The organism is Azohydromonas lata, from assembly GCF_034427735.1.
Taxonomy (GTDB): domain Bacteria; phylum Pseudomonadota; class Gammaproteobacteria; order Burkholderiales; family Burkholderiaceae_C; genus Azohydromonas; species Azohydromonas lata.
Genome location: NZ_JAXOJX010000002.1, coordinates 165494 through 219518, shown reverse-complemented (window position 1 = coordinate 219518; position 54025 = coordinate 165494). Strand labels below are relative to the sequence as shown.

The following is a 54025-nucleotide window of genomic DNA, read 5'->3' as shown; positions in this document are numbered from 1 at the left end:
ACCTGGCGCTTGCCGGTCTGCAGCGTTTCCTGGCCCGGGCCATGGCCCTGGACTTCGGCCGAGGGCGAATACACGCGCATCAGCTCGAAGGGAATGCGGAAGTTGGATCCATCATCGAAGCTGATTTCCAGCTGCCGTGACTGCTGGTGCACGGTGAGGGCCGTGGGTTGATGCTGGAAGCTGCTGCTCATGAAGACTCCGGAAAACGGTGCGCCCGCGGGCGCGGTCAAACCTGATTATCCCGCTGGCTAAGATCGCCCAATTTGGCCCCGCCCACGACCCCAATGAACCTGCCCCGCCGCCGCCTGCTCCACGCCGCCAGTGCCACCGCGCTGGCCTCGCTGTCACCCTGGGCCGCCCGCGCGGATGAGGCGGCCTGGCCGTCCAAACCCATTCGCTGGGTGGTGGCCTACCCGGCCGGCGGCGGCTCGGACTTCCTTGCCCGCCAGCTCGCGCCGCAGATGGGCCGCCAGCTCGGCCAGACCCTCTACATCGAAAATCGCCCGGGCGCGGCCGGCATCATTGGCACCGACAACGCCGCCAAGTCCCCGGCCGACGGCTACACGCTGCTCACCGGCGACAACGGCGCCATGGTGTTCCATCAGGCCATGTACAAGCGGCTGCCCTACGCGCCGCAGGACTTCGCGCCCGTGGGCTTCATGGCGCGCTTTCCGCTCATCGTGGTAGTGAATCCGCAGTCCGGCTTCGACGACGCGCGCCAGTGGCTGCAGGCCCTCAAGGCCAACCCGGGCCGCTACAGCTACGCCTCGCCCGGCATCGGAAGCCCGCACCACCTCGCCATGGAGTTGCTCAAGGAGCGCACGGGCAGCTTCGTAGTGCACGTGCCCTATCGCGGCACGGCCTTCGCATCGCAGGACGTGATCGCCGGCCAGGTCCCCATGACGGTGCTGGACACTGCCGCCGGCCTGCCTCTGATACGCAGCGGCAAGCTCAAGGCGTTGGCCGTGATGGGGCGACAGCGCATCCCCGCCCTTCCCAACGTGCCCACGCTGCAGGAAGCGGGTGTCAAGGACTTCGAGGCCACGGCCTGGCAGGCGCTGTTCGTCCCACGCAGCACGCCGCAGGCCATCGTCAATCGCCTTTCGGCCGAGATGCACAAGGCCATCCTCACGCCGGAGGTGAAGGCACGGCTGGAGGAATTCGGCCTGGAGGTGCTCCCGGGCGAGCCGGCGGCGCTGGCCGACTTCGTGCAGAAGGAAACCGCCTTCTGGCACGGCCTGATCAGGGCACGGCACCTGTCCGCGGAGTAAGCCGCGGCCACGGGCAGGCGCCATTCTTGCCCGGCCCGCCGCATGACCAGCAGCCACACCCGGAGCGATACCGGCGCACCCACGCAATGAGCTGGGCGGTAGTGCTGAGCACCCTGGAGTCGGAATTCGCCGGCCTCCAGGACACGGAGCAACTCACGCGCGCGGCCGCTCGGCTGCTGCTGGCGGTCTTGCTTGGAGCGGCCATAGGCTGGCAGCGGGAGCAGCACGGCAGTGCCGCCGGATTGCGCACGCACATGCTGGTGGCACTGGGAGCGGCGCTGTTCATGCTGATACCGGCGCAGGCGGGACTCGGCGGTGACAGCCCCAGCCGCGTGCTGCAGGGGGTGGTCGCGGGCATTGGCTTCCTGGGAGCCAGCGCGGTGCTCAAGCTCGGCGATCGAGGCAAGATCCGCGGCCTCACCACCGCGGCCGGCATTTGGACGACGGCTGCCGTGGGGGCCGCCGCGGGCCATGGCCACGCGGCCACCGCGTTGATGGCCGCCCTCATCGTCTTGGCCATCCTCGGTGCCGTGGCACGCCTGGAGCGGCGCTGGCGCCCACGCAAGGCCTCACGCCAAAAGGAGCGGCCGTCTTCGGCGCCCCACCGCATCGGCAGCGGCGCGGACGAAGACTGAAGCAGCCGCTGCAGCTCAGCTCAGCTCAGACCAGCACGCGCTCGATGCCGCCGGTGTTGGCTTGGGCCACGTAGTCCGGCATCCAGTTCTCGCCCAGGATCTTGCGCGCCATCTCGACCACGATGTAGTCGGCCTCCAGCAGCCCGTTGTTCAGGTCCTCGCCGTAGCGGCTGAGCCCCTGCAGGCAGCTTGGGCAGGAGGTGAGGATCTTGATGTCCTCCTTGGCACCGACCTTGCCCGCGTCGCGCAGCACGGCCTCGGTCTTGCGCAGTTCCTCGGTCTTGCGGAAGCGGATCTGCGTGGAGATGTCCGGGCGGTTGAGGCCCAGCGTGCCGCTTTCGCCGCAGCAGCGCTCGCTCTTGAGCACGTTGGGACCCATCAGCGCCTGGACCGTCTTCATCGGCTCCTGCTGCTTCATGGGCGTGTGGCAGGGATCGTGATAAAGGTAGGCGCCCGCGCTGTCGAGCTTGATGCCTTTCTCCAGCAGGTACTCGTGGATGTCCACGATGCGGCAGCCGGGAAAGATCTTGTCGAACTCGTAGCCCTGGAGCTGGTCGAAACAGGTGCCGCAGCTCACCACCACGGTCTTGATGTCCAGATAGTTGAGCGTGTTGGCCACGCGGTGGAAGAGCACGCGGTTGTCCGTGATGATCTTCTCGGCCTTCTCGAATTGGCCGCTGCCGCGCTGCGGGTAGCCGCAGCAGAGATACCCGGGGGGCAGCACCGTCTGCACGCCCGCATGCCACAGCATGGCCTGCGTGGCCAGGCCCACCTGGCTGAACAGCCGCTCCGAGCCGCAGCCGGGGAAGTAGAACACCGCCTCGGTGTCGGCCGTGGTCAGCTTGGGGTTGCGGATGATGGGGACGTAGTTCTTGTCCTCGATGTCCAGCAGCGCACGCGCCGTCTTCTTGGGCAGCCCGCCGGGCAGCTTCTTGTTGACGAAGTGGATGACCTGCTCGCGCACCGGCGCCGCGCCGTGCGTGGCCGGCGGCAAGGCCGTCTGCTTGCGGGCAGCGAGCTTGAACAAGTCGTTGGCAAAGCGCTGCGCCTTGATGCCCACGCCCAACATCGCCGTGCGCGCCAGCTTGATGGTCTCCGGGTTGGTGGCGTTGAGCATGAACATGGCCGCGGCGCCGGCGGGCCGGAAGCTCTTCTGGCCCATCTTGCGCAGCAGGTTGCGCATGTTCATGGACACGTCGCCGAAGTCGATCTTCACCGGGCAGGGCGTGGCGCACTTGTGGCAGACCGTGCAGTGGTCGGACACGTCCTCGAATTCCTGCCAGTGCTTGATGGACACGCCGCGGCGCGTCTGCTCCTCGTACAGGAAAGCCTCCACCAGCAGCGAGGTGGCCAGGATCTTGTTGCGCGGGCTGTAGAGCAGGTTGGCGCGCGGCACGTGCGTGGCGCACACGGGCTTGCACTTGCCGCAGCGCAGGCAGTCCTTGATCGACTCGCTGATGGCGCCGATGTCGCTCTGTTGCATGATCAACGACTCATGCCCCATCAGGCCGAAGCTCGGCGTGTAGGCATGCGCCAGATCGGCGGCGCGCACGTCCTGGCCCAGCGCCTGCGGGTTGCGCAGCAGCTTGCCCTTGTTGAAGCGGCCTTCCGGGTCCACGCGGCGCTTGTAGTCGGCAAAGCCCTGCAGCTCCTCGTCGCTGAGGAATTCCAGCTTGGTGATGCCGATGCCGTGCTCGCCCGAGATCACGCCGCCCAGGCTGCGCGCCAGCACCATGATGCGGGCCACCGCCTCATGGGCGGTTTGCAGCATCTGGTAGTCGTCGGAGTTGACCGGGATGTTGGTGTGCACGTTGCCGTCGCCGGCGTGCATGTGCAGCGCCACCCACACGCGCGAGCGCAGCACCTGCTTGTGGATGCGGCGGCACTCCTCCAGGATGGGCGCGAAGGCCGCGCCGGCGAATAAGCCCTGCAGCGCCTTGAGCACCTGCGTCTTCCAGGAGGCGCGCAGCGTGGTGTCCTGAATGAGCTCGAAGAAGCTGCGCCCGCCGCCCGGCTGCGGGTCGTCCAGCTGCTGCAGCCACTGCTGCCACAGTTGGCGCACCTCGCGCAGCAGTTGCAGCGCCTGCTGCACGCGGTCCTCCAGCAGCTCGGCGCTGGGGATTTCGCTGGCGTCGTCGCTCTTGCCCAGGGGCAGGTTGCCGCGGGTGAAGAAGGCTTCCAGCGCGTCGAGCAACTGCAGCTTGTTGCGCAGGCTCAGCTCGATGTTGATGCGCTCGATGCCGTTGGTGTATTCGCCCATGCGCTCCAGCGGAATCACCACGTCTTCGTTGATCTTGAAGGCGTTGGTGTGGCGCGCAATGGCGGCGGTGCGCTTGCGGTCCAGCCAGAACTTCTTGCGCGCGTCGGCGCTGACGGCGACGAAGCCCTCGCCGGAGCGGCCGTTGGACATGCGCACCACCTCGCTGGCGGCGCGGGCCACGGCCACGTCGTCGTCGCCCACGATGTCGCCAATGAGCACCATCTTGGGCAGCGTGCCGCGCTTGCTCTTGGTGGCGTAGCCCACGGCGCGCAGGTAGCGGTCGTCCAGGTGCTCCAGGCCGGCCAGGATGGCGCCGCCGTCCCTGGCCTGGGCGAACATGTAGTCCTTGATCTCGACGATGGAGGGCACGGCGTCCTTGGCGTTGCCGAAGAACTCCAGGCACACGGTGCGCACGTGCGCGGGCATGCGGTGCACCACCCAGCGCGCGCTGGTGATGAGACCGTCGCAGCCTTCCTTCTGGATGCCGGGCACGCCGGCGAGGAACTTGTCGGTGACGTCCTTGCCCAGGCCTTCCTTGCGGAAGATGCTGCCCGGAACCTCTATGGTCTCGGTGCGCTCCAGCGTCTTGCCGGAGGCGTCGAAGTAGCGCAGCTCAAAGCGCACGCGCGGCGCGTCGTGAATCTTGCCGAGGTTGTGCTCCAGCCGAACCACTTCCAGCCACTTGGCCTCTGGCGTGACCATGCGCCAGGAGGCCAGGTTGTCCAGCGCCGTTCCCCACAGCACGGCCTTCTTGCCGCCGGCGTTCATGGCGATGTTGCCGCCCACGCAGCTCGCCTCGGCCGAAGTCGGGTCCACGGCGAAGACGTAGCCGGAACGCTCGGCCGCGTCGGCCACGCGCTGCGTGACCACACCGGCGCCGGTCCAGATGGTGGGCACCTTGTGCGCCACGCCGGGCAGGTCGACCAGCTCGACCTCCGTCATCTGCTCCAGCTTCTCGGTGTTGATGACGGCGCTCTTCCAGGTCAGCGGCACCGCGCCGCCCGTGTAGCCCGTGCCACCCCCGCGCGGGATGATGGTCAGGCCCAGCTCCACGCAGTCCTTGACCAGTTGCGCCATCTCCGCCTCGGAGTCGGGCGTGAGGACGACGAAGGGGTACTCCACGCGCCAGTCGGTGGCGTCCGTGACGTGGGCCACGCGCGAGAGGCCGTCGAACTTGATGTTGTCCTTGGCGGTGTGGCGGCCCAGCACGCGGCGTGCGCGCCGGCGCAGCTCGGCAACCTCGTCAAAGGAGGCGCCGAAATCCCCCACTGCCTTGCCGGCCAGTGCCAGCAGCTCGCCCACCAGGGCGTCGCGCTGCGAATCGGTTTGCGGATCGCGGCGCTTGCCGATCTCGCCCAAGCGGTGCTGCAGGGCCTGGATCAGCGCCTCGCGACGCTTGGGGTTGTCCAGCAGGTCGTCCTGCAGGTAGGGGTTGCGCTGCACCACCCAGATGTCGCCCAGCACCTCGTAGAGCATGCGAGCCGAGCGCCCGGTCTGGCGCTGCTCGCGCAGTTGCAGCAGCAGCACCCAGGCCCGCTCGCCCAACAGCCGTGACACGATTTCGCGGTCGGAGAAGGACGTGTAGTTGTAGGGAATCTCGCGCAGGCGCGGCGCGTCTTCGACAGCGGCCGCCACGGCGGCGCCGGCCAGGGTATTGACGGGAATGGGTGCGTTCATGGGAAGCGGGCGCGCAGATCGCACCCGGGTGAGCGCGAAGAACCAAGGACTTTACCCCGCACAGGGTTTCCCCCCGAATCGAAGGGAACAGGCGAGGCACGTGGGCGCGAAGAAATCGCACCCCAAAATGAAAAGCGCGGCGGGCGGCACCGTTGGGCCGCCCGCCGCGCGACAACTCAGGAGCGGTAGTCGGCGTTAATACTGACGTAGTCGTGCGAGAGATCGCAGGTCCAGACGGTGGCGCTGGCGTCGCCGCGGTGCAGGTCCACCCGCACCGTGATCTCGGACTGCTTCATCACGCGCTGGCCATCGGCTTCCTGGTAGCCGGGATGCCGCCCCCCCTTCACCACCACGTGCACGTCGTCCAGGAACAGGTCGATGAGGTTCTGGTCCAGGTCGTCAATGCCGGCGTAGCCCACCGCGGCCAGGATGCGGCCCAAGTTGGGGTCGCTGGCGAAGAAGGCGGTTTTCACCAGCGGCGAGTGCGCGATGGCGTAGGCCGCCAGGCGGCATTCGGCCTCGGTGCGGCCGCCGTCAATGCGCACGGTGATGAACTTGGTGGCGCCCTCGCCGTCACGGACGATGGCCTGCGCCAGTTGTTGCGACACGGCAATCACCGCCTCCCGCAGCGCCTGGCCCTCGGCGGAGTCGAGCGCGGTGATCTCGTCGTGGCCCGCCTGGCGGGTGGCGACCAGCACGAACGAGTCGTTCGTGGAGGTGTCGCCGTCAATGGTGATGCGGTTGAAGCTGGCGTCGGCGGCTTCCTTGACCAGGGGCTGCAGCAGCGCGGGGGCGATCACGGCGTCGGTGGCGACGAAGCCCAGCATGGTGGCCATGTTGGGCCGGATCATGCCGGCGCCCTTGCTGATGCCGGTGACGGTGACGATGCGGCCACCGATCTGCACTTGCCGCGACGCCGCCTTGGGCAGCGTGTCCGTGGTCATGATGCCCTCGGCCGCCAGTGCCCAGTTGTCGTCCTTGAGGTCGGCCAGCGCCGCCGGCAACCCGGCCTCTATGCGCTCCACCGGCAGCGTTTCCATGATCACGCCGGTGGAAAAAGGCAGTACCTGTTCCGGCGAAAGGTCCAGTTGCTTGGCCAGCGCGATGCAGGTGCGGCGCGCGCGCACCAAGCCGTCCTCGCCGGTGCCGGCATTGGCGTTGCCGGTGTTGATGACGATGGCGCGCACGCCGTTGCCGGCGGCCAGGTGCTCGCGGCAGAGCTGCACCGGCGCGGCGCAGTAACGGTTGAGCGTGAACACGCCGGCCACGGCCGAGCCCTCGGACAGGGTCATCACGGTCAGGTCACGGCGGTTGGCCTTGCGCACACCGGCCATGGCGATGCCAATGCGCACGCCCGGCACGGGCGAAAGCGTGGCGGGATCAGGCGCGGTCAGGTTCACGGGCATGGGTTCGACTCCTAGGCTGCGATACGGCTCAGCGGCGGGGCTGCAGGCTCAGCTGAGCTTGCCGTGGCACTGCTTGTACTTCTTGCCGCTGCCGCAGGGGCAGGGATCGTTGCGGCCGACCTTGGGCACCTCGCCGGCGGGGTCGGTGTCCTGCGACACCGAGCCGTCGTCGTTGGGATGCGTGTAAGTCACGTTGCCGACGTGGCCGGCGCGCTCTTCTATGGCCTCGGCGGCCTGCGCCACCTGCTCCTGGGTCTGGATGCGCACGGTCATGAGCACGCGCGTGACCTCGTTCTTGACCACGTCCAGCAGCTGGGCGAAGAGCTCGAAGGCTTCGCGCTTGTATTCCTGCTTGGGGTTCTTCTGCGCATAGCCGCGCAGGTGTATGCCCTGGCGCAGGTAGTCCAGCGCTGCCAGGTGCTCGCGCCAGTGCGTGTCTATGGACTGCAGCAGCACCATGCGCATGAAGGGCGTGAACTGCTCGGCGCCCACCAGCGCGACCTTGGAGGCAAACATCTCGTCGGCGGCGGCCACGACCTTTTCAAGGATGTCCTCGTCCGTGGCGGACTGGCTGCCTTCCACAAAGGACTTCAGCGCCAGCTCGATCTGCCACTCCTCGCGCAGCGCGCGCTCCAGGCTGGTCAGGTCCCACTGCTCTTCCAGCGTTTCGGCCGGGACGTGCTGGCGCACCAGCTCCGTCATGGTGCTGCGGCGCAGGTTGGCGATCTGCTCGTCCAACGCCTGCGCTTCCAGGATCTCGTTGCGCTGCTGGTAGATGACTTTGCGCTGGTCGTTGGAGACGTCGTCGTATTCCAGCAGCTGCTTTCGCACGTCGAAGTTGCGGGCCTCGACCTTGCGCTGCGCGCTCTCGATGGAACGCGTGACGATGCCGGCCTCGATGGCCTCGCCCTCGGGCATCTTGAGCCGGTCCATGATGGCGCGTACGCGGTCGCCCGCGAAGATGCGCATCAGCGAGTCGTCCAGGCTCAGGTAGAAGCGCGAGCTGCCCGGATCGCCCTGGCGGCCGGAGCGGCCGCGCAGCTGGTTGTCGATGCGGCGGCTCTCGTGCCGCTCGGTGGCGATGATGCGCAGGCCGCCGGCGGCCTTGACCTGGGCGTTGAGGCCGGCCCACTCGTCGCGCAACTGCTGGATGCGGCGCGCCTTCTCGTCGGCGGGGATGCTGTCGTCGGCCTCCAGGAGCTGGACTTGCTTCTCGACGCTGCCGCCGAGCACGATGTCCGTGCCGCGGCCGGCCATGTTGGTGGCGATGGTGATCACGCCCGGGCGGCCGGCCTGGGCCACGATCTCGGCCTCCTTGGCGTGCTGCTTGGCGTTGAGCACCTGGTGCGGCAACTTGGCCTTTTGCAGCAGCTCGGAAACGATCTCGGAGTTCTCGATCGAGGTCGTGCCCACCAGCACGGGCTGACCACGCTGGTGGCAGTCCTGGATGTCCTTGATGACCGCGTCGTACTTTTCCTTGGTCGTCTTGTAGACCAGGTCCAGCTCGTCCTTGCGGACGGTGGGCCGGTTGGGCGGAATCACCACCGTTTCCAGCCCGTAGATCTCCTGGAACTCGTAGGCCTCGGTGTCGGCCGTGCCGGTCATGCCGCCGAGCTTGGCGTACATGCGGAAGTAGTTCTGGAACGTGATGGAGGCGAGCGTCTGGTTCTCGCTCTGGATCTGCACGCCTTCCTTGGCTTCCACGGCCTGGTGCAGGCCGTCGCTCCAGCGCCGGCCCGTCATGAGGCGGCCGGTGAACTCGTCAACGATCACGACCTCGCCGTTCTGCACCACGTAGTGCTGGTCACGGTTGTAGAGGTGGCGTGCACGCAGCGCCGCGTAGACGTGGTGCATGAGCGTGATGTTGGCCGGGTCGTAGAGGCTCGCGCCTTCGGCCAGCAGCCCGGCCTCGGCCAGGATTTCTTCGGCGTGCTCGTGGCCGGCCTCGGTGAGGTAGACCTGGTGCGACTTCTCGTCCACCGTGAAGTCGCCGGGCTCGATGACGCCCTCGCCCGTGCGCGGGTCGGCTTCGCCGATCTGCTTCTTGAGCTGGGGCACCACGGCGTTGATACGCACGTAGAGCTCGGTGTGGTCCTCGGCCTGGCCGCTGATGATCAACGGCGTGCGCGCCTCGTCGATGAGGATGGAGTCCACCTCGTCCACGATGGCGTAGTTCAGCCCGCGCTGGCTGCGGTCGGCGACTTCGTAAACCATGTTGTCGCGCAACAGGTCGAAGCCGAATTCGTTGTTGGTGCCGTAGGTGACATCGGCGGCGTAGGCGGCCTGCTTTTCCTCGCGGGCCAGGCCCGGCACGTTCACGCCGACGGACAGGCCCAGCCAGTTGTAGAGCCGGCCCATCCACTCCGCGTCGCGGCGGGCGAGGTAGTCGTTGACCGTCACCACGTGCACGCCCTTGCCGGGCAGCGCATTGAGGTAGACCGGCAGCGTGGCCATGAGCGTCTTGCCTTCGCCCGTGCGCATCTCGGCGATCTTGCCCTGGTGCAGGGTCATGCCGCCTATGAGCTGCACGTCGAAGTGGCGCATCTTGAGCACGCGCTTGCCCGCTTCGCGCACGGTGGCGAAGGCTTCGGGCAGCAGCGCATCCAGCGTCTCGCCCTGGGCCAGCCGCTGGCGAAACTCGTTGGTCTTGCCCTGCAAAGCCGCGTCGTCGAGCTTCTCGAACTGGGGCTCCAGGGCGTTGATTTGCTCCACCACGCGCCGGTACTGCTTCAGGAGGCGGTCGTTGCGACTGCCGAAAATCTGGGTCAGGAGCTTGGGCAACATGCAGTGGAAATGAAGAGGAGCAAAGCCGCGGGCCGCCGCGGCGGGCAAGCCGGGCAGTTTAACACCCGGGTCTTTGCGGCCCCGTGACGCCCGGCCGACGCCGCCTTGCCCGGCATCAAGGCCGCGCCCGCGGGGCAGCCTTGCGCGCTCTAGCTACACTTTGGCGATGGCCACCACCATGCCACCCGCCCTGCCGCTGTCCAAAGTGCTGGACGAAAACGCCGCGCTGCAGCGCCTGGCGCAGCGCCTGCGCGACTCCAACCAGCGCTTCGAAGTCGCCACCCGCGTCCTGCCCCTGGCCCTGCGCCAGCAACTGCGCGCCGGCCCCGTGGACGAGGAAGGCTGGACACTGCTGGCCTCCAACGCCGCCGTCGCGGCCAAGCTGCGCCAACTGCTGCCGCGCATGGAGCAGCAACTGCGCGACGCGGGCTTTGGCGACAAGCGCATCCGCATTCACCTGCGCCCCCTGGAGGGCTGAGCGGGTTTCGGCCGCGCCAAGAAAAACGGCGCGCACCGCAAGCGGTACGCGCCGTGAATCATTGAGTTTGCTTGGTGGTGCCGACTATCCGAATCGAACGGATGACCTGCTGTTTACAAGGCAGCTGCTCTACCAACTGAGCTAAGCCGGCACGGCGTACAGCGGCGGCATTTTAGCCGCCGCTGGCTTCACCTTTTCACTTGATGCGCTTGAGCGACGGACGGCCCGGCGTGGGCGGCTCCGGCGGCGGCTCGGGCGTGGCCGCCTCGTCGTCTTCCACGGGCGCCGGTGCGGCGGCCTCGGGCTCGGCCGTGGCCAGGCGCAAGCCCTGCGGCGCGGGCGACGGCGCAGCGGGCGCCGCCGTCTCGGCCGGCGGCTCGGAGACCGTGGGCGCCGGGAAGGCCATGCCCTGCCCGTTCTCGCGGGCATAGATGGCCACCACATGGTCCACCGGCACCACGATCTCGCGCGCACGGCCGCCGAAGCGAGCCTTGAACTCGATAAATTCGTTGCCCAGCTTCAGTCCCGAGGTCGCCTCGAAGCCGATGTTGAGCACGATCTCGTTGTTCTTCACGTACTCCAGCGGCACCTGCACGCTGCGGTCCACGTAGACCGCCAGGTAGGGCGTGAAGCCGTTGTCGGTGCACCAGTCGTGCAGCGCCCTGATCAGGTAGGGGCGCGTGCTGGAGCCCTGGTCGGTGGAGGCCTCGCTCATGGCTTACTTGCGCATCACCTTCTCGGACGGCGTCAGCGCCTCGATGTAGGCCGGGCGCGAGAAGATGCGCTCGGCGTACTTGAGCAGCGGTGCGGCGTTCTTGGACATGTCGATGCCGTAGTAGTCCAGGCGCCACAGCAGCGGGGCGATGGCCACATCCAGCATCGAGAAGTCGTCGCCCAGCATGTACTTGTTCTTGACGAAGATGGGCGCGAGCTGCGTGAGGCGGTCCTTGATCTGGGCGCGCGCCTTCTCCAACTGCTTGTCGGTGGGCTTGACGGCTTGGCCGCGGCCTTCGAGCACGTTGACGTGCGTGAACAGCTCCTTTTCGAAGTTGAGCAGGAACAGCCGCACGCGCGCACGCGCCACGGGGTCGCCGGGCATCAGCTGCGGGTGCGGGAAGCGCTCGTCGATGTACTCGTTGATGATGTGCGACTCGTACAGGATGAGATCGCGTTCAACGAGGATGGGCACCTCGTTGTACGGGTTCATCAGCGCGATGTCTTCAGGCTTGGCGAAGAGATCGACGTCGCGGATCTCGAAGTCCATGCCCTTTTCAAACAGCACGAAACGGCAGCGGTGCGAGTAGGGGCAGGTGGTTCCGGAGTAGAGCACCATCATGGAAGCGGCTCCTTGTTTGTCTCTTCAGAAAATGATGAAGCGCAGTGGGCGGCAACGCCACCCACTGCGCAGGCTTTTTCGGCCACTAGGGCCTGCTGAACGCCAGTCTTACTTGATGTCCTTCCAGTAGGCAGCGTTCAAGCGCCAGGCGATGAAGGTGAACAGACCCAGGAAGATCAGCACCGCCACGCCCAGGCGTACGCGCTGCTTTTGCACCGGCTCGCCCATCCACTGCAGGTAGGCCACCAGGTCGCCCACGGCGCTGTCGTAGCCAGCGGCGTCAAGCTTGCCAGGGGTCACCTGCTCGAAGCCCTTGAACACATGCGTGACCTTGGCGGCGTCGTGCGGGTCCTTCTCTTCCTCGAACTTGGCTACGCGCTGGCCTTGCAGTTCCCACAGCACATGGGGCATGCCCACGCTGGGGAAAACCAGGTTGTTCCAGCCGGTGGCTTTGGCAGGGTCGCGGTAGAAGGTACGCAGGTAAGTGTAAAGGTAGTCAGCACCACTGCCCTTGGAGCCGTCGGCGCGCGAGCGCGCGATGACGGTCAGGTCAGGCGGCGTGGCACCGAACCACTCCTTGGCCTGGCGGGCGTCCAGGGACACCTTCATCAGGTCGCCGACCTTGTCGGTGGCGAACATCAGGTTGCCCTTGATCTGCTCCTCGGTCAGGCCGATGTCGCGCATGCGGTTGTAGCGCATGTAGGCCGCCGAGTGGCAGTTGAGGCAGTAGTTGACGAAGAGCTTGGCGCCGTTTTGCAGCGCGGCCATGTCGTTAAGCTTGTCCGCGGGGAACTTGTCCCAGGCGATGCCGCCGCTGGAAGCGAAGGCGGACGTGGCCATGGCCAGGGTGGCCAGCAATGAGAGGATGAACTTTTTCATTCGAGCTTCTCCGGCTTGTCGCCTCAATGCGCCTTGAACACGACGCGATCAGGCACCGGCTTGAATTCGCCCACACGGCTCCACCACGGCATCAGCAGGAAGAAGCCGAAGTAGAACAGCGTGCCCACCTGCGCCACGAGGGTGCCGATCTCCGACGGCGGCTGGATGCCCAGGTAGGCCAGCACCACGAAGAAGACCACGAACACGGCGTACAGGTACTTGTGCCAGCTCGGACGGTAGCGGATCGACTTGGCCGGGCTGCAGTCCAGCCAGGGCAGGAAGAACAGGATGATCACGGCGCCGCCCATCACCACCACGCCCCAGAACTTGGCGTCGAAGGTCTTGAGCAGGACCACGGCCACCACGGCGCCCACCAGCACGCCCAGCTTGGCCTTGCCCGGCAGCTTGCCCTTGAGCACGGCCAGCACGGCGGCCAGGCCCACGATCACGGACAGCACGTTGACCATCACGTCGGTCGTTGCGCGCAGCATCGAGTAGAACGGCGTGAAGTACCACACCGGGGCAATGTGCGGAGGCGTCTTGAGCGGGTCGGCCGGGATGAAGTTGTTGTACTCCAGGAAGTAGCCGCCAAACTCAGGCATGAAGAACAGCACGGCGCTGAAGGCCATGAGGAACATGCTCACGCCGAAGATGTCGTGCACCGTGTAGTACGGGTGGAAGGGGATGCCGTCCAGCGGGTGGCCGTCGGCGCCCTTCTTGGCCTTGATTTCCACGCCGTCGGGGTTGTTGGAGCCCACTTCATGCAGCGCAATGATGTGCGCCACCACCAGGCCCAGCAGCACCAGCGGCACGGCAATGACGTGGAAGCTGAAGAAGCGGTTGAGCGTGGCGTCCGACACGACGTAGTCGCCGCGGATCAGCAGCGCCAGGTCCGGGCCGACGAAGGGCACGGCGGCGAACAGGTTCACGATCACCTGCGCGCCCCAGTAGCTCATCTGGCCCCAGGGCAGCAGGTAGCCCATGAAGGCTTCGGCCATCAGGCACAGGAAGATGGCGCAGCCGAAGATCCACACCAGCTCGCGCGGCTTGCGGTACGAACCGTAGAGCAGGCCACGGAACATGTGCAGGTAGACCACGACGAAGAAGGCCGAGGCGCCGGTGGAGTGCATGTAGCGCACCAGCCAGCCCCAGGGCACGTCGCGCATGATGTACTCGACGGATGCGAAGGCAACGTTCGCGTCCGGCTTGTAGTGCATCACCAGGAAAATGCCGGTGACGATCTGGATCACCAGCACCAGCAGCGCCAGCGAGCCAAAGATGTACCAGAAGTTGAAATTCTTCGGAGCGTAATACTCCGACATGTGCTCTTTGTAGAGCTTGGAAGCCGGAAAGCGGTTGTCGACCCAGTTCAGCAGCTTCTGGGCGACCGGCGCATCGGCGGGTAAGGTCTTGAATTCAGCCATGAGGTGTTCTCCGGGAACCTGGAAATCAGGCCTTCTTGTCCTCGCCGATCAACAGCTTGGTGTCCGACAGGTACATGTGCGGCGGCACTTCGAGGTTGTCGGGAGCGGGCTTGTTCTTGAAGACGCGACCCGCCATGTCGAAGGTCGAGCCGTGGCAGGGGCACAGGAAGCCGCCTTGCCAATCGTCCGGCAGCGAGGGCTGCGCGCCGGCCTGGAATTTGTCGCTGGGCGAGCAGCCCAGGTGCGAGCAGATGCCCACCACGACCAGGATGTCCTCCTTGATCGAGCGGTGCTCGTTGCGCGCGTACTCGGGCGTGAGCTCGGCGGGCTTGCGCTGGGAGTTCGGGTCCACCACCTGGGCATCGGTCTTCTTCAGGCCGGCCAGTTGTTCCGGAGTGCGCTTGACGATCCACACCGGCTTGCCGCGCCATTCCACGGTCATTTTTTCGCCGGGCTTGAGCGCACTGATGTCCGCCTCGACGGCGGCACCAGCGGCCTTGGCTCGCTCGGAGGGCGTGAAGGTGCTCACGAACGGCACGGCTGCGGCCACGCCACCCACGGCACCCGCGCCACAGGCAATCGCCACCCAGGTGCGGCGGCCTTGGTCGACTTCAGGCTTTGTCATAGCTTCCTCAGGAACTTTTCCGGATTCAGGGGCAACCCTAGATTCTAGCGGGGAAGGATTGACAGGAAGCCTTTCGAATGGCTGACGCTCCCCAGCGAGAGAATTACTCACGCCTGCGGTATTTGACCTCCATCAAACTAAGCCAATACTCCCGGTCGCCGCCTGTCTGCGCGGCGCTACAAACTTGGAGAAAACCCCTAGAAAGGACCGGAGGATGAGTTTCTTTTCTGAATTCAAAGCCTTTGCAATGAAAGGCAACGTGGTCGACCTGGCAGTCGGCGTGATCATCGGCGCGGCGTTTCAGCGCATCGTCGATTCGGTGGTCAAGGACCTGATCATGCCGCTGGTGGGACGGCTCGTCGGCGGGCTGGATTTCTCGAATTACTTCATCCGCCTGGCCGATCCGCCGCCGGGCTACAGCGGCCCAATGACTTACGACGCGCTGACCAAAGCCGGTGTGCCGCTGTTTGCCTACGGCACTTTCATCACGGTGGCGCTGAATTTCATGATCCTGGCCTTCGTGATCTTTTTGATGGTCAAGCAGATCAACCGGCTGCGCCGCGAGGAACCCGCGCCGCCGCCGGCCACGACGCCGGACGCCGCGCCCGAGGACATCGTGCTGCTGCGCGAAATCCGCGACGCGCTGCGGCAAACCCAGCCGCCGGCCCAGTAAACCCGGGCCTGCAGGCGCTCAGCCCGCGCTGGCGCTGAGCGCCAGCGCCATGCGCAGCGCCGCGCGCAGGCTGGCGTCGTCGGCCACGCCGCGGCCGGCAATGTCGAAGGCCGTGCCGTGGTCCGGGCTGGTGCGCACGAAGGGCAGGCCCAGCGTGACGTTGACGCCCTCCTCCACCCCCAGGTACTTCACCGGGATCAGGCCGTGGTCGTGCGTCATGGCCACCACCAAGTCGAACTCGCCCGGGTGCCGCGGCGGCGCGTGGCGTGCGCGCATGAACACCGTGTCCGGCGCGAAGGGCCCGCGGGCGTCGATGCCTTCATCGCGCGCGGCCTGCACGGCCGGGGCGATGTAGCGCAACTCCTCGTCGCCGAACAGGCCGCCCTCGCCCGCGTGCGGGTTCAGGCCCGCCACGGCGATGCGCGGCGCCGCCTGGCCCCAGGCCGCGGCCGCCTGGTGAGCGATGCGGATGGTGGAGAGCACACCCTCGAAATCCAGCACCTCCAGCGCGCGGCGCAGCGCCATGTGGATGGTGACCAGCACCACCTTGAGCTCCTCGTTGGCCAGCATCATGCGCACCGGCGGCGGCTCGCCCCCGGGCAGCGCGGCCAGTTCCTGCAGCATCTCGGTGTGACCCGGGAAAGGCACGCCGGCGGCGGACAGCGCCTCCTTGTGAATGGGCGCGGTGACGATGGCGCGGCCCGTGCCCTGCTGCAGCAGCCACACCGCGGCTTCTATGCACACGGCCGCGGCGCGGCCGGCGCGCTCGTCCACCTGGCCCCAGGGCAGCGATTCCAGGCCTTCAGGCAGCCCCGGCGGCGCCCACACGGGGATGCAGCGCGGTGGGCAGGCCGCGAGGTCGGCCGGCGACTCCAGCACGGCCATGGGCCAGGCGGATTCGCCGAGCAGTGCCGAGGCACGGCGCAGCGACTGAGGGCAGCCCAGCACCAGCGCGGCGGGTGCGTCCTCGCGCATGAGGGCGCGCAGCACGATCTCCGGGCCTATGCCGGCCGGGTCGCCCATGGTCACGAGCAGGGGTTGCTGCGGCTGCGGCGGATGGGTTTGCATGTCGTGATTCAAGCCGGGTTCTCGATGTCTATGAAGCGGTGCTCCAGGCCAAAGCGCTCGGCCACGTGCGCGGCCAGCGCCGGGACGCCGTAGCGCTCGGTAGCGTGGTGGCCGCAGGCGAGGAAGGCCACGCCCGTCTCGCGCGCCAAGTGGGCCTGGGGCTCGGACACCTCGCCGGTGAGGTAGGCGTCGGCACCGGCGGCGATGGCGGCCTCGAACCAGCCCTGCGCGCCGCCCGTGCACCAGGCGATGCGCCGCAGCGCGCGGCCGTCGCCGTGCAGCACCAGCGGCACGCGGCCCAGGCGCTGCTGCACGCGCTCGGCCAGCGCCGGCAGCGCCAGCCCCTGGCCGTCGCCGATGAAACCCAGGTCCTGCTCGCCGAAGCGCGCGTCCGCCGCCAAGCCCAACTGCAGGCCCAACTGCGCGTTGTTGCCTAGCTCGGCGTGGGCGTCCAGCGGCAGGTGGTAGGCGAAGAGGCTGATGTCGTGGCGCATGAGCAGCCGCACGCGCTCGGCCAGCCAGCCCGTCAGCCGCCCGTCCTGGCCACGCCAGAACAGGCCGTGGTGCACCAGGAGGGCGTCGGCCCCCTCGGCAATGGCCGCCTCTATCAGCGCGCGGCTGGCCGTCACGCCGGAGACCAGCCGCCGCACCGTCGCCCGCCCCTCGACCTGAAGGCCGTTCGGCCCATAATCCTTGAAGCGGTCCGCCGCCAGCGCCTGGTTCAGGTATTGCTCCATCTCGGCACGCGTCACGCTGCCCATAGCCCGCTTCCTTTCATGCGCAGAACCTGGCTGATTTTCTCGCAGGCCGTGACGGTGGCCGTCGCGCTGCTGTTCGTGGTGTCCACGCTCAAGCCGCAGTGGCTGCAGCGCGCGCCGGGCCAGGCCATGCCTGAAGTCGTGGCGATTTCCAGCGCCTCGCCTCCGGCGCCGGGCGCGTCGGCACCGGCCGGCGTGGGCTACAGCGCCGCGGCCCGCGTGGCCGCGCCCACGGTGGTCAGCGTCGTGGCCCGCAAAGGTGCGGTGCGCGGCAACCTGCATGCCGAAGACCCGTGGTTCCGCTTCTTCTTCCGCGACGGCCAGGGCCCCTCGCAACCGCAAAAAGGGCTGGGCTCGGCCGTCATCGTCTCCAGCGGCGGCTACCTGCTGACCAACAACCACGTCATCGAAGACGCCGACGACATCGAGGTGCAGCTCGCCGACGGCCGCCAGGCCCAGGCCCGCTTGGTGGGCAGCGACCCGGAAACCGACGTGGCCGTGCTCAAGATCGACCTGCCGCGCCTGCCTGCCATCACTTTCGGCACCACCGAGGCGCTGCAGGTGGGCGACGTGGTGCTGGCCATAGGCAATCCCTTCGGCGTGGGCCAGACGGTCACGTCCGGCATCGTCAGCGCGCTGGGCCGCAACCAGTTGGGCATCAACACCTTCGAGAACTTCATCCAGACCGACGCCGCCATCAACCCCGGCAACTCCGGCGGCGCGCTGGTGGATGCGCGCGGGCAGCTCGTGGGCATCAACACGGCCATTTTTTCGCGCAGCGGCGGCAGCTTGGGCATTGGCTTCGCCATCCCGGCCGACACGGCGCGGCAGGTCATGGAGAGCCTGATCCGCGACGGCCAGGTCACGCGCGGCTGGATTGGCGTGGAGCCGCAAAACCTCACGCCGGAATTCGTCCAGAGTTTCAATTTGCCCGTGCGCGAAGGCGTGCTGATCTCCGGCGTGCTTCAGAACGGCCCGGCCGGCCGTGCCGGCATGAAGCCCGGCGACGTGGTGACCAAAGTCGGCGGCCGCCCTGTGGCCAACACCGCCCAGCTGTTGGGCGCGGTGGCCGAGCTCAAGCCGCGCAGCGACGCCGTCATCGGCGTGCAGCGCGGCAACGAAGCGCTGGACATCAAGCTCACCGTGGGCCAGCGGCCCAAGCCGGGGCAGCGCGAGCAGTGAGCGGACGCCAGGAGGCGCCTCAGGCCGTCTTGTCGCTGCTGCCGGCCTCTTCCTCATCCGGCGCCTTGGTGGCGCGGATGAAGATCTTGGCGGACCACAGGCCCAGCTCGTAGAGCAGGCACATGGGCAGCGCCAGCGAGAGCTGCGAGACCACGTCCGGCGGCGTGATCACGGCGGCGACGATGAAGGCCACCACGATGAAGTAGCCGCGCCAGGCCTTGAGCTGGTCGATCGTCACCACGCCCATGCGCGTCAGCAGCACCACAGCCACCGGCACCTCGAAGGCGGCGCCGAAGGCGATGAACATGGTCAGCACGAAGCTGAGGTAGGCCTCGATGTCCGGCGCCGCCGTGATGCTCTTGGGCGCAAAGCTCTGTATGAACTTGAACACTTGGCCGAACACGAAGAAGTAGCAGAACGCCACCCCGGAGGCGAACAGCACCGTGCTGGCCACCACCAGCGGCAGCACCAGGCGCTTTTCGTGCGAGTACAGGCCCGGGGCCACGAAGGCCCAGACCTGGTAGAGCACCACGGGCAACGCGACCAGGAAGGCCGCCATCAGCGTGATCTTGAGCGGCACCAGGAAGGGCGAGATGACGCTGGTGGCGATCAGCGTCGCGCCCTGGGGCAGGTTGGCCACCAGCGGCGCGGCCAGCAGGTCGTACAGCCCGGCCGGGCCGGGGTAGACGGCCAGCACGGCGAAGACCACGCCGACGGCCAGCAGGGCCTTGATCAGACGGTCGCGCAGCTCGACCAGATGTTCGACGAACGGCTGCTCGGTGCCCTCAAGTTCGTCCTTGGGCGTCTGGCCGCTCATGAGGATGCACGCGGCGGACGGAAACGCGCCACCCGTGCCGCGCCGGACTGCGCGCGGGTGCGCACGCCGTTGCGCTGCTTGTACCAAAGCGGCATGGCGCCGCGCTTGAGCCGCCAGTTCTTGCGCGGCGGCTGGTAGCTCAGCGGCGGCGGCTCCAGGCTGGACGATTCGCCCGCCGTGCCGGCGCCGAAGCCCGAGTCCTGCCAGCTTTGCTGCAGGTCACGCGTGGTGTCGTGCAGCTCCTGGTTCACGCTTTGTTCGACGTTGCGTGCCGCATCCTCGAACTGCGTCTTCATTTTTTTGAGTTCATCGAGCTCGATGGAGCGGTTGACCTCGGCCTTGACGTCAGCCACATAGCGCTGCGCCTTGCCCACGAGGTGGCCCACCGTGCGCGCCACGCGCGGCAGCTTCTCGGGGCCGATGACGATGAGCGCCACCGCCCCGATGAGCGCCAGCTTGTCGAAACCGAAGTCGATCATCCCGCGGCCGGCCTCAGGACTTGGTCTTGGCCTCGACGTCCACCGTGTTCGGATCGGTGGACTTGTTGATGGTCACTTGCTGCGGAGGAGCGGGCGTCTCCGAATCCATGCCGCCCTTCATGCCGTCCTTGAAACCCTTGACCGCGCCACCCAGGTCAGAGCCCAAATTCTTGAGCTTCTTGGTGCCAAAGATCAGCACCACCACCAGCAGCACGATCAGCCAATGCCAGATGCTGAAAGAACCCATGTTCGGAACTCCTTGTTCAATCCCGGGATTCTAGGGTGCGCCGCATGACAGCTTTCCCCGCCCGGGCATGGCCGCCACGGCGGCCGCTGCATTTATTTCACCCCTTGGACCACGGACGGGGGCCGCCGATGAAGTGGATGTGCAGGTGCCCAACCTCCTGGCCGCCGTCGGCGCCGGTGTTGACGATGGTGCGAAAGCCGTTGGTCACGCCCAGTTCGCGCATGAGGCGCGGGCCCGTGGACATCATCTTGCCCAGCAGCGCCGCGTGCTCCGGACCGACCTCGACCATGGACGGGAGGTGCTGCTTGGGCACCAGCAGGATGTGCACCGGCGCCCAGGGGTTGATGTCGTGGAAGGCGATGAAGTCGTCGTCCTCGTAGACCTTGCGCGACGGGATCTGGCCGGCGGCGATCTTGCAGAAGATGCAGTTGGGGTCGGTGCTCATGGGCGGGCGTCGTCGTTGTGGATGTTCAGTCAGGCATGGCGCGGCGCTCGTTGAGAGACAGCCAGCCGCGCACCACGCGGTAGAGGAACCAGATGGAGACCAGGCCCCAGGCGATCCAGCCCGGGGCGACGAACAGCAGCCACAGCGGCGCCGTGAGCAGGTACAGCCCCGCGGCCCACAGCACGCTGCGTATGCGCCAGCGGAAGTGCGACTCCTGCCAGCTCCCCAGCGCGTCGTCCCGCTTCACCAGGTCCAGGATGAAGGCCGCCACCAGCAGCAGCACGCTGGGCTGGAAGGCCGGCAGCACCGCGCCCACGGCCACGATGGCGTGCAGCGCGTAGCTGATCTGGCCAATCGTGCGCAGATGGCGCTCGCGCTCCCAGGCGGGCTCGTTGTCAGGCGGCAGCACCGGCGGCGTGGCCATGGCGTTTCTCCCGCGGGCTGGGGTTCAGCCCTTGTTTTGAGTGCGCTGGGCGAACTCTTCCAGCCCCGACAGCCCCTCGCGCCGCGCCAGCTCGGCCAGCACGTCCGACGGGTGCAGGCCGAACTGGGCCAGCGCCACCAGGCTGTGGAACCACAGGTCCGCCACCTCGTAGATGACCTTGTCACGGGCGCCGTCCTTGGCGGCCATCACGACTTCCACGGCCTCCTCGCCCACCTTCTTGAGCACGGCGTCCAGGCCCTTGGCCGAGAGCTTGGCGACGTAGCTCTTGGCCGGGTCGCCGCCGTTGGCGGGCAGGCGCGATTCGATCACCTCGGCCAGCCGCGACAGCACCGCGTCGCCGAAGGGGCTTGTTTGTTCTTCGCTCATTTGTAGATGCTCTCCGGGTCCTTGAGCACCGGGTCCACCGGGCTCCAGGCGCCGCTGTCCTTGTCCAGCCGGCGGTAGAAGCAGGAGTGGCGCCCGGTATGGCAGGCGATGCCGGGCTCGTGCCCGCGCTGCGTCACCTTGAGCAGCACCACGTCGGCGTCGCAGTCCAGGCGGATCTCGTGCACCTGCTGCACGTGGCCCGACTCCTCGCCCTTGTGCCAGAGGCGGCCCCGGGAGCGGCTCCAGTAGACGGCCTCGCCGCGCTGCAGCGTGAGCGCCAGCGACTCGCGGTTCATCCACGCGACCATCAGCACGTCGCCGCTGGACGCTTCCTGTGCGATCGCGGGCACGAGACCGTCGCGGTCCCACTTCACTTCATCCAGCCAATCCATCGTTTCAGTGTACTCAGTCAATATGGGTGGGCCCGGCGTGGCCGCGCTCCTGCGCGAACCACTCCAGCACCGGGATGGTGCCCGGCAGCACGGGCCGCACCTGCACCGGCAGCGTCTGCCAGGCCATCTGCTGCGCCTCGCGCATCTCGAACTCGCCGCGCCAGGCGAACACCTTGCAAAAGTGCAGCCTCACCAGCGCGTGCGGGTAATCGAACATTTCTTCTTTCCAGCGCTGCACGGCGGCGACGTCTATGTCGATCCCCAACTCCTCGTGCAGTTCCCGCCGCAGCGCCTCCTCGACGCTCTCGCCGGCTTCGAGCTTGCCGCCCGGGAATTCCCAATGCCCGGCGTAGACCTTGCCCTGCGGCCGGCTGGTGAGCAAGAAGCGCCCTTCCCGCCCGGCGGCGTCGCGCTCGATGAGCACGCCCACGGCCACGGCCACGGGCGTGCGGCCTTGCAGCGCCGGGGCGCGCACCACCTCAGACATGGTCCAGCCCCTGCGGCGGCTCGTCGTCGGCCACGGCCGGCGCCGGGGCCAGGTCGTCGCCATGGGCGCGGCCGGCCCAATCGCGGGCGAACTGGTAAGCGACGCGGCCGGAGCGCGAGCCGCGCTCCAGCGCCCACACCAGCGAGGCCTTCTGCGCGGCCGGAATCTGGTCCTGAGGCACGCCCAGGTTGCGCAGCCATTGCGCCACGATGGCCAGGAACTCGCCCTGGCTGAAGGGATAGAAGCTCACCCACAGGCCAAAGCGCTCGGAAAGGGAAATCTTTTCTTCCACCACCTCGCCCGGATGCACCTCGCCATCGGCCGTGTGCGTGTACGTGAGGTTTTCCTTCATGTACTCGGGCAGCAGGTGGCGGCGGTTGCTGGTGGCGTAGATCAGCACGTTGTCGCTGGCCTGGGCCACGGAGCCGTCCAGGATGGATTTCAGCGCCTTGTAGCCCGGCTCGCCCTCGTCGAAGCTCAGGTCGTCGCAGTAGATGATGAAGCGCTCGGCGCGCGAGGCGACCAGCTCCACCAGGTCCGGCAGGTCCACCATGTCGGCCTTGTCCACCTCGATGAGGCGCAGGCCCTGCGGCGCGAACTCGTTGAGGCAGGCCTTGACCAGCGAGCTCTTGCCCGTGCCGCGCGCGCCCGTGAGCAGCGCGTTGTTGGCGGGCTTGCCGGCCACGAACTGCGCGGTGTTGCGCAGCAGCTTGTCCTTTTGCGGCTCGACTTCCTGGAGGTCGGACAGGCGAATGCCCGCGACGTGGCGCACCGGCTCCAGCACCCCGGCGCCACGGCGGCGGCGGTAGCGGAAGGCCACGGACGCCGCCCAGTCCGGCGCGGCCAGCGGCTGCGGCAGCACCGCCTCCAGGCGGCTCAACAGCGCCTCGGCGCGCGCGATCAGCGAATCGAAATCAGGCATGGCGGGAAAGACGGACGACGCGGGTTTTGCAAGGCTGCGCAGTGTAGCCAGGGCTCCGTGGCCTTCCGGTGACGGGGCGGACGCCGCCGGGCCGCGGCTACACCCGCCTGACGACCTCCCCCGCCACCGCATACACCTCGTCCCCCCGCGCCACCCGCACCGGATGCATGCCGGTGAAGGCCCCGAAAGCCGGCAGCACGCCGACCTCGGCCGTGAAGTGAAAGCACGGCAGCCGCAGCCGCTCGAAGCCGCGGCCGACCGTGATGCACGGATGCAGGTGACCGGCCAGCGCGTAGGCGCCGCTCACCGGCCGCGGGTGGTGGCACAGCGCCAGGCCGTCCAGGCGCAGCGGCTCGTCCACCACCGTGATGCCCAGCGACGGCGGCGGGTCGCCCGCACGGTCGTCGTGGTTGCCGCGCACCAGCGTGATGTCCAGCGCCGCGTGCGCCTCGCGCCAAGCCGACAGCGCCGAGAGCGTTTCGACGGCATGCGCGTGCACCGAGTGCAGAAAGTCGCCCAGCACCAGCAGCCGCCGGGCACCGTGGCGCGCGGCCAACCGGGTCAGCACGTCGAGGTTGTGCCCCGTCGTCCCCTGCGGCACCGGCACGCCTAAGCGGCGAAAGCTCGCCGCCTTGCCGAAGTGCGCATCCGCCACCAGCAGCGCCTGCTGCGCGGGCCACCACAACGCGCGCTCGGCCAGCAGCTTCAGCCGCTCGCCACCGCGCTCCACCCAGATTTCTTGCGTTTCGATCGATTCACCGCCAGGGCCCATGGCGGCATGGTGCCGCCTTCAGCGCAGCACCAGCGCCAGCACGGCCTCCAGGTGTTCGGTGGGGGCGCGCTGGAAGGAAGAGCGCGCGAAGCGCTGCAGCCGCCCAAGGGCGAAGGCGCACAGCGCCGAGGCCTGCACCTGCGCGTCGGCCGTGGGCGAGGCCGATCCGGCCTCCTGCGCCGCGGCGCGCAGGTGCTGGCGCACATGGCCCTCCAGCCGCTCGAAGAAGGCGTTCATGCGGGCGTTGAGGCGCTCGTCCTCGTGCGCCAGCGCGTCGCCGGCCATCAGGCGCGCCATGCCCGGATGGCGCTCGGCGAACTGCAGCAGCACCGCCAGCGCGCGGCGGGCCTGCGCGTCGCCGTCGCTGCCGGCGGCGTGGTCCGCCGGCGGCTCCAGCGCCGTGAACACGCTGGTCTCTATGAACTCGATCAGCGCCTCCAGCATCTGCGCCTTGCTCACGAAGTGGCGGTAGAGCGCCGCCTCGCTGATGGACAGCCGCGCCGCCAGCGCCGCGGTGGTCACGCGCTCGCTGCCGGGCTGCTCCAGCATGGCCGCCAGCGCTTGCAGGATTTGCGCCTTGCGCTCGCCGGGCCGCGGGCGCTTGCGTGCATCCAGGGCCGGCGGAATCAGGTCGCGCGCGCCGGCGGCATCGCTGAGGTCGGACATGGCAGGGTCCCCGTGGGGTTGGAAAACCGGCGGATTCTGGCCAGCCCCGGCCCACCCCCGCATCCGTCTCCCACCATGCGAACGGCGGGTTGCCGTCGCGGCGCAAGCGTTCTACGGCGTGCCGCCGCGCGTAAAAGCCGATTTCAGGCGCCTTCAGCCGGCTGGCGCCCCGCTCAGCGGCAAAGTGCCGCCAGGCGCCGCACGCGGCGGTCCACGTAGGGCGGACGCGCCGAGCAGCGCTGGCCGGCGCGGTGCGCCCAGCGCTGCATCCACACCGTGCCCATGCCCAGGCGGCGCGCGCCCTTCTGGTGCTCCAGCGTGTCCTCCACCAGCACGCACTGCGCGGGCGGCACGCCCAGGCGCACGCAAATGCGCCGCAGCATGCGCACGTCCGGCTTGGGCCGCCAGTGGCCGAAGACGCGCATGTCCTCGATGGTGAGCACGCCATCGAACAGCGCCAGCAGCCCAAGCGCGCCCAACACCCGCAGCGCGTAGGCGCGCGGCGCGTTGGTGAGGATGTACTTGCGCCCGCGCAGCCGTTGCAGCGCCGCCACGTCGTGCGCATGCGTGCGCAGCCTGTCTTCCAGGCCGGGCAGCAGGTGCGTGTGGTGCAGGAAATGCGCGGGCTTGACGCCGTGGTGGCGTATGAGCCCAAGCAGCGTGGCGCCGTAGCGGGCCCAATAGCGGCGGCGCAGCGCGTCGGCCTCGGCGTGCGGCAGCCCCAGCTCGCGGACCATGTAGTCCGTCATCGCGGGGCTCAGCACGCCGAACACGGACGCCGAGGCGTCGTGCAGCGTGTTGTCCAGGTCGAACAGCCACACGCGCGCCGCACGGGGGCGGCCGCGCGGCGGGCCGCCCGGCACAGCCGCCATCAGTGCGAGCGGATCATGGTGCCGTAGGCCTGGTCGGTCAGGATCTCCAGCAGCATGGCGTGCGGCACGCGGCCGTCGATGATGTGCACGGCGTGCACGCCGTTCTTGGCCGCGTCCAGGGCGGAGGCGATCTTGGGCATCATGCCGCCGGAGATGGTGCCGTCGGCGAAGAGCTCGTCGATGCGCTTGGCGGTGAGGTCCGTCAGCAGCTTGCCTTCCTTGTCCAGCACGCCCTTGATGTTGGTGAGCAGGACGAGCTTCTCGGCGCGCAGCACCTCGGCGAGCTTGCCGGCCACCAGGTCGGCGTTGATGTTGTAGGACTCGTTTTCCTTGCCGAAGCCGATGGGGCTGATGACGGGGATGAACTGGTCGTCCTGCAGCGCCTTGACCACGCTGGGGTCGATGCTCTCGATCTCGCCGACCTGGCCCATGTCGTGCAGCTTCTCGGGGTCGTCGCGGTCGACCATCTTGAGCTTGCGGGCGCGGATCATCCCGCCGTCGCGGCCGGTCAGGCCCACGGCCTTGCCGCCGGCGGCGTTGATCAGGCCCACGATGTCCTGCTGCACCTGGCCTGCGAGCACCCACTCGACGACTTCCATCGTCTCCTCGTCGGTCACGCGCATGCCCTGGATGAACTGGCCCTTCTTGCCCACGCGGGTGAGTGCCTCGTCGATCTGCGGGCCGCCGCCGTGCACCACGACGGGGTTCAGGCCCACGAGCTTGAGCAGCACCACGTCCTCGGCGAAGTCCTGCTGCAGCGCCGGGTCCGTCATGGCGTTGCCGCCGTACTTGATGACGATGGTCTTGCCGTGGAACTGGCGGATGTAGGGCAGCGCCTGGGCCAGGATTTCGGCCTTTTCGCGCGGTGCCACGTGAGACAGGTCGGGCGTGCTGGGGTCGGGAGTGCTCATGGGCGGATTCGGTGCTGGAGAAGGCCTGCACGGCAGGGACGGGCCGCCAAGGAACGGCGGTTTTGGCGGCGCGAATTGTAGGTGGCGCGGTTCAAGCCCCGGCCAGGGTCTTGACGCGCGGGTGCCCCGTGCGCCGCGGCAAGCCGCGAGCCCGGCACCGCCGCCGGCAGGCCTGCCCCAGGGTCCGGCGGTTTCCCGTGTCGTGCCGTCTTGAAATCCGTCACGGACACGCCCGGCCCTTCGCCCGCACACTTGCCCGCCATGAAGCACACCCCTCCCTTCGCCCGCCGCACCCTGCTGCGCGCCACCGGCCTGAGCGCCCTGGCGGCCCTGGGCGCCGGCGCCACCCGCGCCGCCGCGCCCTCGGCCGACGCGCCCACCCCGGTGCAGATGTGGAAATCGCCCTCCTGCGGCTGCTGCAAGGACTGGACGGCGCACATGCAGGCCGCCGGCTTCAAGCTGCAGGTGTTTGAGATGGCCGACCCCGGCGTGCAGCGCGCCAAGCTGGGGCTGGACGCCAAGTACGGCTCCTGCCACACCGCGCTGGTGGAGGGCTACGTGCTCGAAGGCCACGTGCCCGCGGCCGACGTGCGCCGCCTGCTGCGCGAGCGCGTGCCCGCGCTGGGCCTGGCCGTGCCGGGCATGGTGGTGGGCTCGCCCGGCATGGACGGCCCCGAGTACGGCGGGCGGCGCGAACGCTTCGACGTGCTGCTGGTGCAGCGCGACGGCAGCAGCCGCGTTTGGGCCACGCACAACGCCTGAAATCCCAACCGCGCGCGCCCGCCCGCATCCCGGCATCCCACCGGGTGCGCTTGAGCGCGCCGCGCGCAATCCGCCCCTGGCGCCGGGGTCGTGGCCGCTGTCTACGATGGCGGCATGCAGCACCAGCACGTCCACGACCTCTCTTCCTTCCACCACAGCCACGACTGGCAGGACGCCGGCGCCGAGGGACGCTCGCGCGCCCTGCTGGCCGTCACGCTGCTGACCCTGGCCACCATGGTGGCCGAGCTGTTGGCCGGGGCCTGGAGCGGGTCGCTGGCGCTGCTGGCCGACGGCTGGCACATGGGCACGCACGCCCTGGCGCTGGGCGGCGCACTGCTGGCCACGCGCCTGGCGCAGCGCGCCCACCGCAACGAGCGCTACGCCTTCGGCGGCTGGAAGATCGAGGTGCTGGCCGCCTACACCAGCGGGCTGCTGCTGCTGGCCGTGTCGGCCTGGCTGGTGGTGGACGGCGTGAGCACGTTGCTGAACCCGCACCCCATCGCCTACGGCGAGGCCATGGTGGTGGCCGTCATAGGCCTCCTGATCAACCTGGGCAGCGCCTGGCTGCTGCACCGCGGCGCCAGCCCCGGCGCGCAGGGCCACGGGCATGACGGGGACAATCACGACGACCATGGCCACGGCCACAGCCATGGGCACGCGCACGATCACTCGCCGGGCCACTCGCATGGCCATGCTCACCATCACGACCACAACTTCAACGCCGCCTACCTGCACGTGCTGGCCGACGCGGTGACCTCGGTGCTGGCCATCGCCGCGCTGGGCGGTGGGCTGCTGTACAGCTGGCGCTGGCTGGACCCGCTGGTGGCGCTGCTGGGTGCGGCCGTGATTTCGCGCTGGGCGGTCGGGGTGTTGAAGGTGTCGGCCCACGCCCTGGTGGACGCCACCGCCTCCACCGAGCTGCGCACCCAGGTGCGCCAGGCCATTGAAAGCGACGGCGACGCCAAGCTCGCCGACCTGCACGTGTGGCAGGTTGGGCCCAACGCGTGGTCAGTGGTGGCGTCGGTGGTGGCGGATGCGCCGCTGCAGCCCGCGCACTACCGGCACCGGCTGGAGCATTTACAAGGCGTGCGCCACGTGACGGTGGAAGTGCACCGCTGCCCAGGATGCGAGAGCCAATAACTCATTTCCCAGCGCCGAATATCTTGGAATATTTTTCTCGCCCACAAACTTAAATACCATCGTCCCGGAGCGACATTTACGAAATCAACATTCTTGCAGACGGGGCCTTACAACAATTGCAGCCGGCCAAATCCAATCAATACAAAGACACGCACAGCAGCGGCCGGAGCGGGAGGAAACAAAAGACCCGCCGGCAAGGGTCTCAGCAGCAAATCCGGGGAATATTCTGAATTGGTTTACATGGCCGCTGCGGGATTCAATACCGCCTCTGGGCCGCCACCCAGTGCTCACCCGCGCTCAGTGCCAGGTCATGCGTGCCATAAAACGCCTCTTCCTCGTCGTCGGTGTTGCGCGGCATATGGAATAGTTTTTCTTCCACGTCGCGGCTGTCCTTTTGCATGCGCAAGCGCCAGGCAACCCCCCGGTCAGCCACATGAAATTCCACTTCATAGCTGTACCGGCTGGGCCGCACCAGCGCCTTGTCACCCAGTTTGGATGCAGCGGCCACGGCTGCACGCTGCGCATCGCGGTGCAATTCGTGCGCTGCCGAACCGGGCTTGGCCGGCACGATTTCTGTCTCTGCTAAGGATATTGACAGCACCTGCCAGCGTGCCCCGTCAATTTCCTCGACCACCAACACGTGGCCTCCCCGCTCGATATGCAGGCGCTCCTGCGGCGACAAGACAAAATTTCCATGCGACGGCCTCCTGGTTCGATTCAGCGATTGCCTGGGCAGCAACACGGCCACACGTTCACCATTTGAATCCGCGCTGCCCCACCGCCAGCGGCATGCCTAGACAACCCAACCAGCGGCGCCCTCTCCCGTCATCGGAAAAAGACCCATCCATCGCGGTCTTCAAATTGTTATCGAGCCATTGGAAAATTGCCAGTGGTGCCTCGGTAATTGCCGCGGCAAATCCGGCAGCGAGCTTCAGGCACCCAGGTAGCGCCGCTCCAGGTGGCGGCGCAGGTGCACCGGGTCCAGTTGGGTGCCGCTGGCGCGCTGCGTGAGCTCGGCCGTGGTCCAGCGGCTGGCGGACAGCCACACGTTCTCGCGCAGCCAGCCGAAGATGGGCTCGAAGTCGCCGCGGGCGATGTCCTCGTCCAACTGCGGCCGCGCCGCGCGCAGCGCGGCGAACCACTGCGCGGCGTACATGGCGCCCAGCGTGTAGCAGGGGAAGTAGCCGAAGGAGCCGTCCGTCCAGTGCACGTCCTGCATGGGTCCGTCGCGGTAGTTGCCGCGGGTGTCCACGCCCAGGAGCTGCTGCATCTGCTCGTCCCACAGTGCCGGGATGTCGGCCACCTCGATGTCGCCCTCCATCAACGCGTGCTCTATGCGCCAGCGCAGCAGCACGTGCGCCGGGTAGGTCAGCTCGTCGGCATCCACGCGTATGAAGCCCGGCTCCACGCGCGTCACCAGCCGCTGCAGGTTTTCAGCCTCCAGCGCCGGCTGAGCGCCGAACGCCTGCGCCAGCCAGGGCGCGATGAGGCCGACGAAACCCGGGTGGCGGCCGAGCTGCATCTCGAAGCTCAGGCTCTGGCTTTCGTGGATGGCCATGGAGCGCGCCTGTGCCATGGGCTGGCCCAGCCAGGGGCGCGGCAGGTTCTGCTCGTAGCGGCCGTGGCCGGTTTCGTGGATGGTGCCCATCAGGCTGGTGAGGAACTCGTCCTCGCGGTAGCGCGTGGTCAGCCGCACGTCCTCCGGCACGCCGCCGGAGAAGGGGTGCGCGCTCACGTCCAGCCGCCCGCCCTCGAAGTCGAAGCTCAGCAGCCGCATCACGCGCTCGCACAGCAGCCGCTGCGCGGCCACGTCGAAGGGCCCTTGCGGCTGCAGCACGGGCTCGCTGGACTGCTTGTCGCGCACGCGCGCCACCAGCGCCGGCAGCCAGCCTTGCAGGTCGCCGAAGAGGCGCTGCAGCTCGGCGTTGCTCATACCGGGCTCGTAGCGCTGCATGAGCGCGTCATAGCGCGAGCAGCCCAGGTGCTGCGACAGCAGCTCGGCCTCTTGCCGCGCGATGCGCACCACCTCGCGCAGGTTCTCGGCGAAGCCGGGCCAGTCGTTGGCCGGGCGCTGGCGGCGCCAGGCGTGCTCGCAGCGCGAGCCGGCGATCTGGCGCGCTTGCACCAGCTCGGCCGGCAGTGCGGTGGCCAGGTCGAACTCGCGGCGGACTTCGCGCAGGTTGGCGCGCTGCTCGGCGTCCAGCGGCTCCTGCTCGGCGCGGGCGATCAGCTCGCTGCGCGACGGGTCGCAGCGCAGCCCGTGCACCAGTGTGGCGAGCTCGGCCAGCGCCGCGGCGCGGGCCTCGCTGCCCTTGGGCGGCATCACGGCGGCCTGGTCCCAGCCGGCCATGGACTGCAAGTGCTCCAGCCGGTAGATGCGGCGGTTCGCCGTGGCCAGGGCGTCGTAGGAAGGGGTCTTGGAAGTGACGGTGGGAGTGGCGGCGCTCATGGCGCCAGGGTACGGGATTGCGCCGCGACCGGATCAAGCCATGGACTCTGACGCCCTCTCAAGGCATGCCCTGCCCCGCAAACCACCGCAGCAGCGCCGGCACCTGTGTTGATGCGCACCGGCGCAGCGCCCTGGAACGGGTCACGCCCGCCTTGATCGCCGACGGCTCATTCCCGCCCGCTGCCCGGCGCCGTGGAGAGCAGCGTTGCGCCGCAGGAGGTCTTGTGGCCTTCAAAGGCCACCGGGCGGCCGTCGATGAGCACGGCCGGGTCGCCCTCGGCGATGACGCAGCCGCCGTGCCCCTTGAGCAGGCACGTGCAGCGGTCGCCTTGGCGCGCCACGCCCAGGCTCAGCACGGATGACCTGGTCGTGCGAGCAGCAGTACAGCGTCACGCGCCCATGGGTGCTGCCGTTGAGCCCATGGCGCTCCCGGAACTGCCCTGCGGCGCCGCCACCAGGACATGCGCCGCCTCGAACAGCACCAGTTCCTGGCGCGGGAGCCCCTGCGCACGCAGGTCGGCCGGGCAAGGCCGCCAGAACCAGGCGATGCCCGCGGTGCGCAACAGCCGCGGCACGAAACCGCTGTCGGATTCGTCGGGGTGCTGGATGAAGCCATGGCGGCCGCTCTGGGCGTGCCGCTCGGCATCCAGGCCCAGCCATGCGTGCGTGAAGCAGCGGCCCAGGCCCTGCGCGCCCCACTGCGCCAGCACGTGGTCGTCCACCTGCGGCAAGGTCATGTGCTCGAAGCAACGCAGCCGCCGGCGCTCGCCCATGAGGGACATGGCATCGCGCCCAACCAGGTGCACCACCGTGAGGCTGCCGTCGCACGGGCCCAGCGACACCTGCGTCACCAGCAACGGGAACGCGCGCAGCTCGCCCCGGTCGGTCACCAGTTGCAGCCCAAAGGGCTCACCCAACAACGCCTGCAGCGGCAGCCGCCCGTCGGTGCTCAGGCAGGTGATGCGCGCCTCCGTGGGTTCGCACAGGCCCTCGGTGAGCACGGCGCGCTGCGGCAGCAGCGCGGCGAAGGTCTTCTGATGCGGCTCATCCCAGCGCAGGCGCAGCGTGCGCCGCTCGGTATCCAGCCCTTGCAAAGCGAATGGCGACGGCGGCGCCATGGGACATCGCTGCCAAGCTCCCGGGAGCTTGAGCCCGGGGGCGTGGTCAAAATACCCGGCCCGCCGCCGGGCGCATCCCGCTCAGGGCGTGAACCGCCCCGGAAACCACCACAGCAGCGCCGACGTCATCACCAGGTAGCGGCCGAATTTCCCAATTGCCATGTAGAGCATGCAGGGCCAGAACGGCAGCTTGAGCCAGCCGGCCACGGCGCACAGCGGGTCGCCCACCACCGGCAGCCAGCTCAAGAGGCAGGCCTTTGGGCCGAAGCGCTCCAGCCAGCCCAGCACGCGGTGCTCGGTGGGCTTGTGGCGGGCGTGCTCCACCACGATCTCGGCGCCATAGCCCATCCACCAGCTGATGGCCCCGCCCAGCGTGTTGCCGGCCGTGGCCACCAGCACCGCGGGCCAGAACAGCGCCGGGTCCAGCTTGACCAGGCCGAACACCGCCGGCTCCGAGCCCAGCGGCAGCAGCGTGGCCGACACCAGCGCCACGATGAACACCGTGCTCAGGCCGAATTCCGGCAGGGCCAGCGCCTGCAAAACCAAGGTCATCCACGCTTCCATCGGCCCATTATCGGCAGCGCCCGGGCGCCTCCCGGGCCGCGGCCCCGTGCGGGCACACGGCGCGCGGCGGCGGACCGGGCAGGCGCCGCCGCTATACTCCTGCCTCCTTTTTCAGCACACCCCCCCGCCTGACCCATGAAACTCGGAGCGATCACGCTGCCGAATACGCTGTTTGTCGCCCCCATGGCAGGGGTGACCGACCGGCCTTTCCGCCAGTTGTGCAAGCGGCTGGGGGCGGGCTACGCGGTCAGCGAGATGGTCACCTCCAAGCGGGAGCTGTGGAATTCGCTCAAGACCTCGCGCCGCGCCGACCACGCCGGCGAGGTGGAGCCCATCGCCGTGCAGATCGCCGGCGTGGACCCGGCGCAGATGGCCGAGGCCGCGCTCTACAACATCGACCGCGGCGCCCAGGTCATAGACATCAACATGGGCTGCCCGGCCAAGAAGGTGTGCAACGTGTGGGCCGGCTCGGCCCTGATGCAGGACGAGCCGCTGGCCCTGCGCATCGTCGAGGCCGTCGTGGCCGCCTGCGCCCCGCGCGGCGTGCCCGTGACGCTGAAGATGCGCACCGGCTGGTGCGCGGCCGAGAAAAACGCGCTGCGCCTGGCGCGCGCGGCCGAGAGCGCCGGCATCGCCCTGCTCACCGTGCACGGCCGCACCCGCGAGCAGGGCTACAAGGGCCAGGCCGAGTACGACACGGTGGCCGCGGTCAAGGCGGCGCTGGGCATTCCGGTGGTGGCCAACGGCGACATCGATTCGCCGCAAAAGGCCAGGCAGGTGCTGGAGTACACGCGGGCCGACGCGCTCATGATCGGCCGCGCCGCGCAGGGGCGGCCGTGGATCTTCCGCGAGGTGGCGCACTTCCTGGTCACGGGCGAGCTGCTGGCGCCGCCCACCGTGCGCGAGGTGCGCGGCTGGCTGCTGGAGCACCTGCAGGACCACTACGGCCTCTACGGCGAATACAGCGGCGTGCGCAGCGCACGCAAGCACATCGGCTGGGCCGTGCGCGCCCTGCCCGGCGGGGAGGACTTCCGCGCCCGCATGAACCTCATCGAAAGCTGCGAGCAGCAGCTGCTGGCCGTGGGCGACTGGTTCGACGAGCTCGCCCAGCACCACGAACGGCTGCCGCTTGCCGCCAACGACGAAAGACTCGAACTCACCGCATGAGCAAGCAACAGATAGAGGCCTGCGTGCGCGAGAGCCTGGAGGAGTACTTCCGGGACCTCGACGGCGCTCAGCCCCACTCCGTCCACGAAATGATCATCGCCATCGTCGAAAAGCCGCTGCTGGAGGTGGTGATGCAGCACGCCGCCGGCAACCAGAGCAAGGCCGCCGAGTGGCTGGGGATCAACCGCAACACCCTGCGGCGCAAGCTGGTCGAGCACCAGCTGCTGGGCACGGCGCCCTCCTCGGCCGACTGACCCACCGCCCGCGCCGACGCCTGCGGCGCCCCCTCACACACCGATTCAACAAAGCCCGCAACCCATGACCACCGCACTGATTTCCGTCTCCGACAAGACCGGCATCGTCGAGTTCGCCCGCGAACTGCACGGCGCCGGCGTGAAGCTGCTGTCCACCGGCGGCACCGCCAAGCTGCTGGCCGACGCCGGCCTGCCCGTCACCGAGGTGGCCGAGGTCACCGGCTTCCCCGAGATGCTGGACGGCCGCGTCAAGACGCTGCACCCGCGCGTGCACGGCGGCCTGCTGGCCCGCCGCGACGTGCCGGCGCACATGGCGGCGCTGCAGGAGCACGGCATCGAGACGATCGAGCTGCTGGTGGTCAACCTCTACCCGTTCGAGGCGACCGTCGCCAAGCCCGGCTGCACGCTGGAAGACGCCATCGAGAACATCGACATCGGCGGCCCGGCCATGGTGCGCTCCGCCGCCAAGAACTGGAACGACGTGGCCGTGCTCACCGACGCCGGCCAGTACGCCCAAGTGCTCGCCGAGCTCCAGGCCGACGGCAAGGTCAGCCGCGCCACGCGCTTCAAGCTCTCCGTCGAAGCCTTCAATCGCATCGCCCAGTACGACGGCGCCATCAGCGACTACCTGTCTTCCCTGGAGTTGGGTGCCGAAGGCGAGCAGCCCGCGAAAAACCTGTTCCCGGGCCAGAGCAACGGCCGCTTCGTGAAGATCCAGGACCTGCGCTACGGCGAGAACTCGCACCAGCAGGCCGCCTTCTACCGCGACCTCTTCCCCGCCCCCGGCTCGCTGGCCACGGCCAAGCAACTGCAGGGCAAGGAGCTCTCGTACAACAACATCGCCGACGCCGACGCCGCCTGGGAGTGCGTCAAGAGCTTCAGTGAGGTGCCGGCCTGCGTGATCGTGAAGCACGCCAACCCCTGCGGCGTGGCCGTGGGCGCCAGCGTCGCCGAGGCCTACAGCAAGGCCTTCCAGACCGACCCGACCTCGGCCTTCGGCGGCATCATCGCCTTCAACCGCCCGCTGGATAAGGCCGGCGCGGAGCTGGTGGCCAAGCAGTTCGTGGAAGTGCTGATCGCCCCGGGCTTCACGGAAGAAGCCCGCGCCGTGTTCGCCAGCAAGGTCAACACCCGGCTGCTGCACATCGAGCTGCCCCCGGGCGGCGCCACCGCCTGGGACCAGGGCTTGAACCTGATGGACGCCAAGCGCGTGGGTTCCGGGCTGCTGCTGCAGACCGCCGACAACCGCGACTTCGACCCGGCCGGCCTCAAGGTCGTGACCAAGCTGCAGCCTTCCGAGCAGCAGATGCAGGACCTGCTCTTCGCCTGGAAGGTGGCCAAGTTCGTCAAGAGCAACGCCATCGTGTTCTGCGGCAACGGCATGACGCTGGGCGTGGGCGCGGGCCAGATGAGCCGCATCGACAGCGCGCGCATCGCCAGCATCAAGGCCGAGAACGCCAAGCTGACGCTGCAGGGCTCGGCCGTGGCCAGCGACGCCTTCTTCCCGTTCCGTGACGGGCTGGACGTGGTGGTGGACGCGGGCGCGGGCTGCGTGATCCAGCCCGGCGGCAGCGTGCGCGACGACGAGGTGATCGCCGCCGCCGACGAGCGAGGCATCGCCATGGTCTTCACCGGCACGCGCCACTTCCGCCACTGATAGCCTGAAGGCTCATGCGCCGCCGCGCCGGGCCTTCGCCAGAAGGCGCGGCAAGGCGGCGTTTTCACATCTCCCAGACAGGCTTACATGCGCATCCTCGGCATAGACCCCGGCCTGCAGACCACGGGCTTCGGCGTCGTGGAGGCCGACGGCCCGCACCTGGCCTATGTCGCCAGCGGCACGATTCGCACCAAGGACGCCGCGCGCGGCGACCTGCCCGGACGGCTGAAGATCATCTTCGAAGGCGTGCGCGAGGTGCAGGCGCGCTATGCGCCGAGCTGCGCGGCGGTGGAGATCGTCTTCGTCAACGTCAACCCGCAGAGCACGCTGCTGCTGGGCCAGGCCCGCGGCGCGGCGCTGGCGGCGCTGGTGTCCGGGGACCTGCCGGTGTCGGAGTACACGGCGCTGCAGATGAAGAAGGCCATCGTGGGCAACGGCCACGCGAGCAAGGAGCAGGTGCAGCACATGGTGATGCGGCTGCTGGGCCTGCCCGCCCCGCCGGGGCCGGACGCGGCGGACGCACTGGGCATCGCCATCGCCCACGCCCATGCGGGCACCTCGCTGGCGGCCATGGCCCATGCGGGCGGCACGCTGGAGCGGCGCCAGCACGCGCTCTACCGCAAGGGGCGGGCGTACTGAAGGAACGCCCCAGCTTGTGCCGACGGGAAGCGCTTGCAAAGAAGCCTGTAGGAGGCCCGCTTGCGGGCCGAACCGTCGCCCGACTGCAATTCGGCCCGCAAGCGGGCCTCCTACAAGCGCTGCCGGCGCCGTGACTGCCTGCGAACAACCAACGCATCCAGCCTGGGCTGGCTGCCTTCAAGGCGTCCAGAAGTACCGCACCAGGTGGAAGAACACCGGCGCGGCGAAGGTGATGGAGTCCAGCCGGTCCATGTAGCCGCCGTGGCCGGAGATGGCGCTGCCCCAGTCCTTGGCGCCCAGCGAGCGCTTCACGGCCGACATCACCAGGCCGCCGAGCACGCCGCACACCACGATCTGCGCGGCCAGCAGCGCCGCCAGCAGCGGCCCAAAAGGCGTCACGCCGTGCAGCGCCGCGCCCAGCGCCACGGCGGCCAGGCCGCCGCCCATCAGCCCTTCCCAGGTCTTGGACGGGCTCAGCTTGGGCACCAGCTTGTGGCGGCCCAAGAGCTTGCCGAACACGTACTGCAGCACGTCGCTGATCTGCACCGTGAAGGTGAAGAAGAACAGCAGCTCGACCTGCCGGCCTTCGAAGCCGGGAATGTCCAGCATCAGCAGCGCCGGCGCGTGGCTCACGCCGTACACGCAGGCCATGAGCGCGAACACGATGCGGGCGTTGCGCGAGAGGAAATCCTCCGTGTCCTGCGACAGCGCCGAGGCCGACGAGATCAGGCCGAACATGTAGACCGGGATGAAGATGGCAAAGAGCCCGTACCACTGCACGCCCAGCAGCACGTACTGCAGCGGCAGCGCCACGAAGAAGGCCAGGAACATCGCCCAGTAGTCGGTCGGCTTGGTGGGTGTGAGCGTGAGGAACTCGCGCAGCGCCATGAAGGACGAGAAGGCGAACACCACCACCGTGGCCGTGCGCCCAAGCGCCAGCGCCACGAACAGCACGCCCACCATCACCCACCAGGCGCGGATGCGGGCATTGAGGTTGTGCACGGTTTCGCTGCGCCCGCCGGTGCGCGCGTTCAGCACGGCGCCGACCACGGACGCCAGCACCAGGATGGCCAGCAGCAGCGCGCCGGTGTGCAGGAAGTTGGGGCTCAGCGTCGGCATGGCGTTCAGTCCCGGGCCAGCGCGCACACGGCGTCGCGCATGCGTTGCAGAAAACCGTCCTTCTCCTCGGCCGGGCGCAGCGCGTGCGGGGCGCCGAAGTGCACGCGGCACAGCAGCGGCAGCGGCACGGGCGCGCCCTTGGGCCAGGTGCGGTAGAGGTTGTGCAGGTAGGCCGGCACCAGCGCCACGCCGGGGTGGGCCTGCGCCAGGTGGTACAGGCCGGTCTTGAAGGGCACGGGCAGCGGCTGCGTGCCGCGCGTGCCCTCGGGAAAGACGATGAGCGAGTCGCCCGCGGCCAGGGCGTCGTGCAGCGGCTGCAGCGCCTGCGCGCCACCGGCCACGCGGTCGATGAGCACCACGCGCAGCAGCCGCCGCGCGACGTAGCGGCGCGCGGGCGTGGCGTCCCAGTAGTCGGCGCCGGCCACGGGGCGCACCTGCGCGCGCTGGTGCGCCGGCAGCGCGGCCAGCAGGATGAGCGTGTCCAGGTGGCTGCTGTGGTTGGCGAAGACCACGCAGGGCAAGGGCAGCGGCGCGTCGAACGCGGCGCGCCCGCCCACGATCCAGCGCACCAGGGTGAGCAGCGCATCGCGCTGCAGCCGGTACCAGGCGTTCATGGCGCGCTCCCCTGCCCGTTGAGCCCGCGGGCCAGCGCACGCGTGCGCGTGACGCAGGTGAGCACGCTGCCCACGGCGATGGCCGCCACGGCCGCGCGCAGCGGCCAGGGCGCCGCGACGAAAGGCTGCAGCACGCAGGCGGCGGTGAGCAGCGCCATGCGGTGCTGCTTGGCCATGGGGCCGCGGAAGTCGTGGCCCAAGCCGCAGGACGCGCCGAACACGCGCACGTAGGCCGTAAGCGCGGCGGCCAGGGCGCCGAACCAGCCCAGCGCCGGCCAGCCGGCGGCATAGCCCGCGGCCACGATCAGGAGCGAATCGGCGATGCGGTCCGGGAACTCGTTGTAGACGGCGCCCAGCGGCGTCTGCTTGCCGTGCTCCACGGCCACCATGCCGTCGAACAGGTTGCACAGCAGCCGGCCCTGGATGCAGGCCGCCGCGGCCAGCCACCACCCGCCGCCGGCCCACAGCGCCAGCGCGCCGGCCGCGGCAAAGGCGATGCTGAGCACCGAGATCTGGTTGGGGCTCACGCCGCGCGCCGCGATGGCGCGGGCCAGGCGCTGGGCCCAGGCGCTGCCGCGCACGCGCAGCTCGCGCCGGTCGCCGGATGCGGGCGGTGTCATCGTGGGCCGTCTCCCTGTTCTTGTAGGTCAGGCGGCCATCGTAGGCGATGCGCCCGCAACCGCGGCACGAGGTTGCCGCCGCATCGGCGTGCGCGCCACAGCGGTGCGGGCAGCGCCTTGGGCGCCCACCGCCACCCGCTGCGGGCGGCCGCGCCCAACGAAACAAGCGGCCTGGGGCTTATTCCTGCACGAGCGCCTGCACGCCCATGGGCGGCTTCTTGGCCTGGGCCGGCGCGGCCACGGGATAGGGTTCGCCGCCGCCACCGGCGGCCAGGCACGCGGCCAGCACGGCCGACAGCGTGCTGCCCAGCAGGAAGGGCAGCATGGAGGCGGAAGAGGCGCAGGATGCGGCGGAAGGGGCGGGTTGAGGCGTCATGCCGCCAGCATCCGCGCGCAGCCGGCGCGGATGCATCCGGATGAAACGCGGATGAAGCGCCCGCAACGTCCTGCCACAAAGCGGCGGCGCCGGTTGGATGCGTCGTGAACGATTCACGACCGCGCAGCGACGCCGGCTTGGGCGCTACAGCAGCACGGCGAGCCGCTCCAGGGCGATGACGGCGAAGAAGCCCAGGCCGGCCAGCACCGTCCACTTCACGAGGACCAGGCCGCGGCGGCGCCAGCGCACGTCCTTGGTGCCTATGTACATGGCAAAGCACAGCAGCCCGGCCACGAGCAGCAGGCCAAAGACGAGGCGAAAGATCAGCATGTCGGTGCGCGGCGGGGCCAGGCCGGAGGGGGCTTCACCACGCCGAGGCGAGCTGCGCGAAGCCCTGCGGGGCCTGGCGCTCGTCCTGGAAGCTCACGATCTCCCAGGCGCTCTCGTCCGACAGCAGCGCGCGCAGCAGCTTGTTGTTGAGGGCGTGGCCGCTCTTGTAGGCGCTGTAGGCGGCCAGCAGCGGGTGGCCGGCGATGTAGAGATCGCCCATGGCGTCCAGGATCTTGTGCTTGACGAACTCGTCGTCGTAGCGCAGGCCGTCGGCATTGAGCACGCGGGTGTCGTCCACCACGATGGCGTTGTCCATGCTGCCGCCCAGGCTCAGGCCGCGGGCGCGCATGGCGTCCACGTCCTTCGTGAAGCCGAAGGTGCGCGCGCGCGCGATGTCGTGCTGGTAGCGGCCGGAGCCCAGGTCGAACTCCACGCGCTGGCCGGTGGAGTCCACGGCGGGGTGTTTGAACTCGATCTCGAAGCTCAGCCGGTAGCCGTGGTAGGGGTCCAGGCGCGCCCACTTGAGCGCGGCGCCCTCGCCTTCGCGCACCTCCACGGGCTTGCGCACGCGGATGAAGCGCTTGGGCGCGTTCTGCTCCACCACGCCCGCGCTTTGCAGCAGGAAGACGAAGCTGGCGGCCGAGCCGTCGAGGATGGGCACTTCCTCGCCGGTGATGTCGATCTGCAGGTTGTCTATGCCCAGCCCGCAGCAGGCGGACATGACGTGCTCGATGGTGTTGACCTTGGGCGCACCGGGGTCGCCGCCGGGCGAGATGGTGGAGGCCAGCCGCGTGTCGCACACCGCCTGCGCGTTGACGGGGATGTCCACGGGCGCGGGCAGGTCCACGCGGCGGAAGACGATACCGGTGTCCGGCGCGGCCGGACGCAGCGTCAGCTCGACCTTGGTGCCGCCGTGCAGACCCACGCCGACGGCCCGGGTGAGCGACTTGAGGGTGCGTTGCTTGAGCATGGGCGAATTGTCCCCGATGCGCATGGAGCCCACCCTGCTGGGGCCAAGCAAAGAAGCGCAAAGCTGCATGAAGAACGGCAAAGGGCCGGCAGCGCGCGGGACAGCGCGGCGGCAAGGCGCGGCAGGTGCCGCAAACACAAAAGGCCGCCTCGTGGCGGCCCCTGGTGCAGGCGAATATCAGGAGGGCTCAAGCGCGCCGCCTGCCGCTGGCTGGAGGCCGGCGGCGCGGGACGGGCTCAGTCCGCCTGCTTGCGCAGGTAGGCCGGGATCTCGATCTCGTCCATGCCGTTGCTGGCCAGCGCGTCCACCTTGGCCGCGGCGCTGCGGCCGTGGCGCCAGACGCTGGGCACGCTGTAGTCGGCGGTGCCGGCCGGGGTGCCCGGGGCGGCCAGGTTGTTGAGCACGGGCAGGTTGTCGGTGCCGGTGCGCTGGGCGCTGTGCACCACGCTGATGGTGGCGGCGGCGCGCTTGCTGGGGCTCAGGCCCGTGGCGATGACGGTCACGCGCAGCTTGTCGCCCAGGCTCTCGTCATAGGCCGTGCCGTAGATGACGTGGGCGTCGTCGGCGGCGTAGCGGCGGATGGTGTTCATGGCGTTGCGCGACTCGGCCAGCTTGAAGGTGGCCTTGCTGGCGGCGATGAGCACCAGCACGCCGCGCGCGCCGGAGAGGTCGATGCCTTCGAGCAGCGGGCAGGCCACGGCGGCGTCGGCGGCCTTGTTGGCGCGGTCCGGGCCGCTGGCGGTGGCCGTGCCCATCATGGCCTTGCCGGGCTCGCTCATGACGGTCTTGACGTCTTCGAAGTCGACGTTGACCAGGCCGGGGATGTGGATGATGTCGCTGATGCCGCCCACGGCGTTGCGCAGCACGTCGTTGGCTTGGGCGAAAGCCTCGTCCTGGGTCACGTCGTCGCCCAGCGTCTCCAGCAGCTTCTCGTTGAGGACGACGATGAGGCTGTCCACGTTGGCTTCGAGCTCGTTGACGCCGGCGTCGGCCTGCTTCATGCGGCGCGCGCCCTCGAACTCGAAGGGCTTGGTGACCACGCCCACGGTGAGGATGCCCATTTCCTTGGCCGCGCGGGCGATCACGGGCGCGGCACCCGTGCCCGTGCCGCCGCCCATGCCGGCGGTGATGAAGACCATGTGGGCGCCTTCAAGGGTTTCCTTGATGCGCTCCACGGCCTCCTCGGCCGCGGCCTGGCCCTTTTCGGGGCGGCCGCCGGCGCCCAGGCCGCTCAGGCCGAGCTGGATGGTGCGCTGCGCGGCCGAGCGGTTGAGTGCCTGCGCATCGGTGTTGGCGATGATGAACTCCACGCCTTGGACACCCTGGGAGATCATGTGGTCCACGGCGTTGCCGCCGCCTCCACCGACCCCGATCACTCGGATCTGGGTGCCCTGCTCGAATTCCTCGATCATCTCGATAGCCATGGTCTGCACCTCCTGATGTGCAATTGTCCGTAGGTTGACGCTGCCGGGCTGCCTGCCGTCGTACCCAGCGTCAAAAGTTCCCAAGAAACCAGTCGCGTGCTCGACCGAACATGGTCTTCACGCTGCCGGCCTGCGCCGCAGCCTTGATGCCGCGCGCCCTTGCCAGCCGTGCCTCCTCCAGCAAACCCATCACGGTGGCCGACCGGGGGTTGGCCACCATGTCGTGCAGGGCGCCGTGATAGGTCGGCAGCCCCTTGCGAACGGGTTTCAGAAAGATGTCTTCGCCCAACTCCACCATGCCCGGCATCACGGCGCTGCCGCCGGTGATGACGATGCCGCTGGAGAGCAATTCCTCGTAGCCGCTGTCGCGTATGACTTGATGCACCAGCGAAAAAATCTCTTCCACGCGCGGCTCGATCACGCCGGCCAGCGCCTGGCGGCTGAGCATGCGCGGGCCGCGGTCGCCCAGCCCCGGCACCTCGACTTGCTCGGCCGGGTCGGCCAGCATCTGCTTGGCCACGCCGAACTCGACCTTGATCTCCTCGGCGTCCTTGGTCGGCGTGCGCAGCGCCATGGCGATGTCGCTGGTGATGAGGTCGCCCGCGATGGGGATGACGGCGGTGTGGCGTATGGAGCCGCCGGTGAAGATGGCCACGTCGGTGGTGCCCGCGCCGATGTCCACCAGCGCCACGCCCAGGGCGCGCTCGTCCTCGGTGAGCACGGCGGCGCTGGAGGCGCTGGGGTTGAGCATGAGCTGCTCCACTTCCAGCCCGCAGCGGCGCACGCACTTGACGATGTTCTCCGCCGCGCTTTGCGCGCCGGTGACGATGTGCACCTTGACCTCCAGGCGCCCGCCGCTCATGCCGATGGGCTCCTTGACCTCGTGGCCGTCGATGACGAACTCCTGAGGCTCCACCAGCAGCACCTTCTGGTCGTTGGGGATGTTGATGGCCTTGGCCGTCTCCACCACCCGCGCCACGTCCACCGGGGTCACTTCCTTGTCGCGCACGATCACCATGCCGGTGGAGTTCTGCCCGCGGATGTGGCTGCCCGTGATGCCGGTGTAGACGCGGCTGATCTTGCAGTCGGCCATCATCTCGGCCTCCTTGAGCGCCTGCTGGATGCTTTGCACCGTGGCGTCGATGTTGACGACCACGCCGCGCTTGAGCCCGTGCGAGGAAGCCACGCCCAGCCCCGCCACGCGCAGCTCCCCCCCGGGCAGCACCTCGGCCACCACCGCCATGACTTTGGCGGTGCCGATGTCCAGCCCGACAACCAGATCCTTGTATTCCTTGGCCATTGCTTGCCTGCCTGCCCTTATTTGGTTTTCTTCGCTGACGTCGCGGTCAGCGTGGTCGAGATTCCATGCAGCCGAACCACGTAGCCGTCCTTGTGGCGAAGGTCGGCATACTGCAGCGGCCGGCCGTAGTTGGCCGTGACCTGCGGCAGCGTTCGCACAAAGCGCTCGCCGCGCGCGGCGATGTCCACGTCGGTGCCGCGGCCCAATTCCACGCGCGCACCGCTGACGTCCAGGCCGCTGGCGCCGCCGAGCTCCACGCTCCAGGAGCCGCGCTGGCTGAGCTTGAGCCGCTTGATGCCGCCCAGCGGCTCGAATACCGGCGCCAGCCGCGCCTGCAGCCCGAGCATGCGTGCGGCGCTGTCCTCGGGGCCTTCGAAGATGGGCAACCCCTCGTCCTCGACGTCGCCCACGTTGGCGTCGAAGATTTCGCCCTGCGTGCTCACCAGGCGGTCGCCCTCGTCCTCGTTGCCGGCCCAAATGGCCGCGGCGCGGTGCTCCAGCAGCCGCACCTCCAGCCGGTTGGGGAAGACGCGGTGCAGCACCGCCTGCCGCACCCAGGGCAGCGCCTCGAAAGCCTCGCGCGCGGCCTGCAGGTCCAGCGTGAAGAAGTTGCCCCGCAACTGCGGCACCGCCTCGTTGCGAAGCTGCACGGGGTTGCTGCGTTCGATCTCGCCGTCCACGCTGACCACGCGCAGCGCGAACAGGGGCAAGCGCGAGGCCCACTGGGCCACGGCCGCCAACACCGCCAGCACCACCAGCGCGTAGATCAGGCTGGCCACCGCGTTGGTGAGCCGCACATCGGGCGGCAGCGGGGCCGTTGCACGAGCAGCCATGGTCGTGTGTGCTCCTGCGCCTTCAGCCCCGCGCGCCGCCGTCCAGCGCCGCCTGCGACAGCAGGTGCAGGCAGAGCTGTTCGTAGCTCATGCCTGCGGCGCGGGCCGACATGGGCACCAGGGAATGGCCCGTCATGCCCGGAGAGGTGTTCATCTCCAGCAGAAAGGGCTTGTTGTCACGTGCGCGCAGCATCAGGTCGGCGCGGCCCCAGCCGCGGCAGCCCAGCGCGCGGTAGGCGCGCAGCACGATGCCTTGCACCTCGGCTTCCAGCGCGGGCTCCAGCCCGCTGGGCACGAGGTACTTCACCTCGTCGGTGAAGTACTTGTTGTTGTAGTCGTAGCCCGCGGCCGGCGGGACGATGCGGATGACGGGCAGCGCGCGCGCGGCGTCGCCCTCGCCCAGCACCGGGCAGGTCAGCTCGGCGCCCGCGATGAACTCCTCGCACAGCACCACGGCGTCGTGGCGCGCGGCCAGCTCCACCGCGGCAGCCATCTGCGAGGCCTGCTCCACCTTGGTCATGCCCAGCGAGCTGCCCTCGTGCGGCGGCTTGACGATGAGCGGCAGGCCCAGCTCGGCCACCGCCGCGGCGATGCGCCCGGGGCTGCAGTCCTGGCGGCGCAGCACCACCTGGCGCGGCAGGGGCAGGCCCTCGGCGGCCCACACTCGCTTGGTCATCACCTTGTCCATGGCGATGGCGCTGGCCATCACGCCGGAGCCGGTGTAGGCGATGCCCATGAGCTCCAGCGCGCCCTGCACCGTGCCGTCCTCGCCGTGGCGGCCGTGCAGCGCGATGAAGCAGCGCTTGAAGCCCTCGCTCTTGAGCTCGGCCAAAGGGCGCTCGGCCGGATCGAAGGCCTGGGCGTCCACGCCCTGCGACTGCAGCGCCTGCAGCACGCCGGAGCCCGACATCAGGGAGATGTCGCGCTCGGCCGAGCTGCCACCCATGAGGACGGCGACCTTGCCCAGCGCCTTCACGTCCACGTTCACGTTCGCGTTTGCCATGTCGCGTCTCTTACTCGCTGCGCTGCCCGGCGGGCAGCATCTCGGCCAGGCGGCCCGGCACGGTGCCAATGGAGCCCGCCCCCATGGAGATGACCACGTCGCCCTCGCGCACGAAGTCGGCGATGGCCTGGGGCAGCTCGGCCACGTCGTCCACGAACACCGGGTCGGTCTTGCCCGCCACGCGCAGCGCGCGCGCCAGGCTGCGGCCGTCGGCGGCCACGATGGGGCCCTCGCCCGCGGCGTAGACCTCGGTGAGCAGCACCGCGTCGGCCTGGCCCATGACCTTCACGAAATCCTCGAAGCAGTCGCGCGTGCGGGTGTAGCGGTGCGGCTGGAAGGCCAGCACCAGGCGGCGGCCGGGGAAGGCGCCGCGCGCGGCCGACAGCACCGCGGCCATCTCCACGGGGTGGTGGCCGTAGTCGTCGATGAGCGTGAAGCAGCCCTGCGCGCCCTGCAGCTCGCCGTAGCGCTGGAAGCGCCGGCCCACGCCGCCGAACTTGGCCAGCGCGGCGGCGATGGGGGCGTCGGGGATCTCCAGCTCGGTGGCCACGGCGATGGCCGCCAGCGCGTTGCGCACGTTGTGCTCGCCGGGCAGGTTGAGCGTGATGCGCAGGTCCGGCAGCTTCTCGCCGTTGCGCCGGCGCACGGTGAAGCGCATCTGCCCGCCGGGCAGCGCCTGCACGTCCACGGCCTGCACCTGCACGTCGTCGCCGAAGCCGTAGCTCACGATGGGGCGCGACACCATGGGCATGATGGAGCGCACGCCGGGGTCGTCGCCGCACAGCACGGCCGCGCCGTAGAAGGGCATGCGGTGCAGGAACTCGACGAAGGCGCCCTTGAGCCGCGCGAAGTCGTGGCCGTAGGTGTCCATGTGGTCGGCGTCGATGTTGGTGACGACGCACAGCACGGGACTGAGGTTGAGGAAGGAGGCGTCGCTCTCGTCGGCCTCCACCACGATGTGCTCGCCCTTGCCCAGCGCAGAGTTGGCGCCGGCACTGTTGAGCTTGCCGCCGATGACGAAGGTGGGGTCCAGCCCGGCCTCGGCCAGCACGCTGGTGACCAGCGAGGTGGTGGTGGTCTTGCCGTGGGTGCCGGCGATGGCGATGCCGGCCTTGAGCCGCATGAGCTCGGCCAGCATGGTGGCGCGCGGCACCACGGGGATGCGGCGCGCGCGCGCGGCGATCACCTCGGGGTTGTCGCCGCGCACGGCGGTGGAGGTCACCACGGCCTGGGCGCCCTCGATCTGCGAGGCCTCGTGGCCGGTGAAGACGCGGATGCCCAGCGAGGCCAGGCGGCGCGTGGTGGCGCTGTCGGACTGGTCGGAGCCCGAGACCACGTAGCCCAGGTTGTGCAGGATCTCGGCGATGCCGCTCATCCCGGCGCCGCCTATGCCTACGAAGTGAATGTGCTTGACGGCGTGTTTCATGTCTTGTTGACGAGCTTTTCTATGGTGTCGGCCACGCGCGCGGCGGCGCGCGGGCGGGCCAGCGCGCGGGCCTGGCGGGCCATGTCCAGCAGTTGCGGGCGCTGCAGCGCGGCCAGGCGCTGCGCCAGCGCGGCCGGCGAGAGCTCGGCTTGCGGCAGGTGCACCGCCGCGCCGTGCTGCGCCATGTAGGCGGCGTTGTCGCGCTGGTGCGAAGTGGTGCTGACGATGAGCGGGACGAGGATGCTGGCCACGCCGGCGGCGCACAGCTCGCTCACGGTGACGGCGCCGGCGCGGCACAGCACCACGTCGCAATCGGCCAGGCGCTGCGCCATGTCGTCGATGAAGGGCAGCAGCTCGGCCTGCACGCCGGCCTGGTCATAGGCCGCGCGCACGCTGTCGATGTGGGCCATGCCGGTCTGGTGCGTGACCTGCGGGCGCTGCGCGGGCTGCAGCAGCGCCAGCGCCGCGGGCAGCGTCTCGTTGAGCACCTTGGCGCCCAGGCTGCCGCCCACCACCAGCAGCCGCAGGGGGCCCTGGCGGCCGGCGAAGCGGGCCTCGGGGGCGGGCAGCGCCTCGATCTCGGCGCGCACCGGGTTGCCGGTAACGGTGGCGCGCCTGGTGGCCGTGGCGGCCTGGCCCTCGAAGCCGAAGGCCACGCCGTCGGCCACGGGCAGCAGCGCCTTGTTGCTCAGCAGCAGCGCCGCGTCGGCGTTGACCAGCACCAGCGGCTTGCCCAGCGCCGCGGCCATCATGCCGCCGGGGAAGCACACGTAGCCGCCCATGCCCAGCACCGCGTCGGCACGGCGGCGGCGCAGGATGCCCAGGCACTCGGCGAAGGCCTTCAACAGCCGCATGCCGCCGGTGAGCGTGTGCATCAGGCCCTTGCCGCGCAGCCCGCTGAAGCCGACGCGGTCCAGCGCGATGCCGGAGGGCGGCACCAGCCGGTTCTCCATGCCCGCGGGCGTGCCCAGCCAGCTCACGCTCCAGCCGCGCTGCTGCATCTCGCGCGCCACGGCCAGGCCCGGAATGACGTGGCCGCCCGTGCCGGCGGCCATGATGACGAGGTGGCGGTTCATGTCCGCCCTCCCTTCATGAGCTGCCGGTTCTCCATGTCCACGCGCAACACGATGGCCAGCGCCACCAGGTTCATGAGGATGGCCGAACCGCCGTAGCTCATGAGCGGCAGTGTCAGCCCCTTGGTGGGCAGCAGGCCCAGGTTCACGCCCATGTTGATGAAGGCCTGACCGCCCATCCAGATGCCTATGCCCTGCGTCATGAGGCCGGCGAAGACGCGGTCCAGCGCGATGGCCTGGCGGCCGATGTGAAAGATGCGCCGCGCCAGCCAGAAGAAGGCAAAGATCACCACCGCCACGCCGATGAAGCCCAGCTCCTCGCCCACCACGGCCAGCAGGAAGTCGGTGTGCGCCTCCGGCAGGTAGTGCAGCTTCTCCACGCTGTTGCCCAGGCCCTGGCCCGTGATTTCGCCGCGGCCAATGGCGATGAGCGAGTGCGTGAGCTGGTAGGCCTTGCCCTGCGCGTACTTCTCGTCCCAGGGGTCGAGGTAGGCAAAGATGCGCTGGCGACGGAATTCGCTGAACACGATCATCAGGACGAAGGCGCCCACCAGCACGGCCACGCTCAGGAAGAACATGCGGCCGTTGACGCCGCCCAGGAACAGGATGCCCAGCGCCACCGTGGCGATCACGATGAAGGCGCCCATGTCCGGCTCGGCCAGCAGCAGCACGCCGATGAGGGCCAGCGCCACGGCCATGGGGAGCACCGCCTTGAAGAAACGCTCCTTGATGTCCATCTTGCGCACCATGTAGCTCGCGGCGTACATGGCGATGCCGACCTTGGCCGCCTCGCTGGGCTGGAAGTTCATGATGCCCAGCGGTATCCAGCGCCGCGCGCCGTTGACCGACAGGCCCACGTGCGGAATCAGCACCACGACCAGGCCGAGCAGCGAGGCGATGAAGAGGTAGGGGGCCCACTTCTCCCATTGCGCGATGGGCACCTGCACCACCAGCAGCGCGGCCACGAAGCCGATGCCCAGCGAGGCCAGGTGGCGCACCAGGAAGTAAGTCGGCGTGTAGCGGGCAAAGCGCGGGTTGTCCGGCAGCGCCACGGTGGCCGAATAGACCATCACCAGCCCAAGCGCCAGCAGCCCCACGGTGACCCACAGCAGGCCCTGGTCGAAGCCCGAAAGCCGCGCGGGCTGCGAGGGCCCCGTGCGGACGAAGTCGCGCACGGGCAGCGAGTACGCGCGCGCCGCGGCGCGCGTGGGCACGAGCTTGCGCAGCCACTCGAAGGCTTTCACAGCGATTCCCCTCGCTCGGCCGCCAGCTCGGCCACGGCGTTCACGAACACCTCGGCGCGATGGGCGTAGTTGCGGAACATGTCCAGGCTGGCGCAGGCCGGGCTCAGCAGCACGGCGTCGCCCTCGCGCGCCTGCTGGAAGCACCAGGCGGTGGCGGATTCAAGCGTGTCAAAGCGCTGCATGGGCACGGCGGTGCCGGACAGCGCCTGCTGCAGCGCGGGGGCGTCGCGGCCTATGAGGGCCACGGCGCGCGCGTAGCGGCCCACGGGCGGGGCCAGCGGCGCGAAGTCCTGGCCCTTGCCGTCGCCGCCCAGGATGAGCAGCAGCTTGGCCGGATCGCGGTCGGCGCCCAGGCCGTTGAGCGCGGCCACGGTGGCGCCGACGTTGGTGCCCTTGCTGTCGTCGAAGGCCTCGACACCGCCCACGATGCCCACCGGCTCCACGCGGTGCGGCTCGCCGCGGTACTCGCGCAGCCCGTGCAGCATGGGCCCCATGGGGCAGCCCACGGCGCTGGCCAGCGCCAGCGCGGCCAGGGCATTGGCGGCGTTGTGGCGGCCGCGGATGCGCAGCGCGTCGGCGGGCATGAGGCGCTGCAGGCGGATCTCGGTCTGCTCGTCGCGGCGACGGCGCGGGCCGGGGTCCTCGTCGCCCTGGGCGCGCACCAGCCAGGCCACGCCGCGCTCTTCGACCAGGCCGAAGTCGCCCGCGGCGCGCGGGGCGTCCAGGCCGAAGCGCACCACGCGGCGCGAGACCACGCGCGGGCGCCCACCGCGCACGGCGGCCTTGACCACGGTGGGCGCCGGCACCATGGCTTCCACGGCCGGGTCGTCGCGGTTGACCACCATCACCGCCTCGCGGCCGTAAATGGCGGCCTTGGCGCGGGCGTAGGCGGCCATGTCGCCATGCCAGTCCAGGTGGTCCTGGGTGACGTTGAGCACCACGGCGGCATCCGGCTCGAAGCCCTGCACGCCATCGAGCTGGAAGCTGGAGAGCTCCAGCACCCAGGCGTCGGGCAGATGCGAGAACACGGGCGCTGGCGGGGGCGCCGGCGGCAGGTTCACGCCGTCGGCGGCCCCGGCCGCGACCGGCGCAACGGCGTTGGCGCCTTCAGCCACCTCGGTCTCGGCCGGGATGGCCTCGGCGCCCTCTTCCGTTTCCGGCACCGGCGGCTTCGGAAAAATTTCCTGCGCCAGCGCCTGGGCCAGCGTGTCCAGCAGCGTTGGGCCGATGTTGCCGGCGGTAGCCACGCGCATGTCGCAGCGGCGCAGCAGCAGCGAGGTCAGCGAGGTGACCGTGGTCTTGCCGTTGGTGCCGGTGATGGCCAGCACGCGCGGCGCATAGCCGTCGCGCTCCTTGAGCGCGGCCAGCGCGCGGGCGAACAGGCCCAGCTCGCCCTCGATGCGCACGCCCATGGCGCGCGCGGCGCTGAGCAGCGGCTCGATGCGCTCGTCGTGCGGCGACAGGCCCGGGCTCTTGAGCAGCAGTTGCAGCCCCTGCAGTTGCGACAGTGCCAGCTCGCCGCTGAACACCGGCACGGCGGGCCACTGCGCCTTGAGCGCCGCGGCCTGCGGCGGCTGCGCGCGCGAGTCCCACACCCGCACCTGCGCGCCGTGCGCGGCGCACCAGCGCGCCATGGCCAGGCCCGAGTCGCCCAAGCCCAGCACCAGCACCTGCTGGCCCTGCAGCGAAGTCATGGGCGCCGTGGCCGCGGCAGTGGGGGAAGCCAGGGTGGAAGCGGTGGAGGAGCTCATGGCCGGTTTCTCAGCGCAGCTTCAGCGTGGCCAGGCCCAGCAGGCACAGCAGCATGGTGATGATCCAGAAGCGGATGACGACCTGCGTCTCCTTCCACCCGGATTTTTCGAAGTGGTGGTGCAGCGGCGCCATGAGGAAGATGCGCCGCCCAACGCCGAAGCGCTTCTTGGTGTACTTGAACCAGCTCACCTGGGCCATGACCGACAGCGCCTCCACCACGAACACGCCGCCCATGACCGCCAGCACGATTTCCTGGCGCGTGATCACGGCGATGGTGCCCAGCGCGCCGCCCAGCGCCAGTGCGCCCACGTCGCCCATGAACACCTCGGCCGGATGCGCGTTGAACCACAGGAAGGCCAGCCCCGCCCCGGCCATGGCCGAGGTGAACACCAGCAGCTCGCCCGCGCCCGGGATGTAGGGGAACAGCAGGTAGCGGCTGTACACCGCGCTGCCCGTGACGTAGGCGAACACGCCCAGCGAGGCGCCCACCATCACCACCGGCATGATGGCCAGCCCGTCCAGCCCGTCGGTGAGGTTGACCGCGTTGGAGCTGCCCACGATGACCACGTAGGTCAGCGCGATGAAGCCGAACACGCCCAGCGGATAGCTCACCGTCTTGAAGAAGGGGACGATCAGGTCCGCCTTGGGCGGCAGCGAGTTGGAGAAGCCGCTGGCCACCCAGCGCATGAACAGCTCGATCACGCGCATGGCCGACACTTCGCTCACGCTGAAGGCCAGGTAGATGGCTGCGACCAGGCCGATGAGCGACTGCCAGAAGTACTTCTCGCGCGAGCGCATGCCTTCCGGGTTCTTGTGCACGACCTTGCGCCAGTCGTCGACCCAGCCGATGGCGCCGAAGCCGAAGGTGACGATCATCACGATCCACACAAAGCGGTTGGCCCAGTCGAACCACAGCAGCGTGGACACGGCGATGCCGATGAGGATGAGCACGCCGCCCATGGTGGGCGTGCCGCTCTTGACCATGTGCGCCGCGACGCCGTACTCGCGTATGGGCTGGCCGATCTTGAGCTCGGCGAGCTTGCGGATGACCAGCGGGCCAAAGCCGATGCCGATGAGCAGCGCGGTCATGGCGGCCATGAGCGCGCGCAGCGTCAAATACTGGAACACGCGCAGGAATCCCAGGGCCTCCGGGAAGCGCTCGGCCAGCCATTGCGTCAGCAGGAGCAGCATCAGCGCACCTCCCCGAGCAACGGGAGCACGCGCTCCATGCGCATGAAGCGCGAGCCCTTGACCAGCACGGACGGCACCTGCGGCAGCGCCGGCACGGCGTCCAGCAGCGCCTCGGTCGAGGCGAAGTGCCGCGCCCCGGCGCCATAGGCCTGGGCCGCGTGCGCGCACAGCGTGCCCGCGCACCAGAAGTGCTCGATGCCGCGTTGCGCGGCCAGCGCGCCGACCTCGGCATGGAAGGCCGGGCCCTGGTCGCCGACCTCGCCCATGTCGCCCAGCAGCAGCGCCCGCGGCGCGGGCAGCGCCGCCAGCAGCTCGATGGCCGCGCGCACGGAGTCGGGGTTGGCGTTGTAGCTGTCGTCCACCAGCGTGCACTCGGCGCCGCCGCGCAGCAGCTTCTTGAGCTGCGAGCGGCCGGCCACGGGCTGGAAGGCTTCAAGGCCCTGTACCACGGCCGCCAGCGGGGCGCCCGCGGCCAGCGCGCAGGCGGCGGCGGCCAGCGCATTGCGCACGTTGTGCTCGCCGGGCATGCGCAGCGCCAGCCGCGCCGAGCCCATGGGCGTGTCCAGCGCCAGCGACCAGTGGTCCGCGACCCACTGCGCCTGGCCGCGGACTTCGCCGCCGGGGCCAAAGCGCAGCACGCGGCGCGCGCCGGCCAGCTCGGCCCACAGCGGCGTGAAGGCGTCGTCGGCCGGGAAGACGGCGCAGCCGCCGGCGCCCAGCGCCTCGATCACGCTGCCGTTCTCGCGCGCCACGGCCTCCACCGAGGCCATGAATTCCTGGTGCTCGCGCTGCGCGTTGTTGACCAGCGCCACCGTGGGCCGCACCAGGCGGGCCAGCTCGGCGATCTCGCCGGGATGGTTCATGCCCAGCTCGACCACCGCGGCGCGGTGCTCAGGCCGCAGGCGCAGCAGCGTCAGCGGCACGCCGATGTGGTTGTTGAAGTTGCCGGCCGTGCCCAGCGCCGCGTCGCCTTGCCAGGCGCGCAGGATGGAGGCCGTCATCTGCGTGACGGTGGTCTTGCCGTTGCTGCCCGTGACGGCGACGAGCGGCAGCGCCTCGAAGCGCGCGCGCCAGGCGGCCGACAGCGCCTGCAGCGCGGTCAGCGTGTCCGGCACCAGCAGGCCTGGCAGCGCGGCCGGGTCCAGGGCGCGCTCGGCGATGGCGGCGGCGGCACCGGCGGCCTGCGCGGCCGCCAGGTGGTCATGCCCGTCGAAGCGCTCGCCGCGCAGGGCGACGAACAGGTCGCCCGGCTGCAGCGTGCGGGTGTCGGTGTGCACGCGCGCGATCACGGTGTCCGGCGCACCCACCAGGGTGGCGCCGGGCAGCAGCGACTGCGCCTCGCGCAGCGTCAGCATGCTCATGCGCGCCTCCCATGAAAGCCGGGAAGCGCAGAACGGCAGCCCAAGAGGCGAGCTGCCGAAGTCGAAGGGTGATTCGTCTGGTAAGTCATGGCTGCGCCTGTCGCGTCCGCAACGCGTCGAGCGCCTCGTCGATATCGGAGAAGGGCAGCTTCCGGCCGCCGATGTCCTGGTAGTCCTCGTGTCCCTTGCCGGCGATGAGCAACACGTCGGCAGGTGCTGCCGAGCGCACCGCGTCGAGAATGGCCTCACGGCGGTCCTCGATGACCTTGGCGCGGGCGCCGTGCGGCAACCCGGCCACGATCTGCGCCAGGATGGCGCCCGGTGACTCGGACCGCGGATTGTCGCTCGTCAAAACGACATCATCTGCAAGCTGTTGTGCAATCGCGCCCATCAAGGGGCGCTTGGTGGCGTCGCGATCGCCGCCGCAACCGAACACGCAGCACAGCCGCCCGCCCCGCGCGCTCGCCAGCGGGCGCAGCGCCGCCAGCGCCTTCTCCAGCGCGTCGGGCGTGTGGGCGTAGTCCACCACCACTTCCGGGCCGGCCTCGCCTGTGCCCAGGCGCAGCTGCTGCATGCGGCCCGGCACGGGCGTGAGCAGCGGCACCACCTCGGCCGCCTGCCGCGCCGGCACGCCCAGCGCGCGCAGGCCGCCCAACACCGCGAGCAGGTTGCTGGCGTTGTAGTCGCCGATGAGGCGGCTGCGCACGGGCAGCGCCGCGCCGTCGCCCTCCTCCACCATCTCGAAGGCCAGGCCACCGGCCTCGTAGCGCAGGTCCTGCGCGCGCAGCCGCGCGGGGCCGCGCGTCGAGTAGGTCCACAGCGCCAGGCCGCTGCCGGCGAGCTCGCGCGCCAGCGCCTGGCCCTGCGCGTCATCGACGTTGACGACGGCCGCGCGCAGCCCCGGCCAGTCGAAGAGCATGCGCTTGGCGGCCCAGTACGACGCCATGGAGCCGTGGAAGTCCAGGTGGTCGCGCGTGAAGTTGGTGAACAGCGCCACCGTGATGCGCGCGCCGGCCAGGCGCTGCTCGATCAGGCCGATGGACGAGGCCTCCAGCGCGCAGGCCTTGAAGCCCTCGTCCACGAAGCGGCGCAGCCCGGCATGCAAGCTCACCGGGTCCGGCGTGGTCAGCCCGGTGAACTCGATGCGCGCGTCTTCCTGCGTGCCCGCGCGCGGCGGCTCGCCGATGCCCAGCGTGCCCACCAGGCCGCAGCGCCGCTGCAGCGCGGTGAGGGCCTGCGCGGTCCACCAGCTCGTGGAGGTCTTGCCGTTGGTGCCGGTGGCGGCCACCAGGTCCAGCGCCTGGCTGGGCGAGCCGAAGAAGCGGTCGGCCACCACGCCGGCGGCGGTCTTGAGCCCGGGGA

Annotated in this window: 56 protein-coding genes, 1 tRNA gene and 1 pseudogene (2 of these 58 cut by a window edge); 11 read left to right on the top strand and 47 right to left on the bottom strand. The window is 69.4% G+C overall.

Annotation, left to right across the window (positions count from 1 at the left end):
- On the bottom strand, positions 1-191 hold the beginning of the coding sequence (locus SM757_RS03150) for a gamma-butyrobetaine hydroxylase-like domain-containing protein (RefSeq protein WP_066331818.1). It extends 220 nt beyond the left edge of the window; only the first 191 of its 411 coding nucleotides appear in the window; its start codon is at positions 189-191; the stop codon falls past the left edge of the window.
- A gap of 93 nt (positions 192-284) precedes the next feature.
- Here SM757_RS03150 and SM757_RS03145 point away from each other — a divergent pair, with 93 nt between their 5' ends.
- Positions 285-1271 carry a Bug family tripartite tricarboxylate transporter substrate binding protein gene (locus SM757_RS03145; RefSeq protein ID WP_322464325.1) on the top strand — a complete coding sequence of 329 codons (987 nt, stop codon included), beginning with the start codon at positions 285-287 and terminating at the stop codon, positions 1269-1271.
- 86 nt (positions 1272-1357) lie between these two features.
- A complete protein-coding gene (locus tag SM757_RS03140) occupies positions 1358-1906 on the top strand; it encodes an MgtC/SapB family protein (protein WP_322464324.1) in 549 nt (182 codons plus the stop codon).
- Between the two features lie 25 nt (positions 1907-1931).
- On the opposite strand, the gene SM757_RS03135 is transcribed toward SM757_RS03140, so the two are convergent.
- From SM757_RS03135 to secA, 3 genes are all read right to left on the bottom strand, one after another.
- Positions 1932-5843: an FAD/FMN-binding oxidoreductase gene (locus tag SM757_RS03135; RefSeq protein WP_322464323.1), complete on the bottom strand. Its 3912-nt coding sequence runs from the start codon at positions 5841-5843 to the stop codon at positions 1932-1934.
- Between the two features lie 176 nt (positions 5844-6019).
- Positions 6020-7249: a bifunctional glutamate N-acetyltransferase/amino-acid acetyltransferase ArgJ gene (argJ, locus tag SM757_RS03130; RefSeq protein ID WP_322464322.1), complete on the bottom strand. Its 1230-nt coding sequence runs from the start codon at positions 7247-7249 to the stop codon at positions 6020-6022.
- Positions 7250-7297: 48 nt separating this feature from the next.
- The gene (gene secA, locus SM757_RS03125; RefSeq protein ID WP_066331805.1) at positions 7298-10033 is read right to left on the bottom strand and encodes a preprotein translocase subunit SecA; all 2736 of its coding nucleotides are present in this window, start codon (positions 10031-10033) and stop codon (positions 7298-7300) included.
- Positions 10034-10211: 178 nt separating this feature from the next.
- On the opposite strand from secA, the gene SM757_RS03120 reads away from it, so the two are divergent.
- Complete coding sequence (locus SM757_RS03120; protein WP_238455673.1) at positions 10212-10511, top strand: hypothetical protein; 300 nt, start codon at positions 10212-10214, stop codon at positions 10509-10511.
- 75 nt (positions 10512-10586) lie between these two features.
- Here the strand turns inward: SM757_RS03120 and SM757_RS03115 are convergent.
- The 6 genes from SM757_RS03115 to petA form a co-directional block, all read right to left on the bottom strand.
- Positions 10587-10662: transfer RNA gene (locus tag SM757_RS03115), tRNA-Thr, on the bottom strand.
- Positions 10663-10707: 45 nt separating this feature from the next.
- On the bottom strand, positions 10708-11226 hold the full coding sequence (locus SM757_RS03110) for a ClpXP protease specificity-enhancing factor (protein ID WP_322464321.1): 519 nt from the start codon (positions 11224-11226) through the stop codon (positions 10708-10710).
- 3 nt (positions 11227-11229) lie between these two features.
- Positions 11230-11847, bottom strand: a complete 618-nt coding sequence (locus SM757_RS03105) for a glutathione S-transferase N-terminal domain-containing protein (protein WP_066331796.1) — start codon at positions 11845-11847, stop codon at positions 11230-11232.
- A gap of 108 nt (positions 11848-11955) precedes the next feature.
- A complete protein-coding gene (locus SM757_RS03100) occupies positions 11956-12726 on the bottom strand; it encodes a cytochrome c1 (protein WP_066331794.1) in 771 nt (256 codons plus the stop codon).
- Between the two features lie 23 nt (positions 12727-12749).
- Positions 12750-14150: a cytochrome b gene (locus SM757_RS03095; protein ID WP_066331790.1), complete on the bottom strand. Its 1401-nt coding sequence runs from the start codon at positions 14148-14150 to the stop codon at positions 12750-12752.
- Positions 14151-14175: 25 nt separating this feature from the next.
- Complete coding sequence (gene petA, locus SM757_RS03090; RefSeq protein WP_066331787.1) at positions 14176-14775, bottom strand: ubiquinol-cytochrome c reductase iron-sulfur subunit; 600 nt, start codon at positions 14773-14775, stop codon at positions 14176-14178.
- 214 nt (positions 14776-14989) lie between these two features.
- On the opposite strand from petA, the gene mscL reads away from it, so the two are divergent.
- Positions 14990-15448, top strand: coding sequence for a large conductance mechanosensitive channel protein MscL (gene mscL, locus SM757_RS03085; protein ID WP_066331784.1), 459 nt, complete (start codon positions 14990-14992; stop codon positions 15446-15448).
- An 18-nt stretch (positions 15449-15466) separates the two neighbouring features.
- Here mscL and pdxA read toward each other — a convergent pair whose 3' ends face one another.
- Both pdxA and SM757_RS03075 read right to left on the bottom strand, forming a co-directional pair.
- Positions 15467-16516, bottom strand: a complete 1050-nt coding sequence (gene pdxA, locus SM757_RS03080; protein ID WP_322464320.1) for a 4-hydroxythreonine-4-phosphate dehydrogenase PdxA — start codon at positions 16514-16516, stop codon at positions 15467-15469.
- Positions 16517-16524: 8 nt separating this feature from the next.
- Positions 16525-17277 carry a Nif3-like dinuclear metal center hexameric protein gene (locus SM757_RS03075; protein WP_322464319.1) on the bottom strand — a complete coding sequence of 251 codons (753 nt, stop codon included), beginning with the start codon at positions 17275-17277 and terminating at the stop codon, positions 16525-16527.
- 15 nt (positions 17278-17292) lie between these two features.
- Here SM757_RS03075 and SM757_RS03070 point away from each other — a divergent pair, with 15 nt between their 5' ends.
- Complete coding sequence (locus tag SM757_RS03070; protein ID WP_322464318.1) at positions 17293-18456, top strand: S1C family serine protease; 1164 nt, start codon at positions 17293-17295, stop codon at positions 18454-18456.
- 19 nt (positions 18457-18475) lie between these two features.
- Here SM757_RS03070 and tatC read toward each other — a convergent pair whose 3' ends face one another.
- The 13 genes from tatC to argB form a co-directional block, all read right to left on the bottom strand.
- Positions 18476-19273, bottom strand: a complete 798-nt coding sequence (tatC, locus tag SM757_RS03065; protein ID WP_066331776.1) for a twin-arginine translocase subunit TatC — start codon at positions 19271-19273, stop codon at positions 18476-18478.
- On the bottom strand, positions 19270-19752 hold the full coding sequence (gene tatB, locus SM757_RS03060; RefSeq protein WP_322464317.1) for a Sec-independent protein translocase protein TatB: 483 nt from the start codon (positions 19750-19752) through the stop codon (positions 19270-19272). Before tatB ends, tatC begins: the two co-directional genes overlap by 4 nt.
- Before the next feature lie 13 nt (positions 19753-19765).
- Positions 19766-19999 (bottom strand): Sec-independent protein translocase subunit TatA, encoded by a 234-nt coding sequence (gene tatA / locus SM757_RS03055; RefSeq protein WP_066331765.1) that lies wholly within the window; start codon positions 19997-19999, stop codon positions 19766-19768.
- A 97-nt stretch (positions 20000-20096) separates the two neighbouring features.
- On the bottom strand, positions 20097-20444 hold the full coding sequence (locus SM757_RS03050; RefSeq protein ID WP_066331763.1) for a histidine triad nucleotide-binding protein: 348 nt from the start codon (positions 20442-20444) through the stop codon (positions 20097-20099).
- Positions 20445-20469: 25 nt separating this feature from the next.
- Positions 20470-20868, bottom strand: a complete 399-nt coding sequence (locus tag SM757_RS03045; RefSeq protein ID WP_322464316.1) for a DUF4870 family protein — start codon at positions 20866-20868, stop codon at positions 20470-20472.
- Between the two features lie 24 nt (positions 20869-20892).
- Complete coding sequence (locus tag SM757_RS03040; RefSeq protein ID WP_066331758.1) at positions 20893-21255, bottom strand: phosphoribosyl-ATP diphosphatase; 363 nt, start codon at positions 21253-21255, stop codon at positions 20893-20895.
- Complete coding sequence (gene hisI / locus SM757_RS03035; protein WP_066331756.1) at positions 21252-21647, bottom strand: phosphoribosyl-AMP cyclohydrolase; 396 nt, start codon at positions 21645-21647, stop codon at positions 21252-21254. Before hisI ends, SM757_RS03040 begins: the two co-directional genes overlap by 4 nt.
- 13 nt (positions 21648-21660) lie before the next feature.
- On the bottom strand, positions 21661-22134 hold the full coding sequence (locus SM757_RS03030) for an NUDIX domain-containing protein (RefSeq protein ID WP_322464315.1): 474 nt from the start codon (positions 22132-22134) through the stop codon (positions 21661-21663).
- On the bottom strand, positions 22127-23056 hold the full coding sequence (locus SM757_RS03025; RefSeq protein WP_322464314.1) for an ATP-binding protein: 930 nt from the start codon (positions 23054-23056) through the stop codon (positions 22127-22129). Before SM757_RS03025 ends, SM757_RS03030 begins: the two co-directional genes overlap by 8 nt.
- Before the next feature lie 97 nt (positions 23057-23153).
- On the bottom strand, positions 23154-23828 hold the full coding sequence (gene pdeM, locus SM757_RS03020) for a ligase-associated DNA damage response endonuclease PdeM (protein WP_322464313.1): 675 nt from the start codon (positions 23826-23828) through the stop codon (positions 23154-23156).
- An 18-nt stretch (positions 23829-23846) separates the two neighbouring features.
- Positions 23847-24494, bottom strand: a complete 648-nt coding sequence (gene slmA, locus SM757_RS03015) for a nucleoid occlusion factor SlmA (protein ID WP_322464312.1) — start codon at positions 24492-24494, stop codon at positions 23847-23849.
- Positions 24495-24667: 173 nt separating this feature from the next.
- Positions 24668-25366 carry a pyrimidine 5'-nucleotidase gene (locus tag SM757_RS03010; RefSeq protein ID WP_066331738.1) on the bottom strand — a complete coding sequence of 233 codons (699 nt, stop codon included), beginning with the start codon at positions 25364-25366 and terminating at the stop codon, positions 24668-24670.
- Positions 25366-26277 carry an acetylglutamate kinase gene (argB, locus tag SM757_RS03005; protein WP_322464311.1) on the bottom strand — a complete coding sequence of 304 codons (912 nt, stop codon included), beginning with the start codon at positions 26275-26277 and terminating at the stop codon, positions 25366-25368. Before argB ends, SM757_RS03010 begins: the two co-directional genes overlap by 1 nt.
- A 261-nt stretch (positions 26278-26538) precedes the next feature.
- On the opposite strand from argB, the gene SM757_RS03000 reads away from it, so the two are divergent.
- Together SM757_RS03000 and dmeF are read left to right on the top strand one after the other, a co-directional pair.
- Entirely contained in the window at positions 26539-27039 is a 501-nt protein-coding gene (locus SM757_RS03000) for a DUF411 domain-containing protein (RefSeq protein ID WP_322464310.1), read from the top strand.
- A gap of 90 nt (positions 27040-27129) precedes the next feature.
- Positions 27130-28179, top strand: a complete 1050-nt coding sequence (gene dmeF, locus SM757_RS02995; RefSeq protein WP_322464309.1) for a CDF family Co(II)/Ni(II) efflux transporter DmeF — start codon at positions 27130-27132, stop codon at positions 28177-28179.
- Positions 28180-28435: 256 nt separating this feature from the next.
- On the opposite strand, the gene SM757_RS02990 is transcribed toward dmeF, so the two are convergent.
- The 5 genes and pseudogenes from SM757_RS02990 to SM757_RS02970 all read right to left on the bottom strand — a co-directional run bounded on the left by SM757_RS02990 (position 28436) and on the right by SM757_RS02970 (position 32310).
- Positions 28436-28861 (bottom strand): hypothetical protein, encoded by a 426-nt coding sequence (locus SM757_RS02990; protein WP_322464308.1) that lies wholly within the window; start codon positions 28859-28861, stop codon positions 28436-28438.
- Positions 28862-29110: 249 nt separating this feature from the next.
- Positions 29111-30628, bottom strand: a complete 1518-nt coding sequence (locus SM757_RS02985) for a carboxypeptidase M32 (protein WP_322464307.1) — start codon at positions 30626-30628, stop codon at positions 29111-29113.
- Positions 30629-30795: 167 nt separating this feature from the next.
- Positions 30796-30969: pseudogene (locus SM757_RS02980) on the bottom strand (PAAR domain-containing protein); the annotation flags it as partial.
- Positions 30970-31017: 48 nt separating this feature from the next.
- Positions 31018-31746 (bottom strand): contractile injection system protein, VgrG/Pvc8 family, encoded by a 729-nt coding sequence (locus SM757_RS02975; protein ID WP_322464306.1) that lies wholly within the window; start codon positions 31744-31746, stop codon positions 31018-31020.
- A gap of 81 nt (positions 31747-31827) precedes the next feature.
- Entirely contained in the window at positions 31828-32310 is a 483-nt protein-coding gene (locus SM757_RS02970; protein WP_066331721.1) for a YqaA family protein, read from the bottom strand.
- Positions 32311-32445: 135 nt separating this feature from the next.
- Between SM757_RS02970 and dusB the strand changes: the two genes are divergently transcribed.
- The 4 genes from dusB (at position 32446) to ruvC (ending at position 36027) form a co-directional block, all read left to right on the top strand.
- A complete protein-coding gene (gene dusB, locus SM757_RS02965) occupies positions 32446-33477 on the top strand; it encodes a tRNA dihydrouridine synthase DusB (protein ID WP_322464305.1) in 1032 nt (343 codons plus the stop codon).
- Positions 33474-33731, top strand: a complete 258-nt coding sequence (locus SM757_RS02960) for a Fis family transcriptional regulator (protein WP_066331710.1) — start codon at positions 33474-33476, stop codon at positions 33729-33731. Before dusB ends, SM757_RS02960 begins: the two co-directional genes overlap by 4 nt.
- A 64-nt stretch (positions 33732-33795) precedes the next feature.
- Positions 33796-35388: a bifunctional phosphoribosylaminoimidazolecarboxamide formyltransferase/IMP cyclohydrolase gene (gene purH / locus SM757_RS02955; protein WP_322464304.1), complete on the top strand. Its 1593-nt coding sequence runs from the start codon at positions 33796-33798 to the stop codon at positions 35386-35388.
- Between the two features lie 87 nt (positions 35389-35475).
- Positions 35476-36027: a crossover junction endodeoxyribonuclease RuvC gene (gene ruvC, locus SM757_RS02950; protein ID WP_066331698.1), complete on the top strand. Its 552-nt coding sequence runs from the start codon at positions 35476-35478 to the stop codon at positions 36025-36027.
- Positions 36028-36204: 177 nt separating this feature from the next.
- On the opposite strand, the gene SM757_RS02945 is transcribed toward ruvC, so the two are convergent.
- The 17 genes from SM757_RS02945 to SM757_RS02865 all read right to left on the bottom strand — a co-directional run.
- Positions 36205-37146: a phosphatidate cytidylyltransferase gene (locus SM757_RS02945; protein ID WP_322464303.1), complete on the bottom strand. Its 942-nt coding sequence runs from the start codon at positions 37144-37146 to the stop codon at positions 36205-36207.
- 5 nt (positions 37147-37151) lie between these two features.
- The gene (locus SM757_RS02940) at positions 37152-37760 is read right to left on the bottom strand and encodes a lysophospholipid acyltransferase family protein (protein WP_322464302.1); all 609 of its coding nucleotides are present in this window, start codon (positions 37758-37760) and stop codon (positions 37152-37154) included.
- Positions 37757-38380, bottom strand: a complete 624-nt coding sequence (locus SM757_RS02935) for a CDP-alcohol phosphatidyltransferase family protein (RefSeq protein ID WP_066331691.1) — start codon at positions 38378-38380, stop codon at positions 37757-37759. The genes SM757_RS02940 and SM757_RS02935 overlap by 4 nt, the downstream gene beginning before the upstream one ends.
- 178 nt (positions 38381-38558) lie before the next feature.
- Complete coding sequence (locus SM757_RS02930) at positions 38559-38756, bottom strand: hypothetical protein (RefSeq protein ID WP_322464301.1); 198 nt, start codon at positions 38754-38756, stop codon at positions 38559-38561.
- Positions 38757-38900: 144 nt separating this feature from the next.
- Positions 38901-39086 carry a hypothetical protein gene (locus SM757_RS02925; protein WP_066331688.1) on the bottom strand — a complete coding sequence of 62 codons (186 nt, stop codon included), beginning with the start codon at positions 39084-39086 and terminating at the stop codon, positions 38901-38903.
- A 34-nt stretch (positions 39087-39120) separates the two neighbouring features.
- Positions 39121-40056, bottom strand: a complete 936-nt coding sequence (lpxC, locus tag SM757_RS02920) for a UDP-3-O-acyl-N-acetylglucosamine deacetylase (protein WP_066331943.1) — start codon at positions 40054-40056, stop codon at positions 39121-39123.
- 236 nt (positions 40057-40292) lie between these two features.
- Positions 40293-41480: a cell division protein FtsZ gene (ftsZ, locus tag SM757_RS02915; RefSeq protein ID WP_066331941.1), complete on the bottom strand. Its 1188-nt coding sequence runs from the start codon at positions 41478-41480 to the stop codon at positions 40293-40295.
- A 70-nt stretch (positions 41481-41550) separates the two neighbouring features.
- Positions 41551-42780 (bottom strand): cell division protein FtsA, encoded by a 1230-nt coding sequence (gene ftsA / locus SM757_RS02910; RefSeq protein ID WP_066331685.1) that lies wholly within the window; start codon positions 42778-42780, stop codon positions 41551-41553.
- A 17-nt stretch (positions 42781-42797) separates the two neighbouring features.
- Positions 42798-43613 carry a cell division protein FtsQ/DivIB gene (locus SM757_RS02905; protein ID WP_066331683.1) on the bottom strand — a complete coding sequence of 272 codons (816 nt, stop codon included), beginning with the start codon at positions 43611-43613 and terminating at the stop codon, positions 42798-42800.
- A gap of 22 nt (positions 43614-43635) precedes the next feature.
- The gene (locus tag SM757_RS02900) at positions 43636-44616 is read right to left on the bottom strand and encodes a D-alanine--D-alanine ligase (protein WP_322464300.1); all 981 of its coding nucleotides are present in this window, start codon (positions 44614-44616) and stop codon (positions 43636-43638) included.
- A gap of 10 nt (positions 44617-44626) precedes the next feature.
- Entirely contained in the window at positions 44627-46042 is a 1416-nt protein-coding gene (gene murC, locus SM757_RS02895) for a UDP-N-acetylmuramate--L-alanine ligase (protein WP_066331678.1), read from the bottom strand.
- On the bottom strand, positions 46039-47118 hold the full coding sequence (gene murG / locus SM757_RS02890; RefSeq protein ID WP_322464299.1) for an undecaprenyldiphospho-muramoylpentapeptide beta-N-acetylglucosaminyltransferase: 1080 nt from the start codon (positions 47116-47118) through the stop codon (positions 46039-46041). The genes murC and murG overlap by 4 nt, the downstream gene beginning before the upstream one ends.
- Positions 47115-48359 carry a putative lipid II flippase FtsW gene (ftsW, locus tag SM757_RS02885; RefSeq protein WP_407655733.1) on the bottom strand — a complete coding sequence of 415 codons (1245 nt, stop codon included), beginning with the start codon at positions 48357-48359 and terminating at the stop codon, positions 47115-47117. The genes murG and ftsW overlap by 4 nt, the downstream gene beginning before the upstream one ends.
- Complete coding sequence (locus tag SM757_RS02880; protein WP_322464370.1) at positions 48356-50053, bottom strand: Mur ligase family protein; 1698 nt, start codon at positions 50051-50053, stop codon at positions 48356-48358. The genes ftsW and SM757_RS02880 overlap by 4 nt, the downstream gene beginning before the upstream one ends.
- Positions 50054-50120: 67 nt before the next feature.
- Entirely contained in the window at positions 50121-51302 is a 1182-nt protein-coding gene (gene mraY / locus SM757_RS02875; RefSeq protein ID WP_066331673.1) for a phospho-N-acetylmuramoyl-pentapeptide-transferase, read from the bottom strand.
- Positions 51302-52663: a UDP-N-acetylmuramoyl-tripeptide--D-alanyl-D-alanine ligase gene (locus tag SM757_RS02870; protein ID WP_322464298.1), complete on the bottom strand. Its 1362-nt coding sequence runs from the start codon at positions 52661-52663 to the stop codon at positions 51302-51304. The genes mraY and SM757_RS02870 overlap by 1 nt, the downstream gene beginning before the upstream one ends.
- A gap of 85 nt (positions 52664-52748) precedes the next feature.
- Positions 52749-54025, bottom strand: partial view of a UDP-N-acetylmuramoyl-L-alanyl-D-glutamate--2,6-diaminopimelate ligase gene (locus tag SM757_RS02865; protein ID WP_066331661.1) — the 3' portion only. 244 nt of this gene lie beyond the right edge of the window; only the last 1277 of its 1521 coding nucleotides appear in the window; its start codon lies beyond the right edge, outside the window — the gene reads right to left on this strand; it ends in the stop codon at positions 52749-52751.

Bases quoted from the DNA above. Each gene is read 5' to 3' on its own strand.
- SM757_RS02925 (WP_066331688.1), bottom strand. From the start codon at position 39,086: ATGCTGATCTTTCGCCTCGTCTTTGGCCTGCTGCTCGTGGCCGGGCTG.
- tatC (WP_066331776.1), bottom strand. From the start codon at position 19,273: ATGAGCGGCCAGACGCCCAAGGACGAACTTGAGGGCACCGAGCAGCCG.
- SM757_RS02870 (WP_322464298.1), bottom strand. From the start codon at position 52,663: ATGAGCATGCTGACGCTGCGCGAGGCGCAGTCGCTGCTGCCCGGCGCC.
- ruvC (WP_066331698.1), top strand. From the start codon at position 35,476: ATGCGCATCCTCGGCATAGACCCCGGCCTGCAGACCACGGGCTTCGGC.
- slmA (WP_322464312.1), bottom strand. From the start codon at position 24,494: ATGTCCGACCTCAGCGATGCCGCCGGCGCGCGCGACCTGATTCCGCCG.
- SM757_RS02985 (WP_322464307.1), bottom strand. From the start codon at position 30,628: ATGAGCGCCGCCACTCCCACCGTCACTTCCAAGACCCCTTCCTACGAC.
- argJ (WP_322464322.1), bottom strand. From the start codon at position 7,249: ATGCCCGTGAACCTGACCGCGCCTGATCCCGCCACGCTTTCGCCCGTG.
- SM757_RS03000 (WP_322464310.1), top strand. From the start codon at position 26,539: ATGAAGCACACCCCTCCCTTCGCCCGCCGCACCCTGCTGCGCGCCACC.
- SM757_RS03070 (WP_322464318.1), top strand. From the start codon at position 17,293: ATGCGCAGAACCTGGCTGATTTTCTCGCAGGCCGTGACGGTGGCCGTC.
- SM757_RS03095 (WP_066331790.1), bottom strand. From the start codon at position 14,150: ATGGCTGAATTCAAGACCTTACCCGCCGATGCGCCGGTCGCCCAGAAG.
- SM757_RS03110 (WP_322464321.1), bottom strand. From the start codon at position 11,226: ATGAGCGAGGCCTCCACCGACCAGGGCTCCAGCACGCGCCCCTACCTG.
- SM757_RS03105 (WP_066331796.1), bottom strand. From the start codon at position 11,847: ATGATGGTGCTCTACTCCGGAACCACCTGCCCCTACTCGCACCGCTGC.
- murG (WP_322464299.1), bottom strand. From the start codon at position 47,118: ATGAACCGCCACCTCGTCATCATGGCCGCCGGCACGGGCGGCCACGTC.
- SM757_RS03025 (WP_322464314.1), bottom strand. From the start codon at position 23,056: ATGCCTGATTTCGATTCGCTGATCGCGCGCGCCGAGGCGCTGTTGAGC.
- SM757_RS02880 (WP_322464370.1), bottom strand. From the start codon at position 50,053: ATGACTTCGCTGCAGGGCCAGCAGGTGCTGGTGCTGGGCTTGGGCGAC.
- SM757_RS02940 (WP_322464302.1), bottom strand. From the start codon at position 37,760: ATGAACGCCTGGTACCGGCTGCAGCGCGATGCGCTGCTCACCCTGGTG.
- lpxC (WP_066331943.1), bottom strand. From the start codon at position 40,056: ATGCTCAAGCAACGCACCCTCAAGTCGCTCACCCGGGCCGTCGGCGTG.
- tatA (WP_066331765.1), bottom strand. From the start codon at position 19,999: ATGGGTTCTTTCAGCATCTGGCATTGGCTGATCGTGCTGCTGGTGGTG.
- SM757_RS03145 (WP_322464325.1), top strand. From the start codon at position 285: ATGAACCTGCCCCGCCGCCGCCTGCTCCACGCCGCCAGTGCCACCGCG.
- SM757_RS03050 (WP_066331763.1), bottom strand. From the start codon at position 20,444: ATGAGCACCGACCCCAACTGCATCTTCTGCAAGATCGCCGCCGGCCAG.
- SM757_RS03135 (WP_322464323.1), bottom strand. From the start codon at position 5,843: ATGAACGCACCCATTCCCGTCAATACCCTGGCCGGCGCCGCCGTGGCG.
- pdeM (WP_322464313.1), bottom strand. From the start codon at position 23,828: ATGGGCCCTGGCGGTGAATCGATCGAAACGCAAGAAATCTGGGTGGAG.
- SM757_RS03140 (WP_322464324.1), top strand. From the start codon at position 1,358: ATGAGCTGGGCGGTAGTGCTGAGCACCCTGGAGTCGGAATTCGCCGGC.
- SM757_RS02975 (WP_322464306.1), bottom strand. From the start codon at position 31,746: ATGGCGCCGCCGTCGCCATTCGCTTTGCAAGGGCTGGATACCGAGCGG.
- SM757_RS03010 (WP_066331738.1), bottom strand. From the start codon at position 25,366: ATGGCGGCTGTGCCGGGCGGCCCGCCGCGCGGCCGCCCCCGTGCGGCG.
- SM757_RS03040 (WP_066331758.1), bottom strand. From the start codon at position 21,255: ATGAGCGAAGAACAAACAAGCCCCTTCGGCGACGCGGTGCTGTCGCGG.
- pdxA (WP_322464320.1), bottom strand. From the start codon at position 16,516: ATGCAAACCCATCCGCCGCAGCCGCAGCAACCCCTGCTCGTGACCATG.
- ftsA (WP_066331685.1), bottom strand. From the start codon at position 42,780: ATGGCCAAGGAATACAAGGATCTGGTTGTCGGGCTGGACATCGGCACC.
- murC (WP_066331678.1), bottom strand. From the start codon at position 46,042: ATGAAACACGCCGTCAAGCACATTCACTTCGTAGGCATAGGCGGCGCC.
- SM757_RS02930 (WP_322464301.1), bottom strand. From the start codon at position 38,756: ATGACGCCTCAACCCGCCCCTTCCGCCGCATCCTGCGCCTCTTCCGCC.
- SM757_RS02960 (WP_066331710.1), top strand. From the start codon at position 33,474: ATGAGCAAGCAACAGATAGAGGCCTGCGTGCGCGAGAGCCTGGAGGAG.
- SM757_RS03075 (WP_322464319.1), bottom strand. From the start codon at position 17,277: ATGGGCAGCGTGACGCGTGCCGAGATGGAGCAATACCTGAACCAGGCG.
- SM757_RS02900 (WP_322464300.1), bottom strand. From the start codon at position 44,616: ATGGCAAACGCGAACGTGAACGTGGACGTGAAGGCGCTGGGCAAGGTC.
- ftsZ (WP_066331941.1), bottom strand. From the start codon at position 41,480: ATGGCTATCGAGATGATCGAGGAATTCGAGCAGGGCACCCAGATCCGA.
- SM757_RS03030 (WP_322464315.1), bottom strand. From the start codon at position 22,134: ATGTCTGAGGTGGTGCGCGCCCCGGCGCTGCAAGGCCGCACGCCCGTG.
- tatB (WP_322464317.1), bottom strand. From the start codon at position 19,752: ATGATCGACTTCGGTTTCGACAAGCTGGCGCTCATCGGGGCGGTGGCG.
- purH (WP_322464304.1), top strand. From the start codon at position 33,796: ATGACCACCGCACTGATTTCCGTCTCCGACAAGACCGGCATCGTCGAG.
- secA (WP_066331805.1), bottom strand. From the start codon at position 10,033: ATGTTGCCCAAGCTCCTGACCCAGATTTTCGGCAGTCGCAACGACCGC.
- dusB (WP_322464305.1), top strand. From the start codon at position 32,446: ATGAAACTCGGAGCGATCACGCTGCCGAATACGCTGTTTGTCGCCCCC.
- SM757_RS02945 (WP_322464303.1), bottom strand. From the start codon at position 37,146: ATGCCGACGCTGAGCCCCAACTTCCTGCACACCGGCGCGCTGCTGCTG.
- SM757_RS03120 (WP_238455673.1), top strand. From the start codon at position 10,212: ATGCCACCCGCCCTGCCGCTGTCCAAAGTGCTGGACGAAAACGCCGCG.
- hisI (WP_066331756.1), bottom strand. From the start codon at position 21,647: ATGGATTGGCTGGATGAAGTGAAGTGGGACCGCGACGGTCTCGTGCCC.
- SM757_RS03045 (WP_322464316.1), bottom strand. From the start codon at position 20,868: ATGGCCACGCCGCCGGTGCTGCCGCCTGACAACGAGCCCGCCTGGGAG.
- mscL (WP_066331784.1), top strand. From the start codon at position 14,990: ATGAGTTTCTTTTCTGAATTCAAAGCCTTTGCAATGAAAGGCAACGTG.
- mraY (WP_066331673.1), bottom strand. From the start codon at position 51,302: ATGCTGCTCCTGCTGACGCAATGGCTGGCCGAGCGCTTCCCGGAGGCC.
- argB (WP_322464311.1), bottom strand. From the start codon at position 26,277: ATGAGCACTCCCGACCCCAGCACGCCCGACCTGTCTCACGTGGCACCG.
- SM757_RS02905 (WP_066331683.1), bottom strand. From the start codon at position 43,613: ATGGCTGCTCGTGCAACGGCCCCGCTGCCGCCCGATGTGCGGCTCACC.
- SM757_RS03100 (WP_066331794.1), bottom strand. From the start codon at position 12,726: ATGAAAAAGTTCATCCTCTCATTGCTGGCCACCCTGGCCATGGCCACG.
- SM757_RS02935 (WP_066331691.1), bottom strand. From the start codon at position 38,380: ATGACACCGCCCGCATCCGGCGACCGGCGCGAGCTGCGCGTGCGCGGC.
- SM757_RS02970 (WP_066331721.1), bottom strand. From the start codon at position 32,310: ATGGAAGCGTGGATGACCTTGGTTTTGCAGGCGCTGGCCCTGCCGGAA.
- petA (WP_066331787.1), bottom strand. From the start codon at position 14,775: ATGACAAAGCCTGAAGTCGACCAAGGCCGCCGCACCTGGGTGGCGATT.